Source organism: Neisseria sp. HMSC061B04 (assembly GCF_001836705.1).
GTDB lineage: Bacteria > Pseudomonadota > Gammaproteobacteria > Burkholderiales > Neisseriaceae > Neisseria.
This window is the reverse complement of the sequence record NZ_KV830189.1, coordinates 1-46,974: the sequence shown is the minus strand read 5'-3', so window position 1 is coordinate 46,974 and position 46,974 is coordinate 1. Positions and strand designations below refer to the sequence as shown.

Annotated in this window: 46 protein-coding genes, 1 other RNA gene and 1 pseudogene; 24 read left to right on the top strand and 24 right to left on the bottom strand. The window is 51.9% G+C overall.

Going from position 1 to position 46,974, the window contains the following annotated elements; genetic code table 11:
• Positions 1–96 precede the first annotated feature (96 nt).
• The gene (gene ggt / locus HMPREF2661_RS04910; RefSeq protein ID WP_070822571.1) at positions 97–1,866 is read right to left on the bottom strand and encodes a gamma-glutamyltransferase; all 1,770 of its coding nucleotides are present in this window, start codon (positions 1,864–1,866) and stop codon (positions 97–99) included.
• Between the two features lie 482 nt (positions 1,867–2,348).
• Here ggt and gnd point away from each other — a divergent pair, with 482 nt between their 5' ends.
• On the top strand, positions 2,349–3,797 hold the full coding sequence (gnd, locus tag HMPREF2661_RS04905; RefSeq protein ID WP_070822569.1) for a decarboxylating NADP(+)-dependent phosphogluconate dehydrogenase: 1,449 nt from the start codon (positions 2,349–2,351) through the stop codon (positions 3,795–3,797).
• A 195-nt stretch (positions 3,798–3,992) separates the two neighbouring features.
• Here gnd and HMPREF2661_RS04900 read toward each other — a convergent pair whose 3' ends face one another.
• Positions 3,993–4,943: a D-2-hydroxyacid dehydrogenase gene (locus HMPREF2661_RS04900; protein ID WP_070822567.1), complete on the bottom strand. Its 951-nt coding sequence runs from the start codon at positions 4,941–4,943 to the stop codon at positions 3,993–3,995.
• Positions 4,944–5,071: 128 nt separating this feature from the next.
• On the opposite strand from HMPREF2661_RS04900, the gene HMPREF2661_RS04895 reads away from it, so the two are divergent.
• Positions 5,072–5,290, top strand: coding sequence for a DUF2061 domain-containing protein (locus HMPREF2661_RS04895; protein WP_107832081.1), 219 nt, complete (start codon positions 5,072–5,074; stop codon positions 5,288–5,290).
• Positions 5,291–5,454: 164 nt separating this feature from the next.
• Positions 5,455–7,605, top strand: a complete 2,151-nt coding sequence (dinG, locus tag HMPREF2661_RS04890; RefSeq protein WP_070822563.1) for an ATP-dependent DNA helicase DinG — start codon at positions 5,455–5,457, stop codon at positions 7,603–7,605.
• A 70-nt stretch (positions 7,606–7,675) separates the two neighbouring features.
• Here the strand turns inward: dinG and HMPREF2661_RS04885 are convergent, their stop codons facing one another.
• Entirely contained in the window at positions 7,676–8,131 is a 456-nt protein-coding gene (locus HMPREF2661_RS04885) for a GNAT family N-acetyltransferase (RefSeq protein ID WP_003747729.1), read from the bottom strand.
• A gap of 167 nt (positions 8,132–8,298) precedes the next feature.
• On the opposite strand from HMPREF2661_RS04885, the gene HMPREF2661_RS04880 reads away from it, so the two are divergent.
• Positions 8,299–8,565: a DUF3079 domain-containing protein gene (locus HMPREF2661_RS04880; protein WP_003686685.1), complete on the top strand. Its 267-nt coding sequence runs from the start codon at positions 8,299–8,301 to the stop codon at positions 8,563–8,565.
• Between the two features lie 82 nt (positions 8,566–8,647).
• Here HMPREF2661_RS04880 and HMPREF2661_RS04875 read toward each other — a convergent pair whose 3' ends face one another.
• Positions 8,648–9,130 (bottom strand): dihydrofolate reductase, encoded by a 483-nt coding sequence (locus HMPREF2661_RS04875; protein ID WP_003747727.1) that lies wholly within the window; start codon positions 9,128–9,130, stop codon positions 8,648–8,650.
• Between the two features lie 197 nt (positions 9,131–9,327).
• Here HMPREF2661_RS04875 and HMPREF2661_RS04870 point away from each other — a divergent pair, with 197 nt between their 5' ends.
• Positions 9,328–10,128 (top strand): factor H-binding protein, encoded by an 801-nt coding sequence (locus tag HMPREF2661_RS04870; RefSeq protein ID WP_234398653.1) that lies wholly within the window; start codon positions 9,328–9,330, stop codon positions 10,126–10,128.
• An 89-nt stretch (positions 10,129–10,217) separates the two neighbouring features.
• Here the strand turns inward: HMPREF2661_RS04870 and asd are convergent, their stop codons facing one another.
• Positions 10,218–11,333 carry an aspartate-semialdehyde dehydrogenase gene (gene asd, locus HMPREF2661_RS04865; RefSeq protein WP_049322990.1) on the bottom strand — a complete coding sequence of 372 codons (1,116 nt, stop codon included), beginning with the start codon at positions 11,331–11,333 and terminating at the stop codon, positions 10,218–10,220.
• 240 nt (positions 11,334–11,573) lie between these two features.
• Between asd and HMPREF2661_RS04860 the strand changes: the two genes are divergently transcribed.
• Together HMPREF2661_RS04860 and HMPREF2661_RS04855 are read left to right on the top strand one after the other, a co-directional pair.
• Positions 11,574–12,161: an RDD family protein gene (locus HMPREF2661_RS04860; protein WP_049322989.1), complete on the top strand. Its 588-nt coding sequence runs from the start codon at positions 11,574–11,576 to the stop codon at positions 12,159–12,161.
• Between the two features lie 89 nt (positions 12,162–12,250).
• Positions 12,251–13,573 (top strand): murein transglycosylase A, encoded by a 1,323-nt coding sequence (locus tag HMPREF2661_RS04855; protein WP_036492465.1) that lies wholly within the window; start codon positions 12,251–12,253, stop codon positions 13,571–13,573.
• A 107-nt stretch (positions 13,574–13,680) separates the two neighbouring features.
• On the opposite strand, the gene rnpB is transcribed toward HMPREF2661_RS04855, so the two are convergent.
• The 7 genes from rnpB to HMPREF2661_RS04820 all read right to left on the bottom strand — a co-directional run bounded on the left by rnpB (position 13,681) and on the right by HMPREF2661_RS04820 (position 17,804).
• Positions 13,681–14,042, bottom strand: an RNA gene (gene rnpB, locus HMPREF2661_RS04850) — RNase P RNA component class A.
• A gap of 53 nt (positions 14,043–14,095) precedes the next feature.
• On the bottom strand, positions 14,096–14,803 hold the full coding sequence (locus tag HMPREF2661_RS04845; RefSeq protein WP_049322988.1) for a hypothetical protein: 708 nt from the start codon (positions 14,801–14,803) through the stop codon (positions 14,096–14,098).
• A gap of 54 nt (positions 14,804–14,857) precedes the next feature.
• Positions 14,858–15,091 carry a hypothetical protein gene (locus tag HMPREF2661_RS04840; RefSeq protein ID WP_049322987.1) on the bottom strand — a complete coding sequence of 78 codons (234 nt, stop codon included), beginning with the start codon at positions 15,089–15,091 and terminating at the stop codon, positions 14,858–14,860.
• A 13-nt stretch (positions 15,092–15,104) separates the two neighbouring features.
• Positions 15,105–15,689 (bottom strand): Holliday junction branch migration protein RuvA, encoded by a 585-nt coding sequence (gene ruvA, locus HMPREF2661_RS04835; RefSeq protein ID WP_049322986.1) that lies wholly within the window; start codon positions 15,687–15,689, stop codon positions 15,105–15,107.
• Positions 15,690–15,787: 98 nt separating this feature from the next.
• Positions 15,788–16,507 carry a septal ring lytic transglycosylase RlpA family protein gene (locus HMPREF2661_RS04830; protein WP_070822559.1) on the bottom strand — a complete coding sequence of 240 codons (720 nt, stop codon included), beginning with the start codon at positions 16,505–16,507 and terminating at the stop codon, positions 15,788–15,790.
• Positions 16,508–16,558: 51 nt separating this feature from the next.
• A complete protein-coding gene (trmL, locus tag HMPREF2661_RS04825) occupies positions 16,559–17,023 on the bottom strand; it encodes a tRNA (uridine(34)/cytosine(34)/5-carboxymethylaminomethyluridine(34)-2'-O)-methyltransferase TrmL (RefSeq protein WP_036492475.1) in 465 nt (154 codons plus the stop codon).
• Between the two features lie 64 nt (positions 17,024–17,087).
• The gene (locus tag HMPREF2661_RS04820; RefSeq protein ID WP_070822557.1) at positions 17,088–17,804 is read right to left on the bottom strand and encodes a ComF family protein; all 717 of its coding nucleotides are present in this window, start codon (positions 17,802–17,804) and stop codon (positions 17,088–17,090) included.
• On the opposite strand from HMPREF2661_RS04820, the gene bioH reads away from it, so the two are divergent.
• A complete protein-coding gene (gene bioH / locus HMPREF2661_RS04815; protein WP_070822556.1) occupies positions 17,803–18,549 on the top strand; it encodes a pimeloyl-ACP methyl ester esterase BioH in 747 nt (248 codons plus the stop codon). The two genes, HMPREF2661_RS04820 and bioH, sit on opposite strands and share 2 nt — an antisense overlap.
• Positions 18,550–18,604: 55 nt before the next feature.
• Positions 18,605–19,399, top strand: coding sequence for a class I SAM-dependent methyltransferase (locus HMPREF2661_RS04810; protein ID WP_070822555.1), 795 nt, complete (start codon positions 18,605–18,607; stop codon positions 19,397–19,399).
• Between the two features lie 145 nt (positions 19,400–19,544).
• On the opposite strand, the gene HMPREF2661_RS04805 is transcribed toward HMPREF2661_RS04810, so the two are convergent.
• From HMPREF2661_RS04805 to HMPREF2661_RS04795, 3 genes and pseudogenes are all read right to left on the bottom strand, one after another.
• A complete protein-coding gene (locus HMPREF2661_RS04805; RefSeq protein WP_003686612.1) occupies positions 19,545–19,793 on the bottom strand; it encodes a BolA family protein in 249 nt (82 codons plus the stop codon).
• A 126-nt stretch (positions 19,794–19,919) separates the two neighbouring features.
• Positions 19,920–20,249: an FKBP-type peptidyl-prolyl cis-trans isomerase gene (locus HMPREF2661_RS04800; protein WP_094192864.1), complete on the bottom strand. Its 330-nt coding sequence runs from the start codon at positions 20,247–20,249 to the stop codon at positions 19,920–19,922.
• A 138-nt stretch (positions 20,250–20,387) separates the two neighbouring features.
• Positions 20,388–21,563, bottom strand: a pseudogene (locus HMPREF2661_RS04795) (cytochrome-c peroxidase).
• A gap of 380 nt (positions 21,564–21,943) precedes the next feature.
• Here HMPREF2661_RS04795 and efeU point away from each other — a divergent pair.
• The 3 genes from efeU (at position 21,944) to efeB (ending at position 25,357) form a co-directional block, all read left to right on the top strand.
• Positions 21,944–22,777 (top strand): iron uptake transporter permease EfeU, encoded by an 834-nt coding sequence (gene efeU, locus HMPREF2661_RS04790; protein ID WP_004519216.1) that lies wholly within the window; start codon positions 21,944–21,946, stop codon positions 22,775–22,777.
• Between the two features lie 12 nt (positions 22,778–22,789).
• Positions 22,790–23,956 (top strand): iron uptake system protein EfeO, encoded by a 1,167-nt coding sequence (gene efeO, locus HMPREF2661_RS04785; RefSeq protein WP_004519217.1) that lies wholly within the window; start codon positions 22,790–22,792, stop codon positions 23,954–23,956.
• Positions 23,957–24,091: 135 nt separating this feature from the next.
• A complete protein-coding gene (efeB, locus tag HMPREF2661_RS04780; RefSeq protein ID WP_003747690.1) occupies positions 24,092–25,357 on the top strand; it encodes an iron uptake transporter deferrochelatase/peroxidase subunit in 1,266 nt (421 codons plus the stop codon).
• Between the two features lie 81 nt (positions 25,358–25,438).
• Here the strand turns inward: efeB and HMPREF2661_RS04775 are convergent, their stop codons facing one another.
• From HMPREF2661_RS04775 to HMPREF2661_RS04765, 3 genes are all read right to left on the bottom strand, one after another.
• The gene (locus tag HMPREF2661_RS04775; RefSeq protein WP_070822553.1) at positions 25,439–25,906 is read right to left on the bottom strand and encodes a CinA family protein; all 468 of its coding nucleotides are present in this window, start codon (positions 25,904–25,906) and stop codon (positions 25,439–25,441) included.
• Positions 25,907–25,982: 76 nt separating this feature from the next.
• Positions 25,983–26,828 carry a mechanosensitive ion channel family protein gene (locus tag HMPREF2661_RS04770; protein WP_070822551.1) on the bottom strand — a complete coding sequence of 282 codons (846 nt, stop codon included), beginning with the start codon at positions 26,826–26,828 and terminating at the stop codon, positions 25,983–25,985.
• Positions 26,829–26,939: 111 nt separating this feature from the next.
• The gene (locus HMPREF2661_RS04765; protein ID WP_070822549.1) at positions 26,940–27,941 is read right to left on the bottom strand and encodes a thiamine ABC transporter substrate-binding protein; all 1,002 of its coding nucleotides are present in this window, start codon (positions 27,939–27,941) and stop codon (positions 26,940–26,942) included.
• A 64-nt stretch (positions 27,942–28,005) separates the two neighbouring features.
• Between HMPREF2661_RS04765 and HMPREF2661_RS04760 the strand changes: the two genes are divergently transcribed.
• The 7 genes from HMPREF2661_RS04760 (at position 28,006) to glmS (ending at position 34,522) form a co-directional block, all read left to right on the top strand.
• Positions 28,006–28,653 carry a pyrimidine 5'-nucleotidase gene (locus HMPREF2661_RS04760; protein WP_049322974.1) on the top strand — a complete coding sequence of 216 codons (648 nt, stop codon included), beginning with the start codon at positions 28,006–28,008 and terminating at the stop codon, positions 28,651–28,653.
• A gap of 61 nt (positions 28,654–28,714) precedes the next feature.
• Positions 28,715–28,990 carry a membrane lipoprotein lipid attachment site-containing protein gene (locus HMPREF2661_RS04755; protein WP_049323028.1) on the top strand — a complete coding sequence of 92 codons (276 nt, stop codon included), beginning with the start codon at positions 28,715–28,717 and terminating at the stop codon, positions 28,988–28,990.
• Positions 28,991–29,054: 64 nt separating this feature from the next.
• The gene (gene glmU / locus HMPREF2661_RS04750) at positions 29,055–30,428 is read left to right on the top strand and encodes a bifunctional UDP-N-acetylglucosamine diphosphorylase/glucosamine-1-phosphate N-acetyltransferase GlmU (RefSeq protein ID WP_070822547.1); all 1,374 of its coding nucleotides are present in this window, start codon (positions 29,055–29,057) and stop codon (positions 30,426–30,428) included.
• Positions 30,429–30,515: 87 nt separating this feature from the next.
• Positions 30,516–31,040 (top strand): hypothetical protein, encoded by a 525-nt coding sequence (locus HMPREF2661_RS04745; protein WP_003747674.1) that lies wholly within the window; start codon positions 30,516–30,518, stop codon positions 31,038–31,040.
• A 23-nt stretch (positions 31,041–31,063) separates the two neighbouring features.
• On the top strand, positions 31,064–31,459 hold the full coding sequence (locus tag HMPREF2661_RS11780; protein WP_231288099.1) for a hypothetical protein: 396 nt from the start codon (positions 31,064–31,066) through the stop codon (positions 31,457–31,459).
• Between the two features lie 13 nt (positions 31,460–31,472).
• Positions 31,473–32,594 (top strand): hypothetical protein, encoded by a 1,122-nt coding sequence (locus HMPREF2661_RS04735; RefSeq protein WP_003747672.1) that lies wholly within the window; start codon positions 31,473–31,475, stop codon positions 32,592–32,594.
• Positions 32,595–32,683: 89 nt separating this feature from the next.
• Positions 32,684–34,522, top strand: coding sequence for a glutamine--fructose-6-phosphate transaminase (isomerizing) (glmS, locus tag HMPREF2661_RS04730; RefSeq protein ID WP_049349140.1), 1,839 nt, complete (start codon positions 32,684–32,686; stop codon positions 34,520–34,522).
• Positions 34,523–34,599: 77 nt separating this feature from the next.
• Here glmS and HMPREF2661_RS04725 read toward each other — a convergent pair whose 3' ends face one another.
• The 3 genes from HMPREF2661_RS04725 to HMPREF2661_RS04715 form a co-directional block, all read right to left on the bottom strand.
• Complete coding sequence (locus HMPREF2661_RS04725) at positions 34,600–34,959, bottom strand: DUF2628 domain-containing protein (RefSeq protein WP_049322971.1); 360 nt, start codon at positions 34,957–34,959, stop codon at positions 34,600–34,602.
• 131 nt (positions 34,960–35,090) lie between these two features.
• Positions 35,091–36,389, bottom strand: coding sequence for a M16 family metallopeptidase (locus HMPREF2661_RS04720; protein WP_049322970.1), 1,299 nt, complete (start codon positions 36,387–36,389; stop codon positions 35,091–35,093).
• 58 nt (positions 36,390–36,447) lie between these two features.
• Positions 36,448–37,797 (bottom strand): M16 family metallopeptidase, encoded by a 1,350-nt coding sequence (locus HMPREF2661_RS04715; RefSeq protein WP_049322968.1) that lies wholly within the window; start codon positions 37,795–37,797, stop codon positions 36,448–36,450.
• A gap of 193 nt (positions 37,798–37,990) precedes the next feature.
• Here HMPREF2661_RS04715 and HMPREF2661_RS04710 point away from each other — a divergent pair, with 193 nt between their 5' ends.
• Positions 37,991–39,169 (top strand): phosphoglycerate kinase, encoded by a 1,179-nt coding sequence (locus tag HMPREF2661_RS04710; protein WP_036493913.1) that lies wholly within the window; start codon positions 37,991–37,993, stop codon positions 39,167–39,169.
• 95 nt (positions 39,170–39,264) lie between these two features.
• On the opposite strand, the gene yccS is transcribed toward HMPREF2661_RS04710, so the two are convergent.
• The 3 genes from yccS to HMPREF2661_RS04695 form a co-directional block, all read right to left on the bottom strand.
• Positions 39,265–41,406, bottom strand: a complete 2,142-nt coding sequence (yccS, locus tag HMPREF2661_RS04705) for a YccS family putative transporter (RefSeq protein WP_070822545.1) — start codon at positions 41,404–41,406, stop codon at positions 39,265–39,267.
• Between the two features lie 163 nt (positions 41,407–41,569).
• Complete coding sequence (locus tag HMPREF2661_RS04700; RefSeq protein WP_070822543.1) at positions 41,570–42,799, bottom strand: PilT/PilU family type 4a pilus ATPase; 1,230 nt, start codon at positions 42,797–42,799, stop codon at positions 41,570–41,572.
• An 86-nt stretch (positions 42,800–42,885) separates the two neighbouring features.
• Positions 42,886–43,932 carry a type IV pilus twitching motility protein PilT gene (locus HMPREF2661_RS04695; RefSeq protein WP_070822537.1) on the bottom strand — a complete coding sequence of 349 codons (1,047 nt, stop codon included), beginning with the start codon at positions 43,930–43,932 and terminating at the stop codon, positions 42,886–42,888.
• A 118-nt stretch (positions 43,933–44,050) separates the two neighbouring features.
• On the opposite strand from HMPREF2661_RS04695, the gene HMPREF2661_RS04690 reads away from it, so the two are divergent.
• The 4 genes from HMPREF2661_RS04690 (at position 44,051) to dksA (ending at position 46,829) form a co-directional block, all read left to right on the top strand.
• The gene (locus HMPREF2661_RS04690; protein WP_070822535.1) at positions 44,051–44,746 is read left to right on the top strand and encodes a YggS family pyridoxal phosphate-dependent enzyme; all 696 of its coding nucleotides are present in this window, start codon (positions 44,051–44,053) and stop codon (positions 44,744–44,746) included.
• Positions 44,747–44,822: 76 nt separating this feature from the next.
• Positions 44,823–45,620: a pyrroline-5-carboxylate reductase gene (proC, locus tag HMPREF2661_RS04685; RefSeq protein WP_070822533.1), complete on the top strand. Its 798-nt coding sequence runs from the start codon at positions 44,823–44,825 to the stop codon at positions 45,618–45,620.
• A 2-nt stretch (positions 45,621–45,622) separates the two neighbouring features.
• A complete protein-coding gene (locus HMPREF2661_RS04680; RefSeq protein ID WP_070822531.1) occupies positions 45,623–46,180 on the top strand; it encodes a YggT family protein in 558 nt (185 codons plus the stop codon).
• 232 nt (positions 46,181–46,412) lie between these two features.
• Positions 46,413–46,829 carry an RNA polymerase-binding protein DksA gene (gene dksA / locus HMPREF2661_RS04675; protein WP_004519243.1) on the top strand — a complete coding sequence of 139 codons (417 nt, stop codon included), beginning with the start codon at positions 46,413–46,415 and terminating at the stop codon, positions 46,827–46,829.
• Positions 46,830–46,974 lie beyond the last annotated feature (145 nt).

The window sequence follows — 46,974 nt, the reverse complement described above, 5'->3', positions numbered from 1 at the left end:
CTATTCTTATACACATCTTATCCATATATTTTCCCAAACTAAAAAGGCCGTCTGAAACCAAGTTCAGACGGCCTTTTTCATGTCAAACCGACAATATCAATCGCCCATGACTTTGCCTTCGCGGCGCGGGTCGGCACCACCGAGCAAACCGTCTTTGCCGATCACAATGCCTTGTACGCCGGAATTCAAATCGCGGATTTGGACTTTGTAGCCCAGTTTTTCCAACGCTGCCGCTTTGTCCGCCGCAGCGGTTTTTTCCTCGATTTCATACTGGCTGCCGCGGTTGAGCATATTCGGCAGGGAGATTGCCACCTGAATGTCCATGCCCCAATCGATATGCGCCACCAGCGTTTTGGCAACGAAACCGATGATGCGGCTGCCGCCGGGCGAACCGACCGCCAGATAAGGTTTGCCGTCTTTCATCACAATGGTCGGCGCCATTGAAGAACGCGGCCGCTTGCCGCCAGCCACGCTGTTGGCCACCGTTTTACCGTCCGCGCCGACAGGGTTGAAAGCAAAATCGGTCAATTCATTGTTGAGCAGATAGCCGTTTACCATCAGTCCCGAACCGAACGCGTTTTCAATCGAAGTCGTCATCGACACGACGTTGCCGTCTTTATCCACAACCACCAAATGGCTGGTGGATGGCAGCTCGACCGCCATACCCTGCGCGTATGCCTTGCCGAACTGGCCTGCCTGAATATTTTCCAATGCCTTTTCAGCTTTGCGGATTTCTTCGGCGCGCGGTTTCAAATAAGCCTGAGAAATCAGGGCGCGAGTCGGGACGTTCACGAACTTGGGATCGCCGACGTAATAATCGCGGTCGGCAAACGCAATCCGCGACGCATCGCCTATCCAGCGCCAACTGTGGATATTTTCCGCGCCTAACGCCTTCATATCTTGATTTTGCAAGACACCCAAAATCTCACCCAAAGCAATCGCGCCCGAACTTGGCGCGCCTATGCCGCAGACTTCGTATTCACGATACGGCGCGCAAACCGGTTCGCGCTCGATAACGCGGTAGTTTTTCAAATCCGCCATGCTGATTTTGCCGGGATTATCCACAGCGCCGGTAACGGCACGGACAATATTCTGCGCCAGCATTCCCTGATAAAACGGCGCGCTGCCTTTTTCCGCCAACAGGCGCACGGAACGGGCAAATTCAGGGTTTTTCAATACCGTTCCCGCTGCCAAAGGCTTGCCGTCGGGCAGGAAATACGCGGCGGTTTGCGGATAACGTTTCAAAGGCTCCAGATTCTGCTCGATGGATTTCGCCATTCGCGGTGAAACGGTAAAGCCTTGTTCCGCCAAAGTAATCGGTTTCTCAAACAAACTTGCCCACGGCAATTTGCCGTAACGCTTGTGGACATCTTCCAGCAGCTTCGGAATCCCCGGTACGCCGACCGAACGGCCGCCAACGACAGCTTTCATAAAGCCCATCGGTTTGCCGTTTTCATCCAAAAAAAGTTCCGGCGTTGCCGCTTTCGGCGCCGTTTCTCGGGCATCAAACGTCGTCAGTTTTTTCGCCTTATTGTCCCAATACACCAGAAACGCGCCGCCGCCCAAACCGGAAGACTGCGGCTCGGTCAGCCCCAAGGTCGTCTGCATGGCGATCATCGCATCTATCGCGCTGCCGCCGCGTTTCAAAACCTCGTATCCCGCCTCAGTCGCCAACGGATTGGCAGACGCCGCCATATAATGCTTGGCGCGGATCAATTTCTGCTCGGTCAGCCCCGTCCCTTGTTCCGGCGCATGGTTATCCACAGATACAGAGGGCAGGGCAACTTGAGGTTTCAGAGCCGGCTGTTGCGCACAAGCAGCCAATACCAAAACAGATAACAATTTAATACTAAAGGAAAATTTCATATTCACTCCATAAATTTAAATATTTTCAGACGGCCTTTTCCCAACTTGAACAAGAGGAAATATGAAAATATTCAGAAATAAAAAACCATTTGACTATTTCCCTACTCAATCAGTTCCGATTGGAGAAGTATAAAAAAGCTAAGATTGTGCACAGGCGAAAATTTATCCACAGAATAAAGCGGCAGAAAAATTTTATCCACATACACAAACAAGGCCGACCATACTTTATCCTCATCAAGAAATATCAGCTAAGTATTTGAAAAATTGTTTTAATCAAAGTTATCAACAAGCTGTAGCAGCACTCAATATCATCTTCTATTTATTATTTAAAATCTTATTTATAGTTTGTTTTCCCGAAGGCAAAGGCCGTCTGAAACGTAAAGGCATCTTTTCAAAAAATTAAAAAGTTAAGGATTGTTAAAAACGTGTAAATCAGCTAGAGTTACGCTTGATAAAATTAATCAATAACGGAGTTTCACGAAATGAAAGGCGACATTGGCGTAATCGGCCTTGCCGTAATGGGGCAAAACCTGATTCTCAACATGAACGACAACGGCTTTAAAGTTGTCGCATACAACCGTACGACCAGCAAAGTAGATGATTTTTTAAACGGCGCAGCCAAAAATACCAATATTATCGGCGCATATTCACTGCAAGATCTGGTTGATAAATTAGAAAAACCGCGCAAAATCATGATGATGGTACGTGCCGGTTCTGTCGTGGACGATTTTATCGAACAACTTGTTCCGTTTTTGGACGAAGGCGACATTATTATTGACGGCGGCAATGCCAATTATCCCGATTCCACCCGCCGCACACACGAGCTGGCGGCAAAAGGCATCCGCTTTATCGGCGCGGGCGTTTCCGGTGGCGAAGAAGGCGCGCGTCACGGCCCGTCTATCATGCCTGGTGGCGATGAAGCCGCATGGCCTGCCGTTAAGCCGATTTTCCAAGCCATCTCCGCCAAAACGCCTCAAGGCGAACCCTGCTGCGACTGGGTCGGTCGTGATGGTGCGGGCCACTTCGTCAAAATGGTGCACAACGGCATCGAATACGGCGATATGCAGTTGATTTGCGAAGCGTACCAATTCATGAAAGACGGTTTGGGCCTGTCTTATGACGAAATGCACCAAATCTTCAACGAGTGGAACAAAACCGAACTGGATTCTTATCTGGTCGAAATTACCGCCGCGATTTTGGGTTACAGAGATGAAAACGGCGAACCTTTGGTCGAAAAAATCCTTGATACCGCAGGTCAAAAAGGTACAGGCAAGTGGACCGGCATCAATGCCCTCGATTTGGGTATCCCGTTGACCCTGATTTCCGAAGCCGTGTTTGCACGTTGCGTGTCTGCGTTTAAAGACCAACGCGTCCAAGCAAACAGCCTGTTTGGCAAAACCATTACCCCGATTGAAGGCGACAAATTCGCATGGGTGGATGCTTTGCGCCAAGCCTTGTTGGCATCCAAAATCATCTCTTATGCACAAGGCTTTATGTTGATCCGCGAAGCCAGCGAAAACAACGATTGGGCATTGAATTACGGCAATACCGCCCTCTTGTGGCGCGAAGGCTGCATTATCCGCAGCGCCTTCTTGGGCAACATCCGCGACGCATACGAAGCCAATCCTGATTTGGTGTTCTTGGGTTCCGATCCTTATTTCAAAGGCGTATTGGAAACCTGTCTGCCTGCATGGCGTAAAGTGGTGGCCAAAGCGATCGAGTGCGGTATTCCGATGCCTTGCATGGCTTCTGCGATTACCTTCCTTGACGGCTACACTTCCGCGCGCCTGCCGGCCAACCTGTTGCAAGCCCAACGCGACTACTTCGGCGCGCACACCTACGAGCGTACCGACAAACCGCGCGGCGAGTTCTTCCATACCAACTGGACAGGCAAGGGTGGCGATACCGCTTCAACCACATACGATATTTAATTTATCTAGGCAAACAAAAGGCCGTCTGAGTATTTCAGACGGCCTTTTTATAGGGTTATCCACAATAAAGAATGAAACAATTTAAAGTATTTGATAGATAACTTCATGAAATAAATAAAGATTAATAAAGGCCGTCTGAATGTTTCAGACGGCCTTTAAAATTGTTCACAACCTTATCAACAGGTTTTCCATAGCTTAAACCAGATTTTGCGGATTGCCGGCCACGAAGCGGTTAATGTTGTTCAAGAGGATGTCAAACAGGCGGTTGGCGGCCTCTTGGCTTGCCCATGCAATGTGTGGCGTGACGATGAGGTTGGGCAGTCGGGCTTTCAGCAGAGGGTTGCCGTCGCGCGGCGGCTCTTGTGTCAATACGTCAAAACCTGCCCCGCCGATTTGGCCGTATTTCAACGCCGCAACCAAAGCGGCTTCATCGACCAAGCCGCCGCGCCCGCAGTTGATGAGGATGGCGCCGGGTTTCATTTGTTGCAATTCGGCTTCGCCTATCATGTTTGCCGTTTGCGGCGTGAGCGGACAATTAAGCGACACGACATCGGCGGAGCGGATGGCTTCGTCAAAGGAAACATAGCCGTCGCGGACGCTTTGGGCATTTTTATGTTCGGCGAACACGACATTCATTTTGAAAGCCTGTGCATAAGTTGCCAGCGTTTTACCGATATTGCCGCGACCGAAAATCGCCAGCGTTTTACCGTTTAAATCGCGCATCGGTGCGCCGAGGTGACAGAAAAACGGCGAGTTTTCCCACAAGCCTGCCGCAACATCGCGCTGATAGGCAGGCAGGTTGCGCATCAGGGTAATCATCATCATAAACGCGTGTTCCGCCACGGATTCATTGCCGTAAGCGCGGATATTGCACACTGCCGTGCCGTTTTGTTTGGCGGCCTCAACGTCCACATTGTTGACGCCTGTCGCGGTAACGGCAACCAGCTTGAGTTGTGGATTTTCGGCAAAGGCTTGGGCGGAAATCACGACTTTGTTGGTAATCACAATGTCCGCGCCGCGGATACGCGCCAGCGTTTCGTGCGCTTCGGTTGTGCCGTAGCTGCTTAATGTGTGTGGAAAATCAAAGTCAAACGGGCGGTTAACGAGGGTATCGCGGTCGAGGACGACAATGTGGAGCGGGTTCATAAAATTCCTATCAAAAATAAAATATCTATTTATAAAATCTAAATAAGAATAAAGGATTTAAAATATACGATTCAGTTGATAATAATTATTATGTAGCTATTAAAACATCAATGTATCAGGAAAACAAAATGATTAAAACCATTACATTTGCTATTTTGCATTTCAGCGTTGCATTTAGTGTCGCCTATATTCTGACCGGCAGTATCGGCGTTTCCAGCGCGGTGGCTTTGGTCGAACCCATCATCAATACCGTCGTCTTTTATTTTCATGAAAAAGCGTGGAACCGCTACGAGAAAAACAAATCCGAAAAGCAAAAATTGTGGGTGCCTCTGCATCAGTGCGGCTAAAGTTTCAGACGGCCTTTTGCTTGGTTAAAACCGATTATGTTTTTTCGGTTTGGCCATCGCCATCAAAATGCCAAACCCTAAAATAGAGTAAGACTTTACGAAGGCTTCATGAAGGTAAAAATGCTAAAATACGCTATTCTTGCAAACCCATTCAGACGGCCTCAATGCTCACCGATTTAGAAAAAAATGCCATCCGCGACCATTACCAAAATATCGGCAAAAACCTGCCCGGTTTCCGTCCGCGCGTTTCGCAGCGGGAAATGATTGCAGCGATTGCCAACACTTTTTCGCGGACGTTGACGCGTGAAGAAGGCGAAGAAGCGCCCAAACGCGAGGGTGAGAGCATTGCCGTGATCGAAGGGCCGACCGGCGTGGGTAAATCGTTGGCCTACCTTTTGGCCGGCGGCATCATGGCGCAGACGCGCGGCAAACGGTTGATTGTCAGCAGCGCGACGGTGGCTTTGCAGGAGCAGTTGGTTGACCGTGATTTGCCGTTTCTGGTGGAAAAAAGCGGTTTGGAGCTGACCTTTGCGCTTGCCAAGGGACGCGGCCGTTATCTTTGCCCCTACAAACTCTATCAACTGACGCAAAACAATGCCCAGCAAAACCTGCTTGGTTTTGAAGCGCCGGAAGTGTTGTGGGACAGCAAACCCAAGCCGGAAGAATTGAACCTGCTGCGTAACATTGCCGATGAATTTTCCGCCCGCCGCTTTAATGGCGACCGCGACACTTGGCCGGAAAAAATCGATGACGCGATTTGGCTCAAAGTGACCAACGACCGCCACGGCTGCCTGAAATCCGCCTGTCCCAACCGTCCGGAATGCCCGTTTTACCTGGCACGCGATGTCTTGGAAACCGTCGATGTCGTCGTTGCCAACCACGATCTTCTGCTTGCCGACATCAGTATGGGCGGCGGCGTGATTCTGCCTGCGCCCGAAAACAGTTTCTATTGCATAGACGAAGCGCACCACCTGCCCAAAAAAGCCCTCAGCCGTTTTGCCGCCGAACATTCATGGAATATTGCCGTTTGGACGCTGGAAAAACTGCCGCAGCTTACCGGCAAAATTGCCGCGCTGACCGATAAAGCCGAACTTGCCAACCTTGCCGACGAAGCTGCCACATCCTTGCTCGACAGTCTGCATGAATGGCAGTTCCATTTGGCGGAAGAGCCGTCTTTAAGTCTGGGGTCGTCTGAAAACGACAGGCGGAAACAAAACGAACCGACTTGGCTGTGGGAAGACGGCAAACTCCCCGAAGGCCTTGAAACCACCGTTTCCAATACGGCCATTGCTGCACGCAGCCTGCTCAAACACGTTGTCGGGCTGAATGATGCGCTTTCCGCCGCCCGCCGCGAAAAAGAACAGGACGGCGCGCTCATCGACCGCCTGACCAGCGAGTTCGGCCTTTTTATCGCCCGTATCGAACAAATCAGCGCAGTTTGGGATTTACTCTCTACCGTTCCCATCGAGGGCGAAGAGCCGTTGGCAAAATGGATAACCCGCCGTGCCGACGACAAAAACGACTATATTTTCAACGCCAGTCCCATCAGCAGCGCATCCCACCTTGCCAACAGCCTGTGGCGGCGCGCGGCAGGTGCGGTGTTGACTTCGGCCACCCTGCAATCGCTCGGCAGCTTCAACCTGATTTTGCGCCAAACCGGCCTATTATGGCTGCCTGAAACCACCACGCTCGCTTTGGAAAGCCCGTTTAATTTCGATGCGCAAGGCGAGCTGTATATTCCGCCGGTGCACGCAAGTCCCAAAGACCCTGATGCGCACACGGCCGCCATTGTCGAATGGTTGCCGAAGCTGGTTTCGCCGGTTGAAGCCATCGGCACGCTGGTGTTGTTTTCCTCGCGCAAACAAATGCAGGACGTCGCCTTGCGCCTGCCTGACGAATATTTGCCGCTTCTGCTTGTGCAGGGCGAGTTGCCCAAGGCCGTTCTTTTACAAAGGCACCATCAAGCCATTGCCGAAGGCAAAGCCAGCATTATTTTCGGCCTCGACAGTTTTGCCGAAGGCCTCGACCTGCCCGGTGCGGCCTGCGTACAGGTCATTATCGCCAAGCTGCCGTTTGCCATGCCGGACAATCCCATCGAGAAAACCCAAAACCGTTGGATTGAACAACGCGGCGGCAATCCCTTTATTGAAATCACGGTGCCCGAAGCCAGCATCAAACTGATCCAAGCCGTCGGCCGCCTTATCCGTACTGAACAGGATTACGGCCGCGTGACCATCCTCGACAACCGTGTCAAAACGCAACGCTACGGCCAGCAATTATTGGCCTGTCTGCCGCCGTTTAAACGGATAGGGTAGTTGTGGATAATTTAAAAAAACAAAGGCCGTCTGAAACCAAATGTTCAGACGGCCTTTTATTCTTTTCAAGCTATAAATCCAATTTCATGACGGATACGGTTTCCCCGTTGTGCCAAGTCTGGGTGATTTCTTTCCAGCCGAACTTTTCATACACGGCCTGCACATCCGGCGTATAGAGAAACAGATGCGGCAAACCCAGTTTGCGTGCTTTATCCAGACAAAATGAAACCAGCTGCCTGCCTACGCCCAAACCTCGAAACTGCGGCAAAACGAACACATCGCCCAGCCAATATTCGTATTCGGGAAAACACGCCATATCAAACCGCTTCAATGCCGCCGAACCCATCAGCCGCCCTTCCTTATCCACAGCCGCAAACGCCAGCGGCAAGTCATCCCCATCGAGGCACTGCGCGTAATACGCACGGATTTTGTCCAGAGACGACCACGGCGCAAAATCGTGCCATTCCTCAAACAGAGCGAGGGATAAAGGCTCGACAAATTCAGGCTTCAGACGGCATATGTTCATATTGGATCCTCTTGTTGTACCGAATAGGGATAGTTTTTACAGTATAGGCCGTCTGAAAGGTTAACACATTTTAAAAAATCAGCGTAAAACACGATAAACCCGCCGCCAGTCCCATTCAAATCACTTATAATTCTGCCCATACCGCACACAAACAAAAGAAGAACATCATGGCCAAGAAATTTCCCATTTTTCCGAAAAATCCCGAGCGTATCTGCTGGGGTTGCGACAAATACTGCAAAGAAGACGATTTGCAATGCGGCAACGGTTGCGAACGCATCCAACACCCCATCGAGTTGGACGGCCGCGACTGGTATAAAAAAGGCGACTGGAGCAATTTGTTGAGCGAAGAGCAGCAAATCGAACTTGGATTGAAAGAAGCGCCCAAGCCGGCCAAACCGCATATCAAACTGCCTTTGAAAAACAAAACGGCTTAAACAGCATGCCGTAAACAAACGAAATAAAAAGGCCGTCTGAAACCTGAAAAACAGGGTTTCAGACGGCCTTTGCGTTGTCGGATTATGCCTTCACATAATGCACAAACGCGTATTCGATGCCTTTGGCGGAAACATGGTTTTCCCGAGAGGCTTCTTGCCATGTTTCTGTGGAAAACTCAGGAAAAAACGCATCGCCGTCCACATCCAAACCGACTTCGGTCAAGCGCAAATCCGTGGCAATCGGCAGGGCTTGTGCATAAATTTGCGCACCGCCCATGATGATGACTTCTTCAACCCCCTGACACAAAGCCAGTGCATCTTCCAAAGAAGCCGCCGTTTGCGCGCCTTCGGCCTGATAAGCTTGGCGGGTGATGACGATATTTTGACGGCCGGGCAGCGGTTTGCGCGGCAGCGATTCCCATGTTTTGCGGCCCATAATGACGGGTTTGCCGGTGGTGTATGATTTGAAAAAGGCAAAATCTTCGGGCAAATGCCAAGGCATGGTGTTGTTGATGCCGATACAGCGGCGGGCGGCGTAGGCGGCGATAAGGGTGATTTTCGGCATGATAAATAAAATCCGTTTGTAAAATAAAATGATTATAGCGGAGGGGACTTTGAATAGACTGAATACCCGATATTTTAAAAATGTTTCAATATTTATAAAATCAATATTCAAAATGCTTGATTTTGACAAAAATCATTTATTGTTCATTTTTTTAGGGATATGATAAATATCATACCAAATAAAAAGGAAAGGAAAAAATGATGAGAACCCTCCGCATTTCTGCTTTGACGGCTTCCCTGTCTTTGATGTTGGCTGCCTGCGGCGGCGCAACAAGCGGCTTGTCGAATGCCGTTACCGAGCCGCTCAATCCGCATCCGAAGGGCGTGTTATCCGTTGAATTGAACGAATCCGTCCCTGAAAACGGTATGTTGGATCTGACGGCCAACGGTAAAACGCAAACCCTGCAAAAAGGCGGCAAACTCGATACCGGCTTTTTGAAAACCGATAAAGTATCCTCTTACGACTACGCCCAAAAAATCAAGGTAAACGGCCAAGTCATCACTTTGGAAACCGGCGACTTCCAAGTGTATAAACAAAATTATTCCACTGTTGCCGCGCGTTACACCAAACAAAAAGCCGATGACACAGGCAAGCTGCAAAACCTCGATACATACACATTCACTGTCGGCGAGGTACAAGGCGATGAAACTGCGTATCGCAATTTGCCCAAACAAGGCAGCTATCAGTATTCGGGCATCGCGTTTAATGGCGACGACCGCAGCGGCCGTCTGAAATACACCGTCGATTTCGATAAAAAACAAGGTTACGGCAACATCAGCAGCATGGCTTCCCACAATAATGTCGACCTGCTTGCCGCAAGCATTGCCAATAACAACGGCAAAGCCGCCATCAGCGGTAAAACCAGTTTGAACGGTATTGAAAACGGCCGTTACGATTTGAAACTCTTCGGCCCGCAGGCTGAAGAAATTGCCGGTAAGGCGCAAATCAAAGTTGGCGATTCCACCAAAGAAATCGGTTTGGCCGGTAAGAAAGAATAGGAAAAAGGCCGTCTGAAAGGTTCAGACGGCCTTGTTATTATCCAAAAAAGCAACGGCCCAAACCGTTGCTTTTTTCATGGCAACCTAAATTACAGGCTGCCCAAGATAATGCGCAATACGCGGCGCAAAGGTTCGGCAGCACCCCACAAGAGTTGGTCGCCGACAGTGAACGCGCTGATGTATTCGCCGCCCATCTCCAGTTTGCGGATACGGCCGACGGGAACAGACAGCGTGCCGGTAACTTTGGCGGGCGTCAGCTCGTGGATGCTGGCTTCTTTTTCGTTGGGGATGACTTTCACCCAGTCGTTCGCGCCTGCCAAAATCGCTTCGATTTCAGAAACAGGCAGGTCTTTTTTCAGCTTCAGGGTAATGGCTTGGCTGTGGCAGCGCATAGAGCCGATGCGGACGCACAAGCCGTCGATTACGGTCGGATTGTCGCTACGACCGAGGATTTTGTTGGTTTCCACGCCGCCCTTCCATTCTTCTTTGGACTGGCCGTTGCCCAAGTCCACGTCAATCCACGGAATCAGGCTGCCGGCGAGCGGTACGCCGAAGTTGGCTTTCGGATAGTCTTCGCTGCGCAGGAAATCGGACACTTTGCGGTCGATGTCGAGAATCGCACTGGAAGGGTCGGCAAGTTCGTCCGCCACTTGGGCGTGAATCGCGCCCATACCGCTGATGAGTTCGCGCATGTTTTTCGCACCCGCGCCGGAAGCGGCTTGGTAGGTCATGCTGGTTGCCCATTCGACCAAATCGTTTTGGAACAGGCCGCCCAAAGCCATCAGCATCAGGGAAACGGTACAGTTGCCGCCGATGTAGTTTTTCACGCCGTTTTTGAGGCCGTTGTCGATGACGTTGCGGTTGACCGGGTCGAGGACGATAATCGCGTCGTCTTTCATGCGCAGGGAAGAAGCCGCGTCAACCCAGTAGCCGTTCCAGCCGCTGTCGCGCAGGGGTTGGAACACGGATTTGGTGTAATCGCCGCCTTGGCAGGTTACGATGATATCCATTTTTGCCAATTCGGCAACATCGTTGGCATCCAACAATGTTTTGGCCGCCTGATCGAAATCAGGTGCGGCGCCGCCGACGTTGGAAGTAGTAAAGAAAAACGCTTCGGGAATGTGGGCGAAGTCGTTTTCTTCTTTCATACGCTGCATCAAAACAGAGCCGACCATACCGCGCCAGCCGACAAAACCTACTTTCATGTGTTACTCCTTACAAAGAAAATCCGGATAAGTTTATAGTGCATTAACAAAAATCGGAACGGCATCGCCTGCCGCTTTGTTCAGATTTTTGTTAACCCACTATAAAAAAGGGGAAAACAAACGTTTTAACGCCGTCTGCGGAAAATGTAAAGGTTTTTATCGAAAATTTTTAGCATGATGGGAAAATAGGTTAAGATGGCAATGAAATTGCATTTCATTAATGGTACAGAGGAAGATTAAATGAGCGAAATCAATTTGTCGGATTTGCCTCAAACAGAAATAGTAGATGTCCATATTGCTTCAGTATGGTCACGGGTCGCGGCATATTTGTTGAATTATTTATTTAATGTAATTATTTTTTTACCCTATTACTATATTTTATATACTGAGACAGCAGCAATTGCCAAGCAGAAAAATATTGCTTTTACACAAGAGCTTATAATAAGTGTCAGCGAGCGGGCCGATATGACACAGATGCTAGGATTGACCTCTATCGTATATTTAATTGTCGGTATTGTTCAGCTTTATTACATGAGCCGCTATGGTCAATCCTTGGGTAAAAAGATCATGCGTATCCGAGTATTGAAAAGCAATGGCAGCAATCCGGGTTTTCTTGGTACGGTATTGGTACGAGAAGTTGCATGGGGCTTAATTGTACTTGCCATTGTGTTTGCTGCATACTTTGTATTAAAAGGAAACATTTTAATTTATTCACTACTGATTACACTGATCAACTTCATCATGCTCTTCTCGGTCAAACGCGACCGCCGCACGCTCTACGATATGCTGGCCGATACGGTTGTCGTCCAACTGCCGTCGCGCCGATAAATCTCTTTTTTGTGTTAAAATCAGCACTTTCCAACATAGGCCGTCTGAAAAATCGCTTTCAGACGGCCTTTCGACACGCTATTGATTCCATGAAAAAACATTTGTACCGCATTACGCTCGTCAGCATTGCCGCAGCCATTCTTGCCGCCTGTCCGAGCAAAAGCATTAAAAACCTCCCCGAAACCGACACCAGCGTTATCAAAGGCCCCGACCGCCCCACCGGTACGCCCGATCCCGTCGGTACGACAGTGAGCGGGGGAGGAGCAAACTACACCGTAGTTTCCTACAACGAATTGCCACACTGGGACCTCCAACACTTTACCAAAAGCCTGCAGTCTTTCCGTTTAGGCTGTGAAAAACTTAAAAACCGCCAAGGCTGGCAGGACGTTTGTATCCAGGCCATGCAAACGCCGGTGCACCATTTCCAAGCCAAGCACTTTTTCGAGCGCTATTTCACCGCATGGCGCGTCGATAACGGCGGCAATCCTGCCGGCACCATTACCGGCTATTACGAACCGGTCCTGCACGGCGACGACAAATCCACGAGCCAATCCCGTTTCCCTATTTACGGCATTCCGAACGATTTTGTTTCCGTTCCGCTGGCTGCAAACTTGAGGGGCAGCAAAGCCACCGTCCGCATCCGTCAAACCGGCCCAAACAGCGGCGTCATCGACAACAGCGGCACATACACGGCCGATTTGTCCAGATTCCCGATTACAGCACGCAGCACCGCGCTGAAAGGCCGTTTTGAAGGCAGCCGCTTCGTTCCTTACTACACCCGCAGCCAAATCAACGGCGGCGCGCTTAACGGCAAAGCGCCGATTTTGGGTTATGCAGATGATCCGGTCGAACTTTTCTTTATGCACATTCAGGGTTCAGGCCGTCTGAAAACCCCGTCCGGCAAATACATCCGTGTCGGATTTGCCGATAAAAACGAGCATCCGTATGTTTCCATCGGCCGCTATATGGCGGACAAAGGCTATCTGCCGCTGGGTCAGACCAGCATGCAGGGCATTAAGGCCTATATGAAGCAAAACCCCGGCCGCCTTGCCGAAGTTTTGGGACAAAATCCAAGCTACGTCTTCTTCCGCGAGCTGACCGGCAGCGGCGATTCCGGCCCGGTGGGCGCATTGGGTACGCCGTTGATGGGCGAATACGCCGGTGCCATCGACCGCCACTACATCACGCTTGGCGCACCATTATTTGTCGCCACTGCCCATCCGATTACCAAAAAAGCCCTCAACCGCCTGATTATGGCGCAAGACACCGGCAGCGCGATTAAAGGCGCAGTCCGTGTGGATTATTTCTGGGGCTATGGCGACGAGGCAGGCGAAGTGGCCGGCAAAATGAAAACCACCGGCTATGTATGGCAGCTTTTGCCCAACGGCATGAAACCGGAATACCGCCCATAAACAGCGGTTTTAAAAAAGGCCGTCTGAAACCAAGATTCAGGTTTCAGACGGCCTTTTTATTTCGATAAAAATGCGGCAGGTTTTAAAAACCTGCCGCGGTATGGGGACATACAGCTCGGACGGTAAGCCGGGTTCTGTCGCGGACAGTCATTCCTCTAGGCACATCATTGCTGGTGTGCTCAAGCAACCTACCCGAACGCTCGGCGAGCAGCGTCATCGCGTTCTGTTTGGTCTTGCTCCGAATGGGGTTTAGCCTGCTGCGCTTTGTTACCAAATGCACGGTGCGCTCTTACCGCACCTTTTCACCCTTACCTGTTTTGCCCGAAGGCAATCATCGGCGGTATTGCTTTCTGTTCCACTTTCCGTCGCGTTGCCGCGCCCGGCCGTTAGCCGGCATTCTGCTCTGTGGAGCCCGGACTTTCCTCCCCGTATGCCTTACGCGATACGCGGCGACTGTCTGTCCGACCTGTATGAGGTGCGGATTATAACACAGCCGCCATAGGGTTCAGACGGCCTAAATATTTATTTTTTCTTTTTAAATGCTATTTCGGTCAAACCCAATTCCTGTGCTTTTTTGCGGACTGCGGATTCGGGCATTTCGCGTGCCAGGCGGCTGGTGCAGTATTCGGTCATGGTGGTGGCGCAGGCTTTGAAGTTGCCGGTAAAGTCGCTGGCGGCACTCAAAAACGGGATGAGGCGGCCGGCCATGATTTCTTCGGCCGGTGCGTCTGTTTGGGCGGATACGCGTCCGGACTCGACCGCCGAGAAGATTTGTTCGGTAAAGCGTCGGGCGAAGTTTTCTTCTGTTTGGCAGTCTTGGAATGCGGTGTTTTCATGTTGGCAGACAAGGGTAACTTCGCCTTCTGCTTCTTGCAGCGGTTCGGCCAAATCGAGTTTGAGGGTTTGCTTGTCGGTTTGCAGCCAGGCGGTGCGGCCTTGGGTTTTGATGATTTTGCCGTAAACGCCGATGGCATCGTTTTTAGGAATGTTTTTCTGTTCGGCAAGTTGCTGGGCCGAGAATAAGGGGGCTTGTTCGGCAAATGCGCCGCCGGTTTCGTGTTTGAAGTAGGCGGCGAGGTCTTGTTTGATGAGGGCTTGGGTCAGCAGTTTTTCGCCTTCGGTCAGGCGGTGTGCAAAGCCGTGTGTTTTGGGGGCGGATGCGGCATCCGTGGTCTTGGTGTCCGGTGTGCAGGCGCTCAGGAGTAAAAGCAGGGGAAGGATGTATTTCATGGTTGGTCTCTCAACAGGCCGTCTGAATATATGGTTTCAAACGGTCAGCATTGTTTATCGATAACGATAAACCCGACGGGGATAAACGGGATAGGCCGGGTAATTGCGGACGGGTTCGCTGTCTTGATAGATAACGGTCGTCCCGGGTGGGGCGTTGATGGTCACGGTTTTGTTGACAGTGGTTTGCGCGTGGACGGGCAGGTCTAAGACGGCGGTGCGCCCGTACGGAGTCTCGGTATAAACGCACGCGCTTAGAAGCAAGGCGGCACTCAGGACGGCGGTTTTCATGTTTCAGACGGCCTTATTTGAGCAGGTTTTTTAAGGCCAGGCGCACGCCTTCGCCGACTTCCGTGCCTTTGGGAATGCCTTTGGTGGCGGCTTTGGCTTCGCGCTCATTGTAGCCGAGGGCAAGCAGGGTGTTGATGATGTCTTGGCTTTCGTCGGCAACGGCATCAGGGGCAAACAGGCCGTCTGAAACGGTATGGGACACGAGTTTGCCGCGCAGTTCCAACACCATGCGTTCGGCGGTTTTTTTGCCGATACCGGGGGCGGAGGAGAGGCGTTTGACGTCTTCTTCGGCGACGGCTTGCGCCAGCTCGTCGGCATTCATGGCCGACAAAATGCCCAATGCGGTTTTGGCACCGATGCCGCTGACTTTGACCAGTTGGCGGAAGGTGGCGCGTTCCTCGGCCGAGGCAAAACCAAACAGCAAATGCGCGTCTTCGCGGACGACAAGCTGGGTGTAGAGATGGACGGTTTCGCCAACGGGAGGCAGGTTGTAGAAAGTCTGCATGGAAACATCGGCTTCATAACCGACGCCGTTAACGTCGATAACGACCTGCGGTGGATTTTTCTCAATCAATTTGCCTGTGAGCCTGCTGATCATGGTGTTCCCCTGTGATTAAAAAAGGCCGTCTGAAACCTTGCAATCGGGTTTCAGACGGCCTTGTATTGTATCAAACTTCAGCGCTAACGCGGACGAAATCAGATGGCGGACACCAGATTCAGATGACGGGCGCGTTCGCCTGCTTCGGCGGCACGTTCTTGGCTGCTGAACGGACCCATTTTGACAACGTATTCGTAGTTGCGTTTTTCCAGCATGACTTTGCTATCCGACGGCAGGCTTTGTGCGGCTTGGTTCAGATAAGCCTGCGCTTCGCGTTGGGTACCGAAGGATTTCAAATCAACAAAAAATTCTTTGTTGTTTGGGGAAACAATGGTTTGAGCGGCGGTTTGGCCGGGGATGACCTGCTCAACTTTGACGTTGGCCGTGCCTTGGTTGATAAAACCTAATTGTTGGGCGGCGGCTTTGGAAACATCGATGACGCGGTTGCCGTGGAAAGGGCCGCGGTCGTTGACGCGGACGATGACGCTTTTGCCGTTTTGCATATTGGTCACGCGTGCGTAGCTGGGAATAGGGAGGGTTTTGTGGGCGGCGGAGAGGGCGTTCATATTGTAACGCTCGCCGCTGGAAGTTTTACGGCCGTGGAATTGGTTGCCGTACCATGAGGCTTTGCCGGTTTGGCTGAAAGAGGAAACTTGGGTCAGCGGCGTGTAGCGTTTGCCGGCAACTTTGTAACTGCGGTTGGCAGAAGGATGCAGTTTTTCGACTCGGACCACGCTGTCGGCGACGGCGGCATTGATGGAAAGGACGCCGATGGTGGCGGCGGCTAAGGAAAGGAGGTTTTTTTTGGTAAAAGTCAAAACGGGTTCCGTTCTTGAGTTGATAACGCAGCGGTTTCAGACGGCCTGTTGTTATACGCCGCCGGCAAAACCGTTTTGTCGCCATGCTTCAAACAGAATAACGGCGACGGTATTGGAAAGATTCATGCTCCTGCTGCCGGGCATCATCGGCAGACGGATTTTTTGTCCGGCCGGCAGGCTGTCGAGAATCTCGGCAGGCAGGCCGCGTGTTTCGGGACCAAACAGCAACACGTCGCCTTCGCGGAAGGAAACTTCGTCGGGGCGGGTAGAGCCTTTGGTGGTCAGCGCGAAAATGCGGCGGCCTTCGAGTGCCTTGAGGCAGTCTTCGAAATTCTCATGTACCGTCAGTTTGGCAAACTCGTGATAATCCAAACCCGCGCGTTTCATTTTGGACGAATCCAGCGGAAACCCAAGCGGCTTGACCAAGTGCAAATCGGCACCGGTATTGGCGCACAGGCGGATGATATTGCCCGTATTGGGCGGGATTTCGGGTTGGTACAAAACTATGGTAAACATATAAATCAATCACTTATAGAGTGGCATAATGCCGAAATGTTCCATGGGTGTCAAAAACTTTAAGCTATTTTTTCATTGGCGGCCGCGCCAAAGACCAACAACAAATCCAGCCTGCGCCTGATTTTTTCAGCGTTTTCGCCAATTCGTCCAAAGTCGAACCGGTGGTGAAGACATCGTCAATTAACAGAATATTACACGCCTTCGGCAATTCGGCTTTGATTTTAAATGCATTCTTGATATTTCGCCGACGTTCGTCGCTTTTCAGCGTACTTTGCGGCTCGCCATGCCGTCTGAAAACCGCGTGGCGCGGCAGCAGCGTCCAGCCGTAGCGTTTTGCCAAAATATCCGTCAACGCCTCGCTTTGGTTGAATCCGCGCTTGAGCCGCCGCTCTTTGCTCAAAGGCATGGGTAGGACGAAATCGAAGTGTTCCGCCGCCAGCCAGTCCGGTGCGTTTTGGCACATCAAATCCGCCAACGGACGGCTCATGCCCAAGTCGGCCAAGTGTTTCAGCTCGCGTATCATGCTGCTGACGGGCGGTTCGTAATACAGCGAGGCCCACATTCTATCAAATGCGGGCGGCTTTTTCTGGCAACCGCCGCACACCGCCCCGCCCGCGACATGGCGGAAACACAAAGGACAGCTTTGTGCCGCGTTGATAAAATATTCCGTCAAATCGTTTGCGCAGCCTCGGCAAAGGCCGTCTGAAACGGAATCGTGGCATAATACGCAACGTCGCGCATTGAGCCGTTTCAAATTGCGCCACCAAGAAAGAACATTCATGCCACACTCCGCCAAAAAAGTTTATCTGATACACGGTTGGGCGGCGAACCGCCATGTATTCGACGATTTGATACCGCGCCTGCCTGCCGGTTGGGACGTCCGCGCGCTTGATTTGCCCGGACACGGCGATGCGCCTTTTACCGAACCGTTTGATATTGCCGCCGTTGCCGAAGCCTTCGCCGGACAAATCGATACGCCGGCACACATTCTCGGCTGGTCGCTGGGCGGACTGGTTGCCCTGTATCTGACCGCGCTTTATCCCGACAAAATCCAATCGCTCTGCCTGACGGCAAGTTTTGCCCGACTGACTGCCGACACGGATTATCCCGAAGGCTTGGCGCAACCTGCCTTGGGCAAGATGGTCGGCGCATTCCAGCAGGATTATGCCAAACATATTAAACAGTTTCTACAACTGCAACTGCTGCACACGCCCCATTCCGGCGAAATCTTAAACCGGGTGCTGCCCGATTTGGCGCGCTGCGGTACGCCTTCCGCCTTACAGGCCGCACTTGAAGCGGTCAACCATGCCGACGCGCGTCCGCTGTTGCCGCTGATTCAAACGCCGTCATTGCTGGTGTTTGGACAGAAAGACGCCATCACGCCGCCGCGCATGGGCGAATATTTACACCGCCATTTGAGCGACAGCGAGCTGGTCCTTATCGACAAAGCCGCACACGCGCCCTTTTTAAGCCATGCCGACGAATTTGCCGAAATCTACCGCAATTTTGTCGAAAAGGCCGTCTGAAACAGCCTTAAACCATAAAAACATTGTCGGGCAAAGCCCGCTGACACGACCCACCATGACCGAACAAGACAAACGCTGGCAAATTCACCGCCATCTCGCCCAAGACACCGACGAGCGCCTGCAGCTGGTCCGCAATGCACCCAAACGCATCATGCTGATTGGTGCCGATGCCGACATCAGCCGCAGCCTGCTGGCCGCGCGTTATCCCGACGCCGTGTTTGAAGAATACGATCCGAATGCCGAATTTTTGAAAACCGCCGCCGCCGCGCGCAAAGGCGGTTTTTGGCAGAAGCTGACCGGCAAAACCATTCCGCAACATTGCCAAGCCCTGACCGCGCCGCTGCTCGAAGCATCCGCCGATATGTTGTGGGCCAACCTCAGCCTCAGCCGCGCCGACGATATTTTGCCGGTATTGAAAAACTGGGCCGCTGCTTTGAAAACCGACGGATTATTGTTTTTCACGCACTTTGGCCGCGATAGCCTGACCGAGCTGACAGGCCGTCTGAACCATGAAGGCATCGAATGCGAAGCGCCCACGCTGATTGATATGCACGACTTGGGCGATATGCTCGCCGACAACGGCTTTTACGATCCGGTAACCGACACGGCCAAGCTTGAGTTGAGCTATAAAAAAGCCGGGACGTTTTGGCAGGATATGGAAACCTTGGGATTGTGGAATGCGTTGAAGTTCAGCAATCCGCAAGCAGCCAAGGAATGTGTAGATAAGATTTTTGCCGACGAAGGCCGTCTGAACATCACGCTTGAAACCGTGTACGGCCATGCCGTGAAAAAATTGGTGTTGCCTCAAGGGGAGAATGTGGTGCAGTTTTTCCCGAAACGGCAGGGCTAGTTTGGCGGTTGTACCGGTAGGGTTGACACCGCGATTGCATATTGTGAAATGCGGTTTGGCGTTTGTATCGATTGCCTGCGCTGTTTAATATGTATGAAAAAGGCCGTCTGAAAAGTTTTCAGACGGCCTTTTGTTTGATTCCAAATTAAGCCTGTTTGGCAGCCCATTCGGCCGGAGTGGCGGCAACGGAAATCGACAGCGCATGCAATTCGTTGCTTTCGAGTTGTGGCTTGAGGCCGTCTTTAATCAGGCGGTGGCGGGCGAGGCGGGCTTTGCCTTCAAATGAGGAGGAAACGATTACGGCGAAGAAGTGATGGCCGTCGCCTTCGACTTCGACGTGTTCGCAAGGGGTAACGCCTTCAATCAGGGTTTTGACTTGTTCGGGTAAAAGCATGGGGGTTCCTTGGGAAATGGTTTGCTTGTAAAAGAGGGCATTATACCGAATCTTGATAAAAACAGGCCGTCTGAAAAACCAAACTTCGGATTTCAGACGGCCTCGGTCTTTTGAAGCGTCAAATGCTTATTCGTACACTTTCAGCAGCTCGACTTCAAAAATCAAAGTCGCGTGCGGAGGAATCACGCCGCCGGCACCGTGTGCGCCGTAGCCCATTTCGGAAGGAATGGTCAGCTTGCGTTTGCCGCCTTCTTTCATGCCGCCGAAGCCTTCGTCCCAACCTTTAATCACTTGGCCGACGCCCAGGGTGATGGTCAGCGGTTGACGGCGGTCGAGGCTGGAGTCGAATTTGGTGCCGTCTTCCAGCCAGCCGGTGTAATGTACGGTGATTTCTTTGCCTTTGACGGCTTCTTTGCCGTGGCCTTCTTGCAAGTCTTCAATAATCAGGCTCATGATGTTCCTTTCGGATGTATGGTGAAAATCGGCTCAAGATTACCATATTGTGCGCAATCGTGAAACAAAGCCGCCCATATGGCCGGCAACAAAAAGGCCGTCTGAAACGGATTTTCAGACGGCCTTGTTTTATGCTAACCCTTATTTGTTGTCAGGTTGGGATTTGACATCGTGGGAGACGGGCAGCTCAGGCATGGTTCGGGCAGACTCCGGAACATTGCCGGAGAGGGCTTTCAAGAAGGCAACGATGTTTTCAGTGTCTTCCGGAGCCAGAGTTTTACCCAATTGCGCTTTCGCCATGATGTTGACGGCTTTATCCAGTTCCCAAACGCTGCCGTTGTGGAAGTATGGGTAGGTGCGTTCGACATTTCTCAAGCCGGGAACGCGGAAGAAGAATTCGTCTTCAGCTTTTTTGGTTACGTCCGCACGGCCTTTGTCGTGTTTAGGATCGTCGATGTGTTTCCAGTAAGGACCATCCACCAAACCGAATTTTTGGAACATGGCACCGCCCAAGTTGACGCCGTTGTGACAAGCGATACAGCCGTTGTCCATAAATGCGCGTACGCCTTTGCGTTCTTGTTCGCTCAGGGCAGATACGTTGCCTTTCAGGTAGTCGTCCCAACGGGTCGGGGTCAGCAGGGTACGTTCAAACGCGCCCAATGCGGTGGTGATGTTTTTGAAGGAAACCGCGCCGTCTTCAGGGAATGCGGCTTTGAATTTCTCTTGGTATTCAGGAATACCGGCGATTTTGGCGGCGGCATCGGCTTCGGTCGCGTTGGCCATTTCAACTGGGTTGAGCAATGGACCGCCGGCTTGTTCTTCCACATCGGCGGCACGGCCGTCCCAGAATTGGCTGCCCAACAAGGCGGCATTCAGGGCAGTCGGGGAGTTACGGCCGCCGAATTGGCTTTTGTGGCCCGCGCTGGTCGGCATGTTGTCCACGCCGGCAGTTGCCAAGTTGTGGCAAGAGTTACAGCTGACGGTGTTGCCTTTGGACAGGCGGTTTTCGTATCAAAGTTGTTGGCCGAGTTTGACCTGCTCTTCGGTAAACGGACGAACTTTTTGCATTTCGGCTAAGTCAGGCAAAGGTTTGAACGTAGCTTGCGCGCGTTCCAACAGGGTTTTGTCTTCGGCAGAAATATCGGCGGAATTTTGAGGGGCCGAAACGGCGGCGGTGCTTGCGGCAGTATCGGCAGCACTTGCGGCAGAAGCCGCTTGAGGAGTTTCAGTAGTTTGTGCAGTTTTCTCACCGCAGGCGGTCAACGCGGCAGAAACGGCCAAGGCCAGAACGATTTGGTGGAGTTTCAAACGTGGCATAGGAGGTTCCTTTATTATGCATTTGTTATGTAATGGTTTGCTGGTTGCGACAGCAGTATTTGAACTATATGAGATAAGTTGCTTTTGATTCTTGCTGTAAATCAACCTTTTATTTTTGATAAATTTTGAAAATATAACCGATAGAGAATTTTATACTATGAAACTTTTTTATTGTTTTTTTACAATTAGTTAATGTTTTTAAGGCCGTCTGAAAAAACAAAATTCAGACGGCCTTTTAGTTTTTATTGATTACGTTCGTTATTTTATTTTAAAAAATCTTAATAATTATAGGATTATTAAAAAATGAAAATAATTTGCGTTATTAAGCGTAAAGCGTTATAAATGCGTTAACAAATGAACGTTTCACTTTAGAGTTTTTTATGCTGATTGCTTTTTTGATTATGCTGCGCGAGGGCATCGAAGCCGCCCTGATCGTCGGCATTGTTGCCAGTTTTTTAAAACAGTCGGGACACAGCGAGCTGATGCCGAAGGTTTGGCTGGGCGTGTTTTTGGCTGCGGCCATGTGTTTGGGTATCGGTTACGGCATTCATTCCGTTACGGGCGAGATTCCGCAAAAAGAACAGGAATTGGTGGTCGGCGTCATCGGCCTGGTGGCCGTGGCGATGCTGACGTACATGATTTTGTGGATGAAGAAGGCCGCGCGTTCGATGAAACAGCATCTTCAGGATTCTGTTCAGACGGCCTTGAACCACGGCAGCGGCCAGGGCTGGGCCTTGGTCGGCATGGCGTTTTTGGCCGTGGCGCGCGAAGGTTTGGAAAGCGTGTTTTTCCTGCTTGCCGTGTTCCAGCAAAGCCCGACGTGGTCTATGCCGATAGGCGCGGTATTGGGGCTGCTGGCGGCGGTTGTCATCGGTACGCTGATTTATCAGGGCGGTATGCGCCTGAACTTGGCGAAGTTTTTCCGTTGGACGGGCGCGTTTTTGATTGTGGTGGCGGCCGGTCTGTTGGCCGGTTCGTTTCGTGCGCTGCATGAGGCTGGCGTATGGAATGCGATGCAGGACATCGCTTTCGACACCTCGAAATATTTGCATGAAGACAGCCCTTTAGGCGTGCTGCTCGGCGGTTTCTTCGGCTATACCGACCATCCGACCGAAGGCGAAGTCCTGATTTGGCTGCTGTATCTGGTTCCCGTCATGATTTGGTTTTTGCGCGGCAGCGCTCCGGCAAAAACGTTAACTAAATTAACTAAATAAGAAGGAAGTAAAATGAAAAAATTCAATCTGACTGCTTTGTCTGTAATGCTGGCTCTGGGTTTGACTGCGTGTCAGCCGCCTGAAGCCGAAAAAGCCGCGCCTGCCGCTTCAGGTGCATCCGCTGCCGCCAATGCCGACGGTTCGGTCAATATCGGTGTGAACGATACTGCCTGCGAACCGATGGAATTGACCGTCCCCAGCGGCCAAGTCGTGTTCAACATCAAAAACGACAGCGGCCGCAAGCTGGAATGGGAAATCCTGAAAGGCGTGATGGTGGTGGACGAGCGTGAAAACATCGCCCCGGGTTTATCCGACAAAATGACCGTTACCCTGCTGCCGGGCGAATACGAAATGACTTGCGGCCTGTTGACCAATCCGCGCGGTAAGCTGATTGTTACCGACAGCGGCTTCAAAGACACTGCCAACGAAGCCGATTTGGAAAAACTGGCGCAACCTTTGGCCGACTATAAAGCTTACGTTCAAGGCGAGGTTAAAGAGCTGGTGGCGAAAACCAAAACCTTTACCGAAGCCGTTAAAGCCGGCGACATTGAAAAGGCCAAATCCCTGTTTGCCGCCACCCGCGTCCATTACGAACGCATCGAACCGATTGCCGAGCTTTTCAGCGAACTCGACCCCGTCATCGATGCGCGTGAAGACGACTTCAAAGACGGCGCGAAAGATGCCGGGTTTACTGGGTTCCACCGTATCGAACACGCCCTTTGGGTAGAAAAAGACGTATCCGGCGTGAAGGAAATTGCAGCGAAACTGATGACCGATGTCGAAGCACTGCAAAAAGAAATCGACGCATTGGCGTTTCCTCCGGGTAAGGTGGTCGGCGGCGCGTCCGAACTGATTGAAGAAGTGGCCGGCAGCAAAATCAGCGGCGAAGAAGACCGTTACAGCCATACCGACTTGAGCGACTTCCAAGCTAATGTGGAAGGCTCCAAAAAAATCGTTGATTTGTTCCGTCCGCTGATCGAAGCCAAAGACAAAGCGTTGTTGGAAAAAACCGATGCCAACTTCAAACAGGTTGAAGACATTTTGGCGAAATACAAAACCCCGAACGGTTTCGAGCTGTACGACAAATTGAGCGAAGAAGACCGCAAAGCCCTGCAGGCGCCGATTAATGCCTTGGCAGAAGATTTGGCCAAACTGCGCGGCATTTTGGGTTTGAAATAAGATAACGCGTTTTCAGGCGGCCTTTGGATATTGAAAGGCCGTCTGAATCTTATTGTCTCCCACACAAAATATGCTTGAAAACCAACCTTACTTCACACGATTGCAATCTTTCCGTTCCCTGCCAAGGAGCAGACCATGAGCCAAAACAAACAACCGGCACAACCCGAAAAACGAACCCTTTTCAAAACTGCCCTTGCCGCCGGCGCTATCGGCGTTGCCGGTTATTTTGCCGGTAAAAAACAAGGCGAGGCTGCCGCCGAAACCCAAAACAACCAACATTCCGAGCTGGCCTATCCGTGTTATGGCGAGCATCAGGCAGGCATCGTCACGCCACACCAGCTCTTCGGCATCATGTGTGCCTTTGACGTTACCGCCAAAGACGCCAAACAACTTGAGAACCTGTTCCGCGCCCTGACCGCCCGCATCGAATTCCTCACCCAAGGCGGCGAATACCAAGACGGCGACGACAAGCTCCCGCCTGCAGGCAGCGGCATCCTCGGCAAACAATTCCGCCCCGACGGACTGACAGTTACCGTCGGTGTCGGCAGCAGCCTCTTTGACGACCGCTTCGGCCTCAAAGACAAAAAGCCGAAACACCTGCAGGAAATGCGCGACTTCCCCAACGACAAACTCCAAAAATCTTGGTGCGACGGCGACCTCAGCCTGCAAATTTGCGCATTCTCCCCCGAAACCTGCCAAGCCGCCCTGCGCGACATCATCAAAAATACCGCCCAGTTTGCCGTCATCCGCTGGAGCATAGACGGTTGGCTCCCTAAAGCCGAACCCGGCGCCATTGCCGCGCGCAACCTTTTAGGTTTCCGCGACGGCTCCGGCAATCCCAAAGTCGAAGATCCCAAAGTCGCCGATCAAGTCCTGTGGACAGGCGTTGCCGCCAACAGCTTGGACGAACCGGCATGGACGAAAAACGGCAGCTATCAGGCCGTCCGCCTCATCCGCCACTTTGTCGAGTTTTGGGACCGCACCCCGATGCAGGAACAAACCGATATTTTCGGCCGGCGCAAATACAGCGGCGCGCCCATGGACGGTAAAAAAGAGGGCGACACCGCCGATTTCGCCAAAGACCCCGACGGCAAAATCACGCCCAAAGACAGCCATATGCGCCTTGCCAATCCGCGCGATCCGGAGTTCATGAAAAAACACCTGCTCTACCGCCGCGCCTTCAACTACTCGCGCGGCCTCGCCGCCAACGGCCAGCTCGACGTCGGCCTGATTTTCATCTGCTATCAGGCCAACCTGGCCGACGGCTTCATCTTCGTGCAAAACCTGCTTAACGGCGAGCCGCTGGAGGAATACATCAGCCCGTTTGGCGGCGGCTATTTCTTCGTCCTGCCGGGTGTCGAAAAAGGCAGCTTCCTCGGCAAAGAGCTTTTGGGCGTATAAATCCGCCGATGGTTTGAATAGATAATAAAAAGGCCGTCTGAAACCTGATTTCCAGATTTCAGACGGCCTGTGTTTTTTCTATCAAACCAAATGTTCCGCCAAGAAAGCCAATGCGTATTCGACGGCTTGCGCCCTTACTGCTTCGCGGTCGCCTGTGAAAAGCGCGGTTTGCTCAAACGAACCTTCGGGCGTGGCCAGGCCGAACCAGACTGTACCGACCGGTTTGGCCGCGCTGCCGCCGCTAGGGCCGGCGATGCCGGAAATACTCAAGGCGTAATCTGCCTGCGCCACGGCTTTTGCGCCGCGTGCCATTTCATAGACGGTTTCGCGGCTGACCGCGCCGTGTTTCAGCAAGGTATCGGGCATGACGCCGAGGCGGTCTTGTTTGGCTTGGTTGCTGTATGTGACGAAGCTTTGGTGAAACCATTGCGAGCTACCGGAGAGGGAGGTCAGCGCACCGGCAAGCAGACCGCCGGTGCAGGACTCGGCGCAGGTAACGGTTTGACGGCGGCTGGTCAGGTGTTCGGCGATGGTTTGCAGATGGGACATGGCGGCTCCTTATGGAAAAGGGTGGAATGGGGCGGGCGTTTGACCCGCCGGGTTTCAGACGGCCTGAAAGCTGAAATCAGTCTTTCGGCTGAATGAGGTGGACATCACATTGTGGGAATGGGATGTTGATGTTGGTGGCACGCAGGTTTTCAACCACTTGCTCGTTCAGGGCGAATCGGAATGGGCCGAGATTTTCTTCTTGCGTCCACGCCCAAAGGGTAATTTCGATGGCGCTGTCGCCAAGGTTGGTAATGTATACGACGGCAGGTCGTTCTTCGGTTTGAACACACAATGGATGCTCGGTTGCCGCTCTCAATACGGCGGCTTTGGCGGCTTTCAAGTCGCAGGCGTAGTCGACGCCGACAACGACTTGGGCGCGGCACAGGGGCAGGGAGGAGCGGTTGGTGATGCTGTTGGTCATGACCACGCTGTTGGGCAGGACGACTTCTTCGTTGTCCGGCGTACTCAAAGAGGTCTGCACCATTTTGATTTCGCGGACGATACCTTCAAAACCGTTGACACGGATAAAGTCGCCGACTTTAAATGGGCGGAACAGGATAATCAGCGCGCCGGCGGCGAAGTTGGACAGTTGGTCTTTCAAAGACAAAGCCACGGCCAAGCCTGCGCCACCGATCAGGGCGGTCACGGAAGTGGTCGGGATACCGAGTTTGCCCAGTGCGGCGATGATGACGAGGATCAGCAGGCCGATGTTGGCGACGTTGCCGAGGAAGCTGACCAGTGTTTTATCGACTTTGGCGCGAGTCAGCGCGGCTTTCATCAGTGTCACCACGCGCGTGGCGACCCAGCGGCCGATAAAGAAGATGGCCAAGGCGGCCAGCAGGTTGGTACCGAAAGACATGCCGGTTTGGGCGAGTTGTTCCCAGCCGGAAAACGAAGAGAGGACTTGAAGATCGAAATTCATAATTGTGTGTGCGTGTGAAGTTGTTTAAAAGGTTATTGTAAAACAAGGCCGTCTGGAAAACTAATGATTTGTTTTTTCAGACGGCCTTGATGTGTTTTTAAGTTTTTCGGTTTAACGTAAAACGGTTTTGCTCCAACGGCTCACCCATTGTTTTTGCTTGGTGTTGATGTCGGCGCGATTGGGGGAATCGCTGTGTTGCGGGGTTTGGGCAAACTCGAATACTTTGGGCAGCGGCGTGTTTTTGACTGCCGGATAGACCCACATTTCGGCAGGCAGGGCTTTTTGCACTTCGCCGCTTTGCAGCCAGCTCACCAGTTTGGCCGCCAGCTCGGGCTGTTTTGCGCCTTTCAAAACGGCCGCGCCTTCAACTTGGCGGAATGTGCCGCCTTTGAGGAAGAGGTTGCCGGTGGGCGGAGTGCTGTATTTGCCTTTGGAGTAGTGGACTTCGGCAGCCGGGCTGGTGGCATAGCTGACCACGAGGGGATAAGCGCCGCCGTTTTGGGTGAAGTCGGTGTAGTAGGCTTCGCTCCAGCCTTTGGCGACTTTTACGCCGTTTTGGCGCATTTGCGCCCACCATTTGAACGCGCCTTCCTCACCCATGCCGCCGATGTTGGCCAAGAGGAAGGAGAGGCCGGGTGATGATGTGGCGGGAGACGGGGTTACCAGAAGGTTTTTATATTCCGGTTTGGTCAAATCTTGCAGGGTTTGCGGCAGGGGCAGTTTTTTCTGTTCAAACCATTTTTTGTCGTAGTTGATGGCGACATAGGCGTAATCGACGGCCAGTGCATCGGGCAGGGAAGCGGTTACGGGCGCGGATTTGGGTTGGTTGGCAGCGAGGATGCCGGCGGCTTTGGCTTTGCCGATGTTGGCGTTGTCCAAACCGTAAACCGCATCGGCAATCGGGTTGGCCTTGCTCAAAATCAGCTTGTTGAGCATTTCGTTGCCGCTGCCTGCCTTGATGACGGACACTTTGGCATCGTTGGCTTTTTCAAATTGCGCGATGACGGATGGGGGCAGGCTGAAGGATTTGTGCACGGCCAAACGCACTTCGGTTTGTGCGTACAGGTTTGCCGAAGCCAACAACAGGGCCACGGCGGACAATTTCAGTTTCATTCTCTTTCCTTTCTACGAGTAAAATACGAAATATCATAACAAAATCTGCATATCAAGGCACGATATGAATCATTCTCCCGTTTGGCTGTTTGACCTCGACAACACTTTGCACAATGCCGAAGCAGGCATTTTCTACATTATCAACCGTGCCATGACCGAATACATAGCAGGCCGTCTGAAACTTTCCGAAGAAGCCGCATCCCACCTGCGCCAAGATTATTGGCACCGATACGGCGCGACGCTTGCCGGTTTGCAAATCCACCATCCCGAAGTCGATATCGATGAATTTTTGCGTGAAAGTCACCCGCTTAAGCAAATTTTGGCAAAGGTGGAGGGTATGGATGGAACTGATGACGTTTTAGGCCGTCTGAAAGGGCGAAAAGCCGTATTTTCCAACGGGCCTTCGTTTTATGTCCGCGCATTGGTTGAAGCATTGGGCTTGGAAGCGCATTTTGACGGCTTGTTCGGCACGGACGACTTCGGCCTGCTCTACAAACCCAATCCGCAAGCCTATCTCAACGTCTGCCGCCTGTTGGGCGTCAAACCCGAACAGTGCATTATGGTGGACGACAGCGCCGACAATCTGCACCAAGCCAAAGCCTTGGGCATGAAGACCGTTTGGTACGGCGAAAAAGCCCATCCGCTGCCATTTGCCGACGGCATAGCGAAAGATATGCAGGGCTTGCTTGATTTTGCACAAAACCTGCCATGAAATTTTTAAAAATCAAGTACAATACACGGTATTGCCGACATTTAAAAACAAGGACAACATCATGCGTAAACTCGCTTTAATCCTGACCGCCGCCGCCGTTTTGGCCGGTTGCTCTTGGGAAACCTACACCACCGAATCCGGCCGTACCGCCGTACGCCAAAAATATGCTACCGGCACGCCTATCGTTTATCAGGACGGTACTTATTCTAAAAACATGAATTACAACCAATTCCGCCCAGAGCGCCGCGCCGTCCAATCCAATCAAGCGGAACACGCTGAACGCGGCCAAAACTGGCAAAAACCGCAATTTGCCAACCAACAGCCAGCAACCGAATAACAATATCCCCAAGGCCGTCTGAACTTTTCAGACGGCCTCAAACAACGACAACGGAAACCGTATCATGGCTCAGACAGCTTTAAATATCGTCATCCTCGCCGCCGGCAAAGGCACGCGCATGTACTCCAAAATGCCCAAAGTGCTGCACCGCATCGGCGGCCTTCCCATGGTTGAGCGCGTTATCGACACCGCCGCCTCCCTGAATCCCCAAAACATCTGCGTCGTCATCGGCCACGGCAAAGAGCAAGTCTTGAACACCGTCAAACGCGATGTCGTTTGGGTTGAACAAACCGAACAGCTCGGTACCGGCCACGCAGTCAAAACCGCCCTGCCGCACCTGTCTGCCGAAGGCCGCACGCTGGTGTTGTACGGCGATGTCCCCCTGATTGACGCCGCCACCCTCGAAACCCTGCTCGAATCCGCAGGCAACGAAGTCGGCCTGTTGACCGACGTGCCCAACGACCCGACAGGCTTGGGCCGCATCATCCGCGACAGCAACGGCAACGTAACCGCCATTGTCGAAGAAAAAGACGCTGATGCCGCCCAAAAAGCCGTAAAAGAAATCAATACCGGCATTTTGGTTTTGCCCAACGCCAAACTCGAAGCTTGGTTGAACAGCCTTTCCAGCAACAATGCCCAAGGCGAATACTATCTGACCGACCTCATCGCCAAAGCCGTTGCCGACGGTATTAAAGTTCATCCCGTCCAAGTGCGCGCCTCCCATCTGGCCGCCGGTGTGAACAACAAACTCCAACTGGCCGAACTCGAGCGCATTTTCCAAATCGAACAGGCGCAAGAATTGCTCAAAGCAGGCGTCACCCTGCGCGATCCGGCACGTTTTGATTTACGAGGCCGTCTGAAACACGGACAAGATGTCGTGATTGACGTCAACGTCGTCATCGAAGGCGAAGTCGAACTCGGCGACAACGTCGAAATCGGTGCCAACTGCGTGATCAAAAACGCCAAAATCGGTGCCAACACCAAAATCGCCCCATTCTCCCATTTTGAAGGTTGCGAAGTCGGCGAAAACAACCAAATCGGCCCATACGCCCGCCTGCGTCCGCAAGCCAAACTGGCCGACGACGTACACATCGGCAACTTCGTCGAAGTCAAAAACGCCACCATCGGCAACGGCACCAAAGCCAACCACCTCACCTACATCGGCGATGCCGAAATCGGCAGCAAAACCAACTTCGGCGCCGGCACGATTATTGCCAACTACGACGGCGTGAACAAACACAAAACCGTCATCGGCGACGAAGTGCGCATCGGTTCAAACTGCGTCTTAATCGCCCCCGTAACGTTGGGCAACAAAGTGACGACAGGCGCAGGCAGCGCAATTACCAAAAACGTCGAAGACGGCAAACTCGTCCTCGCCCGTTCACGCCAAACCGTCATCGAAGGCTGGGTGCGTCCGGAAAAAGGCGATAAGAAGTAAAGCCGGCCTTTTATTTATTTTCAGACGGCCTTGAGAAACAACAGGCCGTCTGAAGGTAAGAAAGATTTAATTTTCATAGGACGTATAATGGAAGAAAACACTGATATAGAACAAGCTCGAAGTTTGGTTATCGAGACATCTAGATTAATGGTTGCATATCGAGACAATAGTGAAAAACTTGTGAATGATGTTCGAAATGAGTTAGACAAATCTTTAATTGAACAACGTCGTATGCTTGTTCAAATGATTAGGGAGGAAGTAACAAAAGAAGTCTCTCAAACTGTTTATGCTTATGTAAAAGATATGGAAAAAGCACGTAATCAGATGGCAGATCAAGTTAGAGAGTTTAATGGCTACCTTCGGAAAGTACAGGAGGAAAATAATAAAATTTCTTCCCGTTCAGTATGGGTTACATCGCTAACATTGGCAACGTTGGTTATTGGGGGAATTGCATTGATTTGGTTTTATTCGGGAGTTATTCAGAGTAAGAAAATTGATGCAGATATGGTTACACGGATTAATCAAGCAGATATTGTCCGTTGCGGAAATGATTTATGCGCAAGGACAAGTAAAGCTGGAGAAAATGGGTATAGAGTTATTCATAAACGGTAAAAATAGTATCTATGGAGTAAGAAATGAAAAAGTATATTTCAATTTTTTTATTAATCCCATTGATGGCATGTGCTCGTCCATCATCTTTTTCTGGTACTTGGTCATATACTGATCAGGTTGAAGATACTGTGGGAGGGAAAGAATTGGTTCTCAAGCAGGAGGGTAATTCAGTTACAGGAGTATGGAATGAGGGAATTTCGACAGGTAGCGGGGGAAGTGGAAAATTAAAAGGATATGTGAAGGGAAATAAACTATTTTTAAGTTATTGTTCTGATGAGGGAAATAACTGGTATGAGTCTTGTCCTAGATACGATAGTAATGAAAGTTATTTTATTATAGATAATAATAAGATTATTGAATTTTATAAAAATAATAATAAAGAATATAAAAAGGGTAAAGAATTTATTTTGATTAAATAAGGATTTTTAAATCATGGTGTCAAATAATCAACAAAAAACATTAAGTAAAGAAGATTTTCAAACAATAGCTTATTTTGCAGTAGGTGTTTCTTCTGAATCAAAATTAAATGCTTATAAATTAGTTATAGCAGCAAATACTAAAAATGGGAAATTATATCCTGTTGGGAATAGTGGATATTCTATCGGAACAATACAAACCGATTTAGGACAGCATCCCGAAGTTGTAAAAGATTTAGTTGATGCATATCAAAAATGGGCTTTAGAGAAAAAACCCGAATGGAAACTTTCTGAAAAACAAGAAAAGGATATTATTCATGATTTAGGAAGGACAGGTAGAGAGATAGAAAAAGAAGATGGAAGACCGTTACCAGCTGAGTTTAAAGCTAGGTTTAATCAATTCTTCAGTAGTAAAGATGGAATTACTTGGGTTCATACTCGAGATGTAAATCAGATTAATAAGATTGAGAAAAATATTTTTACTCCTTTGCAAGAGACAGAGTTATATAAAAAATTGTCTTTTGATGACAAAATACAATTAGTAGCAGTAACTTCGAAACTTTACAATCAAAGTGAACGCAATGGGAGAACAGTATTACAAGAAATTAAAAATGGTAAATTTCATTCAGTTAATGAGGTAAATAATAGAATTGATAGTATTCTTAAGGACAAAAATGACTATATAGAAACTGGTAGAAAAGAGGCAGTATTAGGTGCAATTCTAATTTCTCAATTAAATAAAATGGGAAAAAATAATATTTTATCTGATGAGTGGGATAGTGTTAAAACGAATCCTCTTGAAAATCCTTCTAAATTAGAAGGAGATAAAAAAAATAGTCATGATGAAATTAGAAAATTGTTTAATGAGCCTGAGAAATCTATTAATAAAATTAAACGAGAAGAAGGTAAAAAAGTAAGTGCTCAGGTTTCTCGTGATGATTTTAGTGCGCTAATTGATAATCTTATAAGTGATAAAGATGGTTCATTTACTAAGCAAGTTATTGCCGATAACAAAAATATTGTTGCTGCTTTAGATGCAAAAGTTCAAGAAAAAATAATACAAGAACAACAAAATATGGCTCAAGAAGTACAACAGAAAGCAAATGAGCAAAGTTTCGGTGGTCGTTCCCTTGGATAATAATGACGTTGCAAACTGAAGTAATCCCCTATGCCGTCTGAAAGTCAGTGGCGTAGATTTTTTCAAACTTTTGATACTAAGGAACTTATATGTGCGGTATCGTAGGTGCTATTCGCGCCAATCACAATGTAGTCGATTTTCTGACCGACGGTCTCAAACGCCTTGAATACCGAGGCTATGATTCGTCGGGTATTGCCGTAAACATGGACGGCAAAATCAAACGCGTCCGCCGTGTCGGCCGCGTACAGCTGATGGAAGATGCAGCACGCGAAAAAGGCGTGTTCGGACACATCGGCATCGGCCATACCCGTTGGGCGACCCACGGCGGTGTAACCGAGCCTAACGCCCACCCCCACATTTCCGGCGGTATGATTGCGGTTGTCCACAACGGCATCATCGAAAATTTCGAAGCCGAACGCGAACGCCTGCAAGCTTTGGGTTATACCTTCGAATCACAAACCGATACCGAAGTCATCGCCCACAGCGTCAACCACGAATACACACAAAACGGCGGCAAACTGTTTGAAGCCGTCCAAGCTGCGACTGCCCGTTTCCACGGCGCATACGCCATTGCCGTTATCGCACAAGACAACCCTGAAGAAATGGTTGTTGCGCGCATGGGCTGCCCGCTGTTGGTAGCCTTGGGCGACCAGGAAACCTTCATCGCTTCCGACGTATCCGCCGTGATTGCCTTTACCCGCCGCATCGCCTACTTGGAAGACGGCGACATCGCCCTGCTGAACGCAAACGGTATCGAAAAACTGCTCGACAAAACCGGTGCGCAAACCGAACGCGCGGTTAAAGTATCCGAATTGTCTCTGGCTTCTTTGGAGTTGGGCCCATACAGCCACTTCATGCAAAAAGAAATCCACGAGCAACCCCGCGCCATCGCCGATACCGCCGAAGTCTTCTTGGACGGCGGTTTTGAACCTGAAAACTTCGGCGCGAATGCCCGCGAAGTGTTCGACGATATCCACAGCATCAAAATCCTTGCCTGCGGCACGTCCTACTATGCCGCGCTGACCGCCAAATACTGGCTCGAATCCATCGCCAAAGTGCCGACCGACGTGGAAATCGCCAGCGAATACCGCTACCGCGACGTGATTGCCGATCCGAAACAATTGGTCATCACCATTTCCCAATCCGGCGAAACCCTGGACACCATGGAAGCCTTGAAATACGCGCAATCCTTGGGACACAAACACAGCCTGTCTATCTGCAACGTCATGGAATCCGCCTTGCCGCGTGAAAGCGAATTGGTACTGTACACACGCGCCGGCGCAGAAATCGGCGTTGCCTCTACCAAAGCGTTCACAACCCAACTGGTTGTCCTGTTCGGCCTGGCCGTTACCTTGGGCAAACAGCGCGGCCTGGTTTCTGACGAACAAGCGCGTGAATACGTTGAGGAACTGCGCCAACTGCCGGGCAGCATTCAGCACGTTCTCAACCTTGAGCCGCAAATCGCCGCTTGGGCGCAAAAATTTGCCAAGAAAACCAGCGCACTGTTTTTAGGTCGTGGCATCCACTTCCCGATTGCCCTCGAAGGCGCGTTGAAGCTGAAAGAGATTACCTATATCCACGCCGAAGCGTATCCTGCGGGTGAGCTGAAACACGGCCCGTTGGCCTTGGTGGACGAGAACATGCCCGTTGTCGTGATTGCCCCGAACGACAGCCTGCTGGACAAAGTGAAAGCCAACATGCAGGAAGTCGGCGCACGCGGCGGCGAACTCTTTGTCTTCGCCGACCTCGACAGCAACTTCAACGCCACCGAAGGCGTGCACGTCATCCGCGCCCCACGCCACGTCGGCGTACTCTCGCCGATCGTGCACACCATCCCCGTGCAACTCCTATCTTACCACGCCGCCCTCGCACGCGGTACAGACGTGGACAAACCGCGTAACCTGGCTAAATCGGTAACGGTTGAGTAAGTAATAAACCGGTAAAAAAAGGCCGTCTGAAACTTGTTTCAAGGTTTCAGACGGCCTTTATGTTTTAAGAATCCGATTTATTTTTCGTATTCGGAAATGTATTGTGCGACAGCAGCTTCCGGGTTATTGGCCTGAATGATTTTAGGTGCTTCTTGATAGCCGCGTTTTTTCAGATTTCCTTCACGCAATTTGTTGCCTTGTAAGCCAAGTACAATGCCTACACCGAAGCCAAGTGCGCTGACAAGGCTTCCCATGGTCGGATTGTCACCGGCGATTAAATTCAAAATTATAAATACAACAAAGATTCCGATACCCAAACCCCATATTTTTTTCACGCATGCCCAGATGCCGCCAAAGAAAAATGCAGGCCAAGACCAACCTTGTTTGACAGCTTCATATTGACCTGTCGGATTTTTGAATATTTTGTAAGTTTTCATAAAATATATTCCTTTTACGATCAAAAATTGAAAAAACAAGTGATTGTATCACGATAACATAAACGATTTGAATAATTAAGAAAACAGGCCGTCTGAAAAATCTTTCAGACGGCCTGTTGTTTTAAAGCGTTTTATTCTGCACCGACAACGACGGTGTTGAGGTCTTTGAATTTGACGCGGCGTTGCCATGCGTCGCGGACTTGTTCGACGGTCAGGCTGTTGATGGCTTTTGGGTAGGCTTCCAAGTAGTCGTTGGGCAGGTCGTAGAGGCCGATCAGGCTCAGGTAGTTGAGCAGTTTGTCGTTGGAGTCGTAGCGCAGGGGGAAGCTGCCGATGATGTTGGCCTTGGCCTGTTTCAGCTCGGCTTCGGTCGGGCCTTCGGCGATAAACTGCTCGATGACGGCTTGGGTGTCGGCCAGTGAGGCTTTGGTGTTTTTCTTTTGGGTGGAGTAGGAAACGGCAAACGTGCCTTCTTCTGTCGCCGGGGCGAGGCTGCTGTATACGCCGTAGGTGTAGCCGTGTTGGTCGCGCAAAACTTTCATGAGGCGGCTGTCGAAACCGCCACCGCCGAGGATGTAGTTACCGGCAACGAGGGCGTAATAGTCGGGGTCGTGGCGTTTGATGAGGGAGGTGCCGAGCAGGACTTGTGCCTGTGTACCGGCAAAGGGGATGTCGCGGCGTTGGGCGGTTTGTTTGGGAACGGGCGGGATGGCGTGGGTTGCGGTGGCTTTGGCCGGCAGGTCTTTGAGGACGCGATCGACCAGTTGCTCTGCCTGTTTGCGGTTGAGGTCGCCGACGATGGCAACGATGGCGTTGTCTTTGCCGTAGTGGGTGCGGTGGAAGGCGCGGATGTCCTCGAGGTTTACGCGTTTGAGGCTGTCAACGGTTATGTTTGCGCCGCTGCCGTAGGGGTGGTTCGGGTAGATGAGTTTGGTCAGTTCGCGCGTGGCGGTGTAGTCGGGGGTGGTTTCCTGTTGTTGCAAGCCAGTGATGGATTGGGTTTGACGGCGACGGAAAACGGCTTCGTCAAAGCGCGGACGGGTCAGCGAATGGTTGAGCAAGTTGGCGGCTTTGTCGCGGATGTCGGCTTTGCTGAGGCTGCGGAAGCCTGCGGACGCGCTCTCGGCATTGCTGTCGCTGCTGATTTGTGCGCCGATGTTGTCGGCTTCGGCATTGAAGGCTTCTTCGTCCAGCTCTTGGGTGCCGTCGGTCAGGAGGGCGGCGGTAAATTCGGCAACTTGGCTTTTGCCGTCCGGATTGGCGACGCTGCCTGCGCCCTTGAAGCTGACTTCAAGGTCGATGATGGGGTTTTCGTGGCGTTCGACAAGGAGGATTTGGGTGCCGTCGCGGTTGCGCCAGCGTTGGATGTCGGTGGCGGCTTGGGCGCTTAAGGGCAGGAGTAGGGCAAGGGCGAGCAGGGTGGGTTTCATGTTGTGGCTTTCTGTTAGGGCCGTCTGAAAGGGTATGGGCTTTCAGACGGCCTGATGTTTATCGGCGTTTGGCAGCTTTTTTGCTTGGTGCGGCGGCTGTTTTTTGCGGCTCGATGATGACGGTACTCATGCGCTCGTCGGTCAACATCCGGGCGGCGGCCTGTACTTCTTGTGCGCTGACGGCCTGCAGGCGGTGGTGGATTTCTTGTTCGTCGGTATATTGGAAACCGCGCGCTTCGAGGCGGCCCATCATGGAGGCTTGGGAAGACATGGAGTCTTTGGCATAGATTTCGTTGACCGCTGCCTGGGTTTTGACGCGCTGCAATTCTTCTTCTGAAACGCCGTTGTCGGCAATGTCTTTGATTTCTTGGCGCAGCTGGGCAATCAGAGTATCGGTTTTCACGCCTTCGGCAGGCATGGCTATGACGCTGAACAGCGGCATCTCTCGGCTGATGATGTCGTAATGCGTTCCTGCGCTCAATGCGGTTTGCTTGCCGCGCACGAGGTTTTTATCAAAACGGCTGGACGCGTTGCCTGCCAAAATATCGGAGAGGATGTCGAGGGCGAAAGGCATCGTGTCATCGAGTTTTTGGAGTTTCGGCACACGGAAGTTGATGGCAATCAGCGGCTGGTGTGTGACCGGAGAAGTGGCTTTGACTGTAACAGGCTTGCGCAAATAGGGTTCGGTATTGAGTTTGTTGCGCGGCGGCTGGGCTTTGGCCGGAATATCGCCAAAGAGTTTGGCGGCCGTCTGAAGCGTTTGTTTGGCATCGACATCGCCGACAATGACCAATACGGCATTGTTGGGCGCGTAATATTGTTTGTACCACGCGCGCAGGTCGTCGGCTTTGAGGATGTGCAAATCTTTCATGTAGCCGATGACGGAGGCGCGCATAGACGGTTGGGTAAAGGCGGCAAGATAGGCTTGTTCCCACATTTTGCCGTCGGCCGTGTCTTCCGTGCGTTGGCGGCGTTCTTCGCGGATGACGTTCATCTCGTTGAGGAATTCTTTGTCGCTGAAGTTGAGGTTGTGCATGCGGTCGGCTTCGAGCTTCAGAATTTCGGGCAGGTTGGCGGCGGCGACGTTTTCGTAATATACCGTTTCATTGCGGTTGGTGTAGGCGTTGTTTTGCCCGCCCAGCTCGGACACGCGGCGGTTGAACTCGCCGGAGGGAACGTCTTTTGTGCCTTTAAACATCATGTGTTCCAAAGCATGGCTCAGGCCGCTTTTGCCCGGTTTTTCATCCACGCTGCCGATTTTGTACCAAATCTGCGAAACGGCCACTGGCGCGCGGTGGTCTTCTTTGACGATGATTTTCAGACCGTTGGGCAGGGTTTCAGAAAGCGTCTGCGCCCATGAAGCAGCAGGCAGCGCGAAGGCAAGCATTAAAGCAATTCGGCGTAACATGGTTTAATCCGTAAAATGAAAATCAATCGCCAAAGTATAGCGGAAAATCTGAAAGATTGGCCGAATGTTTCAGACGGCCCGGGCTTTATCTGCTGATTCACATCAAGCGCGGCCGTTGCCAATCTTTACCGTCGCCCCTCATTCGCGGATAATCCCAAACATTCCCGTTTCCAACCATCACAAAGGAATCATCATGGCATTTTTGAAACTGACCGAACAAAATGTTCAAGGCAAAACCGTTCTGATCCGCGCCGATATGAACGTACCGTTTAAAGACGGCAACATCAGCGACGACACCCGTATCCGTGCTTCGCTCGCATCCATCAAATACTGCTTGGACAACGGCGCGTCTGTGATCGTGATGACCCACCTCGGCCGTCCGACCGAAGGCGAATTCCATCCTGAAGACGATGTAGCGCCTGTTGCCGCGCATTTGGGCAAACTGTTGGGCAAAGACGTGAAAGTATTGAACGACTGGCGTGAAAACAAACCGACTTTGAACGCCGGTGATGTCGTGATGTTGCAAAACGTGCGCATCAACAAAGGCGAGAAGAAAAACGACTTGGAGCTGGGCAAAGCCTACGCTTCTTTGTGCGATGTGTTCGTCAATGACGCGTTCGGCACCGCCCACCGCGCCCAAGCTTCGACTGAAGCCGTTGCCCAAGCCGCACCGGTTGCCTGTGCCGGCGTATTGATGGCGGGCGAACTCGACGCTTTGGGCAAAGCCTTGAAACAACCGGCTCATCCGATGGTTGCCATCGTTGCCGGCAGCAAAGTGTCCACCAAGCTGACCATCCTTGAATCGTTGGCCGACAAAGTCGACCAACTGATCGTCGGCGGCGGCATTGCCAACACATTCTTGCTGGCAGAAGGCAAGGCCATCGGCAAATCTTTGGCCGAACACGATTTGGTGGAAGAATCCAAAAAAATCATGGCGAAAATGGCGGCCAAAGGCGGCTCTGTTCCGCTGCCGACCGATGTGGTTGTCGCTAAAGCCTTTGCCGCCGATGCGGAAGCGGTGGTGAAAGACATTGCCGACGTTGCCGAAGACGACATGATTTTGGACATCGGCCCGAAATCCGCCGCTGCTTTGGCCGAGCTGCTCAAAGCCGCAGGCACTGTCGTATGGAACGGCCCGGTCGGCGTGTTTGAATTTGACCAATTTGCCGGCGGTACCAAAGTATTGGCCGAAGCAATTGCCCAAAGCGATGCGTTCTCGATTGCCGGCGGCGGCGATACTTTGGCGGCGATTGCCAAATTCGGCGTAACCGACCAAATCAGTTACATCTCCACCGGCGGCGGCGCGTTCCTCGAATTCTTGGAAGGCAAAGAGTTGCCTGCCGTAGCCGCTTTGGAAAAACGCGGCGCATAATCGGTTTTAATCTCGATGGCTGAATAAAGGCCGTCTGAAATCTGGAAATCAGGTTTCAGACGGCCTTATTTATTTTGTTGGAATGTGTTATCGGTTTAGGCGGTTTGCGTATCCGACTGTCTGTGCAATGCCTGATAACACGGTGCAAGCTGGCGGATGATGAGGTCGAGCTGGTGTTTGAGGATTTGGTTTTGTTGGGACTGCTCTTTGTCGGTCTGCTCCAAATCGGCAAACTCCTGTCGGATGGCTTCGATGCTTGCATCGAAGGTGGCCGGTTCGGTCTGCGGCATTTGTTTGAGGAGTTCGGCGATGTGGTGGGTCAGGCGGGCATATGGGGCGAAGGTATCGCTGCCGTCGTGATGAACCTGGTCGCGGTATGCGCCGAGCGCGGAAATGTGGCCGGTCAGCGCATAGCTGGTTTTGAGCAGGGTAAAACCGTCTTGCAGGCGGTCTTGGTATTTTTTCGGGTTGCTGCTCATGTCGGATAAGGTGCTGCTGAGGGCGGCGGTGCTTTCGTGGGCTTGGCGGCGGGTGAGGCGGTAGTCGACATCGTCGCGGCTGCCGTTTTGCAGCTGGTCGAGGATGGCGTCGAGATAGCGGCCGTTGGCAGTGATGGTCTGGGCGGCGGTGTGGCTGAGGGTGAGGTAACGCCAATCGGGCCAGAGGTAGGTGGCGGCGGCCCATGCGATAACGGAACCGACGATGGTGTCGATGATGCGGATGGGCATGGCGTGGTACACGTCCAAACCGGCAAGCGAAAGGCTGGTCAGGGCTTGGATGGTGATGAAGAAGGTGGAGAAGCTGTATTTGTAGCTTCGGGTGATGAAAAACAGGGTGGTGCTGGCGATGACAATCCAGAGTTTGGTTTCAACGGACGGGGTGAAGTAGGGGACGAGCGAACCGACAATCACGCCGAGAATCGTGCCGGCGATACGTTGGTACACGCGGCTTTTGGTGGCGGTGTAGTTGGGTTGGCAGACGAAGAGGGCGGTCAGCAGAATCCAGTAGCCGAGGTTGAGATGGAGGATTTCGACGATGATGCAGGCTGCGGCCACGACGATGGAGAGGCGGGTGGCATGACGGAAGACGCCGGATTCGAAATTGAGCTGGCTGAGGACGGTCTCGCCGATGTTACGGAACTTGGTGTTTTCAAGGGCGGCGATACGGGTGTCGGTGTTGTCGTTTTCGGCAAGGGACGCATCGTTTTGCAGTTGCCGTAGTTGGTAATCGACGCTGCTGAGGTTGTCGAGCAGGCGGCGGATATTGTGGAGGTTGGCATTATCAGCGTGGGTCTCGGCAAAATGGCCGAGGGATTGGCGGCAGCCTTCCATGGCGCGGCCGAGGCGTTTGCTGTATGCGTAGGGTTTGTTGTTGCGCAGGGTGGCGGCAATGTTGCGGCACGCCTGGCCCTGCATTTCGAGCAGACGGCGGATGCGGAAGATGAGGTCGGTGTTTTTGAGCTGCTCGGCCATTTCGCTGTAATCGACGTGGGCGGAGCTGATGCGTTCATGCATGTCTTGCGCGCTGAGGTAGTAGCGCAGCATTTTGGCGGTGCGCGGATGGCGGTGTTGGCCGCGTAATCGGTAGAAAAGTGCGGCACGGCATTGGTTGAAGGCGGTAATCACGCCGGTGTTGCTCATGGCCAGGTCGATTTGACGGTTGCCCAACCATGCGGCTTCGTCGGGGTCGAAAAAGTCGGCTTTGGCATCGAAGTAGTTGCTCAGTGCGTCGTAGGCGTTGGCAACGGTTTCTTGGACAGGGCGGTGGGGCAGGATGATTTGGAAGATCAGGGTGTTGACGCTGTATAGGACTGTGCCCAGCAGAATCATAACGGGATTGGTCAGCCAGTAGCTTTCGGGGGTGTAGGTCAGCGTGGTGTAGGTGGCGACGGCGAGCGCACCGAAAGCGATGGTGCGGTATTTGAGGCCGACGGTGCCGAGGATGGTGAAGCCGAAAGTCATCAGGGTCATGGCCAAGATGAAGGGAACGCCTGTGCCGATGGTGCTTTGGGCAAGCAGTGAGGAGAGGGTAAACAGGACGACGGTGATGACGATGTTTATCAGACGGCCTGTGAGGCGGTTGTCCAAATCGACCAAACCGCCGGCAATAATGCCGAGTACGAAGGGCATGGCGAGTTTGGGGGTGTTAAAGTGCCAAACGAGGGTGGCGGCGATGAATACGCTGGCGAAGACGGGTAGGGAGGCAATGATCAGAGGTTTGAGCGGCGGGGTGTTCATGGTTGGGTTGTTTTATTTGTTATGAGATGAATGATTGGATTTTAACAGGATTTTCAGTCGGTTTCAGAATGCTTTAAATGAGATAAGGCCGTCTGAACGGATACGGCGAAATGCTTGATTTCGTTTCCACATCTGTTCAGACGGCCTTGTTTGGCCTGCGTCATCAGGTCATCAGGTTGAGGTCGCTGATGCGGTCGTAGAGACGCTCGGTATTGTTGCCCTCGTCGTGCATTTGAATGCGCAGGCGCAAATCGTTGGCGGAAAACGCTTGGCGCAGGGCTTCGCTGAGTTCGATTTGGCCTTGTGCGTAGAGGTTGAAGAGGTTTTGGTCGAACGTCTGCATGCCGTTGCTGCTGGAGCGTGCCATCAGGTCACGGATTTCCAGCAATTCGCCTTTGAAAATCAAGTCCTGCATGGCCGAAGTGTTGAGCAGGAGGTCGGTAACGGCCGTGCGTTGGCGGTTTTTCTTGACGACGAGGCGCTGGCCGATGATGCCGACGAGGTTTAACGCCAAATCCATCAAAACCTGTTGGCGGCGGTCTTCCGGATAGAAGTTGATGATGCGCTCGATGGTTTGGGAGGCTGTGCTGGCATGGATGGTGAAAACGCACAGATGGCCGGTTTGAGCCAGTTGGAGTGCGTATTCCATGCTTTCTTCGCTGCGGACTTCGCCGATACAGACGACATCAGGCGCTTGACGCATGGCGCTTTGAACGGCAGTTTTCCAGTTGTCGGTATCGATGCCGATTTCGCGCTGGGTGAAGATGCTGCGGCAAGGTTTGTAGATAAACTCGATGGGGTCTTCGATGGTAACGATATGGCCGGGCAGCTTTTGGTTGCGGTAGTTGAGCATGGAGGCCATGGTGGTGGATTTGCCCGAACCGGTCGGGCCGGCGAGGATCAGCAGGCCGCGTGGCGCGAGTGCAAGCTCTTGGAGCTTTTCGGGCAAACCTAGGGTCTTCATTTCGGGAATGTCTTGGCTGACGCGGCGCAATACCATGCCGACGCGGCCTTGCTCGTGGTAGGCGTTGACGCGGTAACGCGTGTTGCTGCGCGATTGGACGGAATAGTTGATTTCCCAGTCGCGGTTGAAGGCTTCGAGCTGGTCGGGGTTCATGGTGGATTCGGCGATGGCGGCGGTGTCCGCGCCGGTCAGCGCCTTGTGGGGCATGGGCGTGAGGGTGCCGCCGACTTTGATGGCAGGGGGAAAGCCTGCGCTGATGAAGATGTCGGATGCGTTGCGTTTTTCGGCCTCTTCACACATGCGGTCGAGCAGGGGGTGAAGATGCGTGCCAATTTCGGCCGGTGTGGGGATGTGCGGTGCTTGGTTTTTTTGTGAGTAGGCTTGCACCATTTCGCTTAACAGGTCGTGCAGAGGGGCGAGGTCGCTCATGATGATTCTCTTTAAAACGGGTATTCGGTCAGGCTCAAAGGCCGTCTGAAAACGGGATGATGGGGTTCAGACGGCCTGAGTATGGTTTAGAAAATAGAGAGGTTTTCGATGTTTTGCGCTTTGCTGCGTGCCATCTCGGGGCTGATGGTGCCTTGGCGGACAAGGGTTTGCAGGGCTTGATCGAGGGTTTGCATACCGTGGGCCTGACCGGTTTGGAGGGCGGCGTTGATTTGGGCGATTTTGTTTTCGCGGATGAGGTTGCGCACGGCCGGTGTGGAAATCAGGATTTCGTGCGCGGCGACGCGGCCGTTGCCGTCGCGGGTTTTCAGCAGGGTTTGGGAAATGATGGCGCGCAAGGACTCGGACAACATGGAGCGCACGATTTCTTTTTCGCCGGCTGGGAATACGTCGACAATACGGTCGATGGTTTTGGCGGCACCGGTCGTGTGCAGCGTGCCGAAAACCAAGTGGCCGGTTTCGGCGGCGGTCAGGGCGAGGGAGATGGTTTCAGGGTCGCGCATCTCGCCGATCAGAATCACGTCTGGGTCTTCGCGCAGGGCGGAACGCAGGGCGTTGGTAAAGCTGTGGGTGTGCTGATGCAGCTCGCGTTGGTTGATGAGCGCCTTTTTGCTTTGGTGGACGAACTCAATCGGGTCTTCGATGGTCAGAATGTGGGCCGGTTGGGTTTCGTTGATGTAGTTGACCATCGCCGCCAGCGTGGTGGATTTACCCGAACCGGTCGGGCCGGTTACCAAGACCAAACCGCGCGGATTTTCGGCAATTTTTTGGAAAATGCGCGGAGCACGCAACTCTTCCAGCGTCAGGACGGTGCTCGGAATGGTACGGAATACGGCGGCCGGGCCGCGTTCGGTCATAAAGGCGTTGACGCGGAAACGGGCAACATTGGGCAGCTCAAATGAGAAATCGACTTCAAAATCTTGTTGATAGAGCTTGCGCTGGTGGTCGTTCATGACCGAGGTAATCATGGTGCCGACTTCTTCCGAACTCATCTCGGGCAGGTTGATGCGGCGGATGTCGCCGTGTACGCGTATCATGGGGGAAATGCCCGAACTCAAATGGAGGTCGGAGGCTTTGTTTTTCACGCCGAACGCGAGTAAGTCGGTAATCTGCATAATGTGGCCTTGTTTTGGTTTAGAATAATAAAATCGCTTTATTTTAAATAGATAAACCCGTTACGACCAAGTAAAATTTTCAAAATGCCGAGTGATGAACGGGTTAAAGGAGAAAACCATGTCGGTATTGCAACAAAACTATCAGGATGTATGCCGGGCGGTTGAACAGGCGGCTGAGGCTGCAGGGCGGCCTGCGGATGCGGTGAGGCTGGTAGCGGTCAGCAAGACCTTTCCGGCAGACGATATCCGCGAAGTGTATGCGGCCGGTCAGCGCGATTTCGGCGAGAACTATATTCAGGAATGGTTTGAAAAAACGGAAACGCTGGCTGATTTGCCGGATATTGTTTGGCACGTTATCGGCGATGTGCAGTCTAATAAAACCAAATTTGTGGCCGAACGCGCACATTGGGTGCATACGATAGGCCGTCTGAAAACGGCGCGGCGCTTGAGCGAACAAAGGCCGTCTGAAATGCCGCCGTTGCAGGTGTGTATTGAAGTGAACATTGCCGCGGAAGAAGCAAAACACGGCGTAGCGCCCACTGAAGCGGTTGCGCTGGCCCTTGAAGTGGCCAAGTTGCCGAATATTCAAGTGCGCGGATTGATGTGTGTGGCCAAGGCCGACAGCAGCGATGATGAATTGCGCAACCAGTTTCACATCATGCAACGGCTGTTGGCTGAGTTGAACGCGGCAGGTGTTGAAGCAGATGTTTTGTCTATGGGTATGTCCGGCGATATGCCAATCGCGGTAGAATGCGGCGCAACCCATGTCCGCATCGGCAGCGCGATTTTCGGCAAGCGGCATTATCCTCAATAAAAGTAATAGGCCGTCTGAACAGGGCAGACAGCAGTTTCAGACGGCCTGATCGATATCACAAAGGAGTGACATATATATGAATATCTATTTTCTCGGCGGCGGCAATATGGCGACTGCCATTGCAGGCGGTTTGGTCAAACAAGACGGTTATCGTGTTCACATTGTCGAACGCGGCGCCGAAAGACGAGCGCAACTGGAGCAAGAATTGGGCGTAGCCACTTTTGAAAACCTGCCAGAATTGAGTGCGGACGATGTCCTCATTCTCGCCGTCAAACCGCAAGACATGCAGGCAGCCTGTCAAAACATCCGTTTGAATGGTGCGCTGGTGTTGTCCGTAGCGGCAGGTTTGTCCATCGATACCCTCAGCCATTATCTGGACGGTACACGCCGTATCGTGCGCATCATGCCCAATACGCCGGCCAAAATCGGTTTGGGCGTATCCGGTATGTTTGCCGATGCAGGCGTTTCAGAAGCCGACCGCACAGCCGCAGACGGCATCATGCGCTCTGTCGGCACAACCGTTTGGCTGAACGAGGAAGAGCAACTCCACAATATTACCGGCATCAGCGGCAGCGGCCCCGCCTATGTTTTCTATCTGTTGGGCGCGCTCCAAAATGCGGCTTTGGCACAAGGTTTCAACGAACAAGACGCACGCGAACTGAGCCTTGCTACATTTAAAGGCGCAGTGGCTTTGGCCGAACAAACCGGCGAAGCATTCGCACAATTACAGCAAAACGTAACTTCCAAAGGCGGCACGACACACGAAGCCATCGAAACCTTCAAAGCCCGTCACGTTGCCGAAGCCATCGAACAGGGTGTAGAAGCCTGCGTCAAACGTTCGCAAGAAATGGCGCAACAATATAAGGCCGTCTGAACATGCGTGGCGACTTGCTCCTATTATTGGCAGACGCTATTGCCATCCTGTGTATCACGCGCTTTTTGCTCCGATACGCAGGATTGGCAGCAGAACATCCCCTGCTCAAATTCAGCATACAAGCAACAGGCTGGCTGACCAAACCTTGGCAAAAAGCATTTCCATCCGGCGAGAAAACCGATTGGTACTGCCTGCCCGCAGGTTTTCTGGTGTACTACCTTGCCTGTACCGCCATTATTTTCATCTCGCCAGCGCTGTCCATCAGCAATAAGCTGATTTTGGCAAACTTTTGGTTTGCCGCACTCCATATGCTGAAAGCCGCAGCCTATACATTACTTATCGGTCTGATTATTAGAATGGTGGCCAGCATACAGGGCCGCTATTCGCCGTTGACTTATGCCATCGAACGAATCTTGCAGCCATTACTCAAACCGTTTTCCTTCTTACGCGTAGGACGATACGATTTTTCAGGCAGTTTGTTGGCACTCTTATTATGGTTGTGGCTGGCTCGATGGTTTCCCCAACTTATCCAGCAAACCAACCTGTGGTTGCTTCAATAGGCCGTCTGAAAGCGCAGCAGGTATTAACGACCAAAAATACAACGTCCTAAAAAGCGCATTAATATATTTAGGCGTAAGCTAGTGCAAAAAAGTGCAAATCGAAATATAAAGAACAAATGAATAGGTAAAACATGATATGATTCGCCCAATTTCCAAAACGGAAATTCGAGAAAACCCAATAAAAGCAAACCCGTAGCATCCAAATCATTAACATAAACCGAAAGCAGACACCATGGCAAAGCTGACAGAACAAGATATTTTAAACTGGGATGGTCCCGAAGAGGACTACATGAACAGCGACCAATTGGCCTTCTTCCGCGAACTACTGGTTAAAATGCAAGAAGAGCTGATTGAAAATGCAAACACCACTACCGGTCATCTCCAAGAGCACGAATCCGCCCCCGATCCTGCCGACCGCGCTACCCAAGAAGAAGAGTACGCTTTAGAACTGCGCACTCGCGATCGCGAGCGTAAACTTCTCAATAAAGTGCAAGCGACTCTCCGTAGTATTGACGAAGGCGATTACGGTTTCTGTGCCGATACCGGCGAACCCATCGGCCTCAAACGCCTGCTGGCACGTCCGACCGCGACACTGTCCGTAGAAGCGCAAGAGCGACGCGAACGAATGAAAAAACAGTTTGCCGACTAAAATATAGACATAAAACCTCAAAAAGGCCGTCTGAAAGAGCATTTCAGACGGCCTTTAGTTTGTGTTTTTTGTATGTATGGAGAGTGTAGGAGGTTTGATAGTATTTTTTATAAAATAAAAACCCTGTTAAAACAGGGGAGTGATT

Coding starts and splice junctions, on each gene's coding strand:
- dinG (WP_070822563.1), top strand. CDS start 5,455: ATGCTCACCGATTTAGAAAAAAATGCCATCCGCGACCATTACCAAAAT.
- HMPREF2661_RS04855 (WP_036492465.1), top strand. CDS start 12,251: ATGAAAAAACATTTGTACCGCATTACGCTCGTCAGCATTGCCGCAGCC.
- HMPREF2661_RS04770 (WP_070822551.1), bottom strand. CDS start 26,828: ATGAATTTCGATCTTCAAGTCCTCTCTTCGTTTTCCGGCTGGGAACAA.
- HMPREF2661_RS04720 (WP_049322970.1), bottom strand. CDS start 36,389: ATGAAACCCACCCTGCTCGCCCTTGCCCTACTCCTGCCCTTAAGCGCC.
- HMPREF2661_RS04710 (WP_036493913.1), top strand. CDS start 37,991: ATGGCATTTTTGAAACTGACCGAACAAAATGTTCAAGGCAAAACCGTT.
- HMPREF2661_RS04820 (WP_070822557.1), bottom strand. CDS start 17,804: ATGAATGTTCTTTCTTGGTGGCGCAATTTGAAACGGCTCAATGCGCGA.
- HMPREF2661_RS04775 (WP_070822553.1), bottom strand. CDS start 25,906: ATGTCCCATCTGCAAACCATCGCCGAACACCTGACCAGCCGCCGTCAA.
- efeB (WP_003747690.1), top strand. CDS start 24,092: ATGAGCCAAAACAAACAACCGGCACAACCCGAAAAACGAACCCTTTTC.
- efeO (WP_004519217.1), top strand. CDS start 22,790: ATGAAAAAATTCAATCTGACTGCTTTGTCTGTAATGCTGGCTCTGGGT.
- HMPREF2661_RS04700 (WP_070822543.1), bottom strand. CDS start 42,799: ATGAGCGACCTCGCCCCTCTGCACGACCTGTTAAGCGAAATGGTGCAA.
- HMPREF2661_RS04745 (WP_003747674.1), top strand. CDS start 30,516: ATGGAAGAAAACACTGATATAGAACAAGCTCGAAGTTTGGTTATCGAG.
- HMPREF2661_RS04765 (WP_070822549.1), bottom strand. CDS start 27,941: ATGAAACTGAAATTGTCCGCCGTGGCCCTGTTGTTGGCTTCGGCAAAC.
- HMPREF2661_RS04755 (WP_049323028.1), top strand. CDS start 28,715: ATGCGTAAACTCGCTTTAATCCTGACCGCCGCCGCCGTTTTGGCCGGT.
- asd (WP_049322990.1), bottom strand. CDS start 11,333: ATGAAAGTAGGTTTTGTCGGCTGGCGCGGTATGGTCGGCTCTGTTTTG.
- HMPREF2661_RS04885 (WP_003747729.1), bottom strand. CDS start 8,131: ATGAACATATGCCGTCTGAAGCCTGAATTTGTCGAGCCTTTATCCCTC.
- HMPREF2661_RS04695 (WP_070822537.1), bottom strand. CDS start 43,932: ATGCAGATTACCGACTTACTCGCGTTCGGCGTGAAAAACAAAGCCTCC.
- HMPREF2661_RS04805 (WP_003686612.1), bottom strand. CDS start 19,793: ATGCTTTTACCCGAACAAGTCAAAACCCTGATTGAAGGCGTTACCCCT.
- HMPREF2661_RS04760 (WP_049322974.1), top strand. CDS start 28,006: ATGAATCATTCTCCCGTTTGGCTGTTTGACCTCGACAACACTTTGCAC.
- HMPREF2661_RS04735 (WP_003747672.1), top strand. CDS start 31,473: ATGGTGTCAAATAATCAACAAAAAACATTAAGTAAAGAAGATTTTCAA.
- HMPREF2661_RS04840 (WP_049322987.1), bottom strand. CDS start 15,091: ATGAAAACCGCCGTCCTGAGTGCCGCCTTGCTTCTAAGCGCGTGCGTT.
- HMPREF2661_RS04860 (WP_049322989.1), top strand. CDS start 11,574: ATGAGCGAAATCAATTTGTCGGATTTGCCTCAAACAGAAATAGTAGAT.
- glmU (WP_070822547.1), top strand. CDS start 29,055: ATGGCTCAGACAGCTTTAAATATCGTCATCCTCGCCGCCGGCAAAGGC.
- HMPREF2661_RS04810 (WP_070822555.1), top strand. CDS start 18,605: ATGACCGAACAAGACAAACGCTGGCAAATTCACCGCCATCTCGCCCAA.
- HMPREF2661_RS04845 (WP_049322988.1), bottom strand. CDS start 14,803: ATGAAATACATCCTTCCCCTGCTTTTACTCCTGAGCGCCTGCACACCG.
- HMPREF2661_RS04895 (WP_107832081.1), top strand. CDS start 5,072: ATGATTAAAACCATTACATTTGCTATTTTGCATTTCAGCGTTGCATTT.
- bioH (WP_070822556.1), top strand. CDS start 17,803: ATGCCACACTCCGCCAAAAAAGTTTATCTGATACACGGTTGGGCGGCG.
- gnd (WP_070822569.1), top strand. CDS start 2,349: ATGAAAGGCGACATTGGCGTAATCGGCCTTGCCGTAATGGGGCAAAAC.
- HMPREF2661_RS04875 (WP_003747727.1), bottom strand. CDS start 9,130: ATGCCGAAAATCACCCTTATCGCCGCCTACGCCGCCCGCCGCTGTATC.
- HMPREF2661_RS04880 (WP_003686685.1), top strand. CDS start 8,299: ATGGCCAAGAAATTTCCCATTTTTCCGAAAAATCCCGAGCGTATCTGC.
- HMPREF2661_RS04715 (WP_049322968.1), bottom strand. CDS start 37,797: ATGTTACGCCGAATTGCTTTAATGCTTGCCTTCGCGCTGCCTGCTGCT.
- yccS (WP_070822545.1), bottom strand. CDS start 41,406: ATGAACACCCCGCCGCTCAAACCTCTGATCATTGCCTCCCTACCCGTC.
- HMPREF2661_RS04725 (WP_049322971.1), bottom strand. CDS start 34,959: ATGAAAACTTACAAAATATTCAAAAATCCGACAGGTCAATATGAAGCT.
- ruvA (WP_049322986.1), bottom strand. CDS start 15,689: ATGATCAGCAGGCTCACAGGCAAATTGATTGAGAAAAATCCACCGCAG.
- dksA (WP_004519243.1), top strand. CDS start 46,413: ATGGCAAAGCTGACAGAACAAGATATTTTAAACTGGGATGGTCCCGAA.
- glmS (WP_049349140.1), top strand. CDS start 32,684: ATGTGCGGTATCGTAGGTGCTATTCGCGCCAATCACAATGTAGTCGAT.
- HMPREF2661_RS04900 (WP_070822567.1), bottom strand. CDS start 4,943: ATGAACCCGCTCCACATTGTCGTCCTCGACCGCGATACCCTCGTTAAC.
- proC (WP_070822533.1), top strand. CDS start 44,823: ATGAATATCTATTTTCTCGGCGGCGGCAATATGGCGACTGCCATTGCA.
- ggt (WP_070822571.1), bottom strand. CDS start 1,866: ATGAAATTTTCCTTTAGTATTAAATTGTTATCTGTTTTGGTATTGGCT.
- HMPREF2661_RS11780 (WP_231288099.1), top strand. CDS start 31,064: ATGAAAAAGTATATTTCAATTTTTTTATTAATCCCATTGATGGCATGT.
- efeU (WP_004519216.1), top strand. CDS start 21,944: ATGCTGATTGCTTTTTTGATTATGCTGCGCGAGGGCATCGAAGCCGCC.
- HMPREF2661_RS04870 (WP_234398653.1), top strand. CDS start 9,328: ATGATGAGAACCCTCCGCATTTCTGCTTTGACGGCTTCCCTGTCTTTG.
- trmL (WP_036492475.1), bottom strand. CDS start 17,023: ATGTTTACCATAGTTTTGTACCAACCCGAAATCCCGCCCAATACGGGC.
- HMPREF2661_RS04680 (WP_070822531.1), top strand. CDS start 45,623: ATGCGTGGCGACTTGCTCCTATTATTGGCAGACGCTATTGCCATCCTG.
- HMPREF2661_RS04690 (WP_070822535.1), top strand. CDS start 44,051: ATGTCGGTATTGCAACAAAACTATCAGGATGTATGCCGGGCGGTTGAA.